At 38.0% G+C, this 57671-nt stretch carries 49 protein-coding genes, 3 pseudogenes and 1 riboswitch (1 of these 53 running past the window's edge); of the genes and pseudogenes, 13 read left to right on the top strand and 39 right to left on the bottom strand.

Annotation, left to right across the window (positions count from 1 at the left end; all coding sequences use genetic code 11):
• The 6 genes in view from carB to argC are tightly spaced (at most 57 nt apart) and all read right to left on the bottom strand, a layout consistent with a single transcriptional unit that may run on beyond the window.
• A protein-coding gene (gene carB / locus BTR25_RS17420; RefSeq protein ID WP_075689317.1) for a carbamoyl-phosphate synthase (glutamine-hydrolyzing) large subunit crosses the window boundary here: on the bottom strand, nt 1–2436 show its 5' portion. The gene continues 801 nt to the left of window position 1, outside the view; the window shows 2436 of its 3237 coding nt (coding positions 1–2436); the start codon lies at nt 2434–2436; the stop codon falls past the left edge of the window.
• On the bottom strand, nt 2423–3499 hold the full coding sequence (locus BTR25_RS17415; RefSeq protein ID WP_075689353.1) for a carbamoyl phosphate synthase small subunit: 1077 nt from the start codon (nt 3497–3499) through the stop codon (nt 2423–2425). The genes carB and BTR25_RS17415 overlap by 14 nt, the downstream gene beginning before the upstream one ends.
• Nucleotides 3500–3517: 18 nt before the next feature.
• Nucleotides 3518–4705, bottom strand: coding sequence for an acetylornithine transaminase (locus tag BTR25_RS17410; RefSeq protein ID WP_075689316.1), 1188 nt, complete (start codon nt 4703–4705; stop codon nt 3518–3520).
• Nucleotides 4705–5502 (bottom strand): acetylglutamate kinase, encoded by a 798-nt coding sequence (gene argB, locus BTR25_RS17405; protein WP_075689315.1) that lies wholly within the window; start codon nt 5500–5502, stop codon nt 4705–4707. Before argB ends, BTR25_RS17410 begins: the two co-directional genes overlap by 1 nt.
• Before the next feature lie 13 nt (nt 5503–5515).
• Nucleotides 5516–6772, bottom strand: coding sequence for a bifunctional ornithine acetyltransferase/N-acetylglutamate synthase (gene argJ / locus BTR25_RS17400; RefSeq protein WP_083652443.1), 1257 nt, complete (start codon nt 6770–6772; stop codon nt 5516–5518).
• Nucleotides 6773–6829: 57 nt separating this feature from the next.
• Entirely contained in the window at nt 6830–7867 is a 1038-nt protein-coding gene (gene argC / locus BTR25_RS17395) for an N-acetyl-gamma-glutamyl-phosphate reductase (RefSeq protein ID WP_075689314.1), read from the bottom strand.
• 252 nt (nt 7868–8119) lie between these two features.
• On the opposite strand from argC, the gene BTR25_RS17390 reads away from it, so the two are divergent.
• A complete protein-coding gene (locus tag BTR25_RS17390; protein ID WP_075689313.1) occupies nt 8120–8716 on the top strand; it encodes a YdcF family protein in 597 nt (198 codons plus the stop codon).
• Nucleotides 8717–8739: 23 nt separating this feature from the next.
• On the opposite strand, the gene BTR25_RS17385 is transcribed toward BTR25_RS17390, so the two are convergent.
• The 9 genes from BTR25_RS17385 to BTR25_RS17345 all read right to left on the bottom strand — a co-directional run bounded on the left by BTR25_RS17385 (nt 8740) and on the right by BTR25_RS17345 (nt 18784).
• Nucleotides 8740–10059, bottom strand: a complete 1320-nt coding sequence (locus BTR25_RS17385) for a sensor domain-containing diguanylate cyclase (RefSeq protein WP_075689312.1) — start codon at nt 10057–10059, stop codon at nt 8740–8742.
• Nucleotides 10060–10283: 224 nt separating this feature from the next.
• Nucleotides 10284–11048, bottom strand: coding sequence for a MerR family transcriptional regulator (locus BTR25_RS17380; protein ID WP_075689311.1), 765 nt, complete (start codon nt 11046–11048; stop codon nt 10284–10286).
• Nucleotides 11049–11347: 299 nt separating this feature from the next.
• The gene (locus BTR25_RS17375) at nt 11348–12958 is read right to left on the bottom strand and encodes an acyl-CoA dehydrogenase family protein (protein WP_075689310.1); all 1611 of its coding nucleotides are present in this window, start codon (nt 12956–12958) and stop codon (nt 11348–11350) included.
• A 178-nt stretch (nt 12959–13136) separates the two neighbouring features.
• Nucleotides 13137–13736, bottom strand: a complete 600-nt coding sequence (locus BTR25_RS17370) for a response regulator transcription factor (protein ID WP_075689309.1) — start codon at nt 13734–13736, stop codon at nt 13137–13139.
• Nucleotides 13733–14869: a sensor histidine kinase gene (locus tag BTR25_RS17365; protein ID WP_075689308.1), complete on the bottom strand. Its 1137-nt coding sequence runs from the start codon at nt 14867–14869 to the stop codon at nt 13733–13735. The genes BTR25_RS17370 and BTR25_RS17365 overlap by 4 nt, the downstream gene beginning before the upstream one ends.
• Before the next feature lie 136 nt (nt 14870–15005).
• The gene (gene desA, locus BTR25_RS17360; protein WP_075689307.1) at nt 15006–16040 is read right to left on the bottom strand and encodes a Delta(5) desaturase DesA; all 1035 of its coding nucleotides are present in this window, start codon (nt 16038–16040) and stop codon (nt 15006–15008) included.
• Between the two features lie 178 nt (nt 16041–16218).
• Nucleotides 16219–16443, bottom strand: coding sequence for a hypothetical protein (locus BTR25_RS17355; protein WP_139311276.1), 225 nt, complete (start codon nt 16441–16443; stop codon nt 16219–16221).
• A 67-nt stretch (nt 16444–16510) separates the two neighbouring features.
• Nucleotides 16511–17119: a class I SAM-dependent methyltransferase gene (locus BTR25_RS17350; RefSeq protein ID WP_075689305.1), complete on the bottom strand. Its 609-nt coding sequence runs from the start codon at nt 17117–17119 to the stop codon at nt 16511–16513.
• Between the two features lie 90 nt (nt 17120–17209).
• Nucleotides 17210–18784, bottom strand: a complete 1575-nt coding sequence (locus BTR25_RS17345; protein WP_075689304.1) for a Na+/H+ antiporter NhaC family protein — start codon at nt 18782–18784, stop codon at nt 17210–17212.
• A 159-nt stretch (nt 18785–18943) separates the two neighbouring features.
• Nucleotides 18944–19127: riboswitch (Lysine riboswitch) on the bottom strand.
• A gap of 275 nt (nt 19128–19402) precedes the next feature.
• Between BTR25_RS17345 and BTR25_RS17340 the strand changes: the two are divergent.
• Nucleotides 19403–20542 (top strand): annotated as a pseudogene (locus BTR25_RS17340) (peptide MFS transporter); the annotation flags it as partial.
• Between the two features lie 81 nt (nt 20543–20623).
• Here BTR25_RS17340 and BTR25_RS17335 read toward each other — a convergent pair.
• Together BTR25_RS17335 and BTR25_RS17330 are read right to left on the bottom strand one after the other, a co-directional pair.
• Entirely contained in the window at nt 20624–20845 is a 222-nt protein-coding gene (locus BTR25_RS17335) for a hypothetical protein (RefSeq protein WP_075689303.1), read from the bottom strand.
• Nucleotides 20846–20914: 69 nt separating this feature from the next.
• Nucleotides 20915–21835 carry a DUF1002 domain-containing protein gene (locus BTR25_RS17330; RefSeq protein WP_075689302.1) on the bottom strand — a complete coding sequence of 307 codons (921 nt, stop codon included), beginning with the start codon at nt 21833–21835 and terminating at the stop codon, nt 20915–20917.
• A 347-nt stretch (nt 21836–22182) separates the two neighbouring features.
• Here BTR25_RS17330 and BTR25_RS17325 point away from each other — a divergent pair, with 347 nt between their 5' ends.
• Complete coding sequence (locus tag BTR25_RS17325) at nt 22183–22476, top strand: hypothetical protein (protein WP_075689301.1); 294 nt, start codon at nt 22183–22185, stop codon at nt 22474–22476.
• Nucleotides 22477–22517: 41 nt separating this feature from the next.
• Here BTR25_RS17325 and BTR25_RS17320 read toward each other — a convergent pair whose 3' ends face one another.
• A complete protein-coding gene (locus tag BTR25_RS17320; RefSeq protein ID WP_254842743.1) occupies nt 22518–23285 on the bottom strand; it encodes a polysaccharide deacetylase family protein in 768 nt (255 codons plus the stop codon).
• A gap of 145 nt (nt 23286–23430) precedes the next feature.
• Nucleotides 23431–24015, bottom strand: a complete 585-nt coding sequence (locus tag BTR25_RS17315) for a vWA domain-containing protein (protein ID WP_075689299.1) — start codon at nt 24013–24015, stop codon at nt 23431–23433.
• 97 nt (nt 24016–24112) lie between these two features.
• Here BTR25_RS17315 and BTR25_RS17310 point away from each other — a divergent pair, with 97 nt between their 5' ends.
• A complete protein-coding gene (locus BTR25_RS17310) occupies nt 24113–24610 on the top strand; it encodes a hypothetical protein (protein WP_075689298.1) in 498 nt (165 codons plus the stop codon).
• 6 nt (nt 24611–24616) lie between these two features.
• On the opposite strand, the gene BTR25_RS17305 is transcribed toward BTR25_RS17310, so the two are convergent.
• Both BTR25_RS17305 and BTR25_RS17300 read right to left on the bottom strand, forming a co-directional pair.
• A complete protein-coding gene (locus tag BTR25_RS17305) occupies nt 24617–25258 on the bottom strand; it encodes a response regulator (RefSeq protein ID WP_075689297.1) in 642 nt (213 codons plus the stop codon).
• Nucleotides 25259–26086 (bottom strand): sensor histidine kinase, encoded by an 828-nt coding sequence (locus BTR25_RS17300; protein WP_075689296.1) that lies wholly within the window; start codon nt 26084–26086, stop codon nt 25259–25261.
• 188 nt (nt 26087–26274) lie between these two features.
• Here BTR25_RS17300 and BTR25_RS17295 point away from each other — a divergent pair, with 188 nt between their 5' ends.
• From BTR25_RS17295 to BTR25_RS17280, 4 genes are all read left to right on the top strand, one after another.
• Entirely contained in the window at nt 26275–27549 is a 1275-nt protein-coding gene (locus BTR25_RS17295) for a right-handed parallel beta-helix repeat-containing protein (RefSeq protein ID WP_075689295.1), read from the top strand.
• Complete coding sequence (locus BTR25_RS17290; RefSeq protein WP_075689294.1) at nt 27546–28082, top strand: nitrous oxide reductase accessory protein NosL; 537 nt, start codon at nt 27546–27548, stop codon at nt 28080–28082. Before BTR25_RS17295 ends, BTR25_RS17290 begins: the two co-directional genes overlap by 4 nt.
• Nucleotides 28083–28169: 87 nt before the next feature.
• Complete coding sequence (locus tag BTR25_RS17285; protein WP_075689293.1) at nt 28170–28982, top strand: ABC transporter permease; 813 nt, start codon at nt 28170–28172, stop codon at nt 28980–28982.
• On the top strand, nt 28979–29683 hold the full coding sequence (locus BTR25_RS17280; RefSeq protein ID WP_075689292.1) for an ABC transporter ATP-binding protein: 705 nt from the start codon (nt 28979–28981) through the stop codon (nt 29681–29683). Before BTR25_RS17285 ends, BTR25_RS17280 begins: the two co-directional genes overlap by 4 nt.
• 86 nt (nt 29684–29769) lie before the next feature.
• On the opposite strand, the gene BTR25_RS17275 is transcribed toward BTR25_RS17280, so the two are convergent.
• From BTR25_RS17275 to BTR25_RS17260, 4 genes are all read right to left on the bottom strand, one after another.
• Nucleotides 29770–30582, bottom strand: coding sequence for a YhcN/YlaJ family sporulation lipoprotein (locus BTR25_RS17275; protein WP_075689291.1), 813 nt, complete (start codon nt 30580–30582; stop codon nt 29770–29772).
• 273 nt (nt 30583–30855) lie between these two features.
• Complete coding sequence (locus BTR25_RS17270) at nt 30856–31437, bottom strand: DUF4256 domain-containing protein (RefSeq protein ID WP_075689290.1); 582 nt, start codon at nt 31435–31437, stop codon at nt 30856–30858.
• A gap of 144 nt (nt 31438–31581) precedes the next feature.
• Entirely contained in the window at nt 31582–33138 is a 1557-nt protein-coding gene (locus BTR25_RS17265; RefSeq protein ID WP_075689289.1) for a glycine betaine uptake BCCT transporter, read from the bottom strand.
• A gap of 526 nt (nt 33139–33664) precedes the next feature.
• The gene (locus BTR25_RS17260) at nt 33665–35056 is read right to left on the bottom strand and encodes a VanZ family protein (RefSeq protein ID WP_075689288.1); all 1392 of its coding nucleotides are present in this window, start codon (nt 35054–35056) and stop codon (nt 33665–33667) included.
• A 443-nt stretch (nt 35057–35499) separates the two neighbouring features.
• Between BTR25_RS17260 and BTR25_RS17250 the strand changes: the two genes are divergently transcribed.
• A complete protein-coding gene (locus tag BTR25_RS17250) occupies nt 35500–36204 on the top strand; it encodes an ImmA/IrrE family metallo-endopeptidase (protein WP_075689286.1) in 705 nt (234 codons plus the stop codon).
• Nucleotides 36205–36206: 2 nt separating this feature from the next.
• Here BTR25_RS17250 and BTR25_RS17245 read toward each other — a convergent pair whose 3' ends face one another.
• Entirely contained in the window at nt 36207–36599 is a 393-nt protein-coding gene (locus BTR25_RS17245) for a C40 family peptidase (protein WP_075689285.1), read from the bottom strand.
• A 207-nt stretch (nt 36600–36806) separates the two neighbouring features.
• On the opposite strand from BTR25_RS17245, the gene BTR25_RS17240 reads away from it, so the two are divergent.
• Entirely contained in the window at nt 36807–36992 is a 186-nt protein-coding gene (locus BTR25_RS17240; protein ID WP_075689284.1) for a recombinase family protein, read from the top strand.
• Between the two features lie 237 nt (nt 36993–37229).
• Here the strand turns inward: BTR25_RS17240 and BTR25_RS17235 are convergent, their stop codons facing one another.
• On the bottom strand, nt 37230–38084 hold the full coding sequence (locus tag BTR25_RS17235) for a malate synthase (RefSeq protein WP_075689283.1): 855 nt from the start codon (nt 38082–38084) through the stop codon (nt 37230–37232).
• 769 nt (nt 38085–38853) lie between these two features.
• Here BTR25_RS17235 and BTR25_RS17230 point away from each other — a divergent pair.
• The 3 genes from BTR25_RS17230 (at nt 38854) to BTR25_RS27725 (ending at nt 42480) form a co-directional block, all read left to right on the top strand.
• Nucleotides 38854–40407 carry an ABC-F family ATP-binding cassette domain-containing protein gene (locus BTR25_RS17230; protein WP_075689282.1) on the top strand — a complete coding sequence of 518 codons (1554 nt, stop codon included), beginning with the start codon at nt 38854–38856 and terminating at the stop codon, nt 40405–40407.
• Between the two features lie 268 nt (nt 40408–40675).
• The gene (locus tag BTR25_RS17225; RefSeq protein WP_254842740.1) at nt 40676–41272 is read left to right on the top strand and encodes a sigma-70 family RNA polymerase sigma factor; all 597 of its coding nucleotides are present in this window, start codon (nt 40676–40678) and stop codon (nt 41270–41272) included.
• The gene (locus BTR25_RS27725) at nt 41257–42480 is read left to right on the top strand and encodes a hypothetical protein (RefSeq protein ID WP_075689281.1); all 1224 of its coding nucleotides are present in this window, start codon (nt 41257–41259) and stop codon (nt 42478–42480) included. Before BTR25_RS17225 ends, BTR25_RS27725 begins: the two co-directional genes overlap by 16 nt.
• 362 nt (nt 42481–42842) lie before the next feature.
• Here the strand turns inward: BTR25_RS27725 and BTR25_RS17215 are convergent, their stop codons facing one another.
• The 12 genes and pseudogenes from BTR25_RS17215 to BTR25_RS17160 all read right to left on the bottom strand — a co-directional run.
• Nucleotides 42843–44111, bottom strand: coding sequence for a mechanosensitive ion channel family protein (locus tag BTR25_RS17215; RefSeq protein WP_075689280.1), 1269 nt, complete (start codon nt 44109–44111; stop codon nt 42843–42845).
• 192 nt (nt 44112–44303) lie between these two features.
• Nucleotides 44304–44534: pseudogene (locus tag BTR25_RS17210) on the bottom strand (23S rRNA (uracil(1939)-C(5))-methyltransferase RlmD); the annotation flags it as partial.
• A gap of 51 nt (nt 44535–44585) precedes the next feature.
• Nucleotides 44586–46184 (bottom strand): xylulokinase, encoded by a 1599-nt coding sequence (locus BTR25_RS17205; RefSeq protein WP_075689279.1) that lies wholly within the window; start codon nt 46182–46184, stop codon nt 44586–44588.
• 283 nt (nt 46185–46467) lie between these two features.
• A pseudogene (gene tkt, locus BTR25_RS17200) lies at nt 46468–48488 on the bottom strand (transketolase).
• Between the two features lie 92 nt (nt 48489–48580).
• On the bottom strand, nt 48581–50065 hold the full coding sequence (gene araA / locus BTR25_RS17195; RefSeq protein WP_075689278.1) for an L-arabinose isomerase: 1485 nt from the start codon (nt 50063–50065) through the stop codon (nt 48581–48583).
• Nucleotides 50066–50153: 88 nt separating this feature from the next.
• Entirely contained in the window at nt 50154–50849 is a 696-nt protein-coding gene (gene araD / locus BTR25_RS17190) for an L-ribulose-5-phosphate 4-epimerase (protein WP_075689277.1), read from the bottom strand.
• Between the two features lie 392 nt (nt 50850–51241).
• Complete coding sequence (locus BTR25_RS17185) at nt 51242–51442, bottom strand: aspartyl-phosphate phosphatase Spo0E family protein (protein WP_075689276.1); 201 nt, start codon at nt 51440–51442, stop codon at nt 51242–51244.
• A 592-nt stretch (nt 51443–52034) separates the two neighbouring features.
• A complete protein-coding gene (locus BTR25_RS17180) occupies nt 52035–53516 on the bottom strand; it encodes a DUF6805 domain-containing protein (protein WP_368483001.1) in 1482 nt (493 codons plus the stop codon).
• A 172-nt stretch (nt 53517–53688) separates the two neighbouring features.
• Nucleotides 53689–54678, bottom strand: a complete 990-nt coding sequence (gene yjfF / locus BTR25_RS17175) for a galactofuranose ABC transporter, permease protein YjfF (protein ID WP_075689274.1) — start codon at nt 54676–54678, stop codon at nt 53689–53691.
• A complete protein-coding gene (locus tag BTR25_RS17170; RefSeq protein WP_075689273.1) occupies nt 54675–55703 on the bottom strand; it encodes an ABC transporter permease in 1029 nt (342 codons plus the stop codon). The genes yjfF and BTR25_RS17170 overlap by 4 nt, the downstream gene beginning before the upstream one ends.
• On the bottom strand, nt 55700–57226 hold the full coding sequence (locus BTR25_RS17165; RefSeq protein WP_075689272.1) for a sugar ABC transporter ATP-binding protein: 1527 nt from the start codon (nt 57224–57226) through the stop codon (nt 55700–55702). Before BTR25_RS17165 ends, BTR25_RS17170 begins: the two co-directional genes overlap by 4 nt.
• A gap of 110 nt (nt 57227–57336) precedes the next feature.
• A partial coding sequence (locus BTR25_RS17160; RefSeq protein ID WP_139311275.1) for a substrate-binding domain-containing protein occupies nt 57337–57671 on the bottom strand: 335 nt, incomplete at its 5' end.

The following is a 57671-nucleotide window of genomic DNA, read 5'->3' as shown; positions in this document are numbered from 1 at the left end:
TTTACCTGCATATTCAATTAGAGTTTCTTTCACTTCCGCTGACAATGAAATCGGAGGAAATATAGAAATGCTGTCTCCAGAGTGTACGCCCGCACGTTCAATATGCTCAAAAATTCCTGGAACGACGATTGTTTCACCGTCACTAATGACATCAATCTCACACTCTAGTCCGGGTATATATCTGTCTACTAATAACGGCCACATCTTTTCTTGAGATGAGTTTTCCGCTAATTGGCTAATATACTGCAAAAGTTCGTCTTCAGAAAAAATCGTGAACATGGACTGCCCGCCAATGACATAGGAAGGTCTTACCAGAACCGGATAGCCAAGCTTCTCGGCTGCTTTCAATAACTCATCTGGATGGTTTACAATTTCTCCCTCGATATGAGGAATCTCGAGAGTTTCTAATAGCTGATAAAACTGTTCTCGATCCTCAAAACGGTCTACATCAGCAACGGAAGTTCCTAAAATCTTAACCCCCTCTTCTTGAAGATCATGTGCAAGATTAATCGCAGTCTGCCCGCCGAACTGAATTAACACCCCATCGATCTTCTCTTTTTGAATGACGTGGAGTACATCCTCCGCTGCTAACGGTTCAAAGTAAAGACAATCGGCCACAGAGTAATCGGTGCTGACGGTTTCTGGGTTATTATTAATCACGACGGCTTCATAGCCGAGCTTTTTGATTGCTTTAGCGGCATGCACAGAACAGTAATCAAATTCGATTCCTTGGCCGATTCGAATCGGACCAGAGCCAATGACGAGAATCTTCTTCTTATCAGAAATCTCCACCTCATCAAAACCTAACCAAGTAGAATAATAGTATGGTGTGACAGCATCGAATTCTGCTGAACATGTATCCACCATCTTATAGCCTGGCTTCCAGTTCAGCTCTTTCCACTTTTTACGCACTTGTTTTTCTTCTATATTAAAGAGTTGTGAAAGGTATTTATCAGATATATTATGACGCTTAGCCGTTTTCAGCAGTTCAACAGGGACTTCATTCCAGCTGTATGCTGAGAGTTTCATTTCTAATTGAACGAGTGAGCTGATCTTGTGCAGGAACCATGGATCGATTAAGGTTAACTGCTGAATTTTCTCAAGAGATAATCCTCGCTTAAACGCTTCTGCAATCACAAACAAACGTTGATCATTGGCAATTTCAAGTTTTTCGATAAGCATTTCGTGATCCATTGATTTGGTGATTGCGGTACATAATCCATATACTGACATTTCCATTGAACGAATGGCTTTATTTAGCGCTCCTTCAAATGTCCGGTCAATAGCCATTACTTCACCAGTGGCCTTCATTTGTGTTCCTAGCGTACGGTCTGCTTCTGGAAACTTATCAAAAGGAAAGCGTGGCAGTTTAACAACAATATAATCAATGGCTGGCTCGAACGATGCAAATGTATTGCCCGTAATGGGGTTTACGATTTCATCTAAATGATAGCCAACTGCACATTTAGCAGCCATACGAGCTATTGGGTACCCTGTTGCTTTAGAGGCAAGTGCAGAAGAACGGCTTACCCTTGGGTTTACTTCAATGATGCAATATTGATTTGATTCTGGATGCAGTGCAAATTGGATATTACAGCCGCCAATGATTTTTAACTCTCTAATTACCTTAATGGAAGAATCACGCAGCATTTGGTATTGGACATCGGTTAAGGTTTGTGACGGGGCAACGACAATGGAATCGCCTGTGTGAACTCCGACCGCATCCATATTTTCCATATTACAAACAATGATGCAGGTGTCATTGGCATCGCGCATGACCTCATATTCGACTTCTTTCCAACCCTTGATACTTCTTTCAACGAGTACCTGTTGAATGGGGCTTGCTGCTAATCCTTTTTTCAAGACGATTTCTAATTCTTCGTTATTGTTCGCAAACCCGCCACCGTGTCCGCCAAGTGTATAGGCAGGACGAATGATTACCGGGTAACCAATCTCCTTAACAAAGGTAACGCCCTCTTCATAGCTGTGAATAATGGCCGACTCTGGAATCGGCTCGTTAATTTCAAGCATCAAGTTTCGGAACTTTTCACGGTCCTCACCGTTTTTGATGGAGGCTACAGAAGTTCCTAACAGCTCAACATTATACTTAGCTAATATATTTTGTTCAAAAAGATTAACAGTAAGATTTAAGCCTGTTTGCCCGCCTAAAGTTCCAATAATTCCATCGGGCTTTTCTTTTCGAATGATTTTTTCAATGGTTTCAACATTTAGTGGTTCGATATATACTTTATCGGCAACCGTCTCGTCCGTCATAATGGTTGCAGGATTGCTGTTCACTAACACAACTTCTATTCCCTCTTCTTTAAGAGCGATACAAGCCTGTGTTCCTGCATAATCAAATTCAGCTGCCTGACCAATAACAATTGGACCAGACCCTATAACTAATACTTTTTTTAACTTTTTATTTAATGGCATAGCGCGCTTCTCCCGCAGATGTGATCTGACTTACAAATTCTGTTAGTATATGTGCTGTATCGCTTGGTCCAGGATGGGCTTCAGGATGAAATTGTACCGTCTGGATTGGATAACGCTGGTGCTTCAATCCTTCGATTGATTGATCATTCACATTTCGGTATGTGATTTGAAAAACATTTGTATCAATGCTATTGTCGACAACAACATATCCATGATTTTGAGCAGTAATCTTTACTTTACCCGTCAATAACTCTTTCACAGGGTGGTTACCGCCTCGATGCCCGTAAGCTAATTTCTCGGTTTTGGCCCCATATGAGAGGGCAATCAGCTGATGTCCCAAACAAATTCCGAGTGAAGGGAAATACTGGCTAATTTTTTTTATTTCCGGAAACCATTGCTTCAGCATCATCGGATCACCGGGTCCATTGCTGAACAAAACACCATCTGGATTCAGTGCTTTTACCTTCTCAAATGGTGTATGATAAGGAACGATGGTTACAGAGCAATTCTTATCTAATAGAGCATTGAGAATCGACTTTTTGTAGCCATAATCCATTAATACAACATGTGGTCCACTGTTTTTATAGGTTTGAATTTTTTTTGTTGAAACCTTTTCTACCCATAGTGGAGCCTTTCTCTCTACGGCAAATCCAGTTTTCTTCGTTTTACTTAAATACCCCTTAACCGTACCTCTGCTTCGGATGGTTTTTACTAGTAATCGCGTGTCAACTCCCGCTATCCCAGGTACGCCAGCCTGTTCAAGCTTCTCTGAAAATTTATGAATGGACTGATAATGACTTGGTGTTTCACATAAATCTCCAATGATGACTCCAGACAACGCAGGTGTAATACTTTCATCATCCAAAGCATTGATTCCATAATTCCCAATCATCGGATAACAGAAGGTGATAATCTGCCCAGCATAAGATGGGTCTGTGATAATTTCTTGATACCCTGTCATACTCGTATTAAAAACAACTTCTCCAAGAGAGTCCTTGTTCGCTCCTATAAGCATTCCTTCAAAAATCTCGCCGGTTTCCAAAGTAAGGTAACCATAATTCACAACCACCACTGCCTTTCTCTAATTACTTTGGAAAGTCTTTTCCAACTTTATAATAAATTCATTAAGCTCTTCTTTCGATGCTGTTAACGGCGGTAAAATCCGTACTACATTCGGCCCCGCGGTTAATATCAACAACTGATTTTTAAGTGCAGTTTGCACCATTTCTATAGCATTTGTATCAACGACTAAACCTTTTAATAGTCCTTTGCCGCGTATTTCTTTTATAAAAGGATACTTATTCTTGAGCACATGTAGCTCTTCATCTAAGTATGCTGCGATTTCATTCACATGATTTAATAAATTGGTTTCAAGGATATGACGAATGGTTGCAACACCTGCCGCTGTAGCTAATGGATTGCCTCCAAAGGTGCTACCATGAGTACCAGGCTCAAAAGCTTTTGCCGCTTTTTCCTTTGCAATAATGGCTCCAATCGGAAATCCTGACCCGAGTCCTTTTGCAATACTAATCACATCTGGCTCGATCCCATATTGCTCATAGGCAAAAAGAGTGCCTGTTCTGCCAATCCCTGTCTGGATTTCATCAACCATTAGTAAAATATCCTTTTCCATACAAATCTGTGCAAGTTTTTGTACCCATTCTAGATTCGCAGGAATGACTCCGCCCTCACCCTGTACAAGTTCTAGAAGAACGGCCGCTGGCTGAAGTGTTTTGATTTGATCAAGTGCCTCGCTATTATTAAAGGGGAGATAGTGAAAACCTTGAACTAATGGTGCGAAGCCTTGTTGTATTTTTTCCTGCCCTGTTGCAGATAAGGTAGCTAAAGTCCTGCCATGAAACGATTGTTGAAAAGTAACCACTTTAAAGGCTTCTGTTCCCTTTACCTTTTGTGCATATCTTCGTGCCAGCTTAATTGCGGCCTCGTTTGCTTCGGCCCCGCTGTTACAAAAGAAAACTTGGTCGCCGCAGCTGTTTGCAGTTAGTAAATCAGCAAGCTCCTGCTGATTGGGAATATGATAAAGGTTCGAACAATGCCATAGCTTACTTAATTGTTCTTCTACCTTTTCTTTCACACTGTCCGGAACATGACCTAAGTTACAGGTTGCAATACCAGAGGTAAAATCCAAAAACTTTTCACCTTGATCATCCCAAACATAACTGCCCTTCCCCTTCGCAAGTGTTACAGGGAACCGGCTGTATGTTGGCATCACAGATGAAATGGTGGAGACGGAATTTTTATGGGTCATTATGCGATCTCCTCTTCTAACACTATTTTGGTTCCGATTTCCTTACCATTTAGGTAATCAATTATGCTTTTTTTCTCAAATCCGTTGATGATTCCCACTTCTGGTATGTTATGAACGAGGCCATCAATTGCTGCATTTACCTTTGGTATCATTCCACCATAGATAGTTTGATTGGCAATCAGTTCCTCGACTGCTGTTTTTGAGACCTTATTTAATTTCCTTTTCACACCATTTTTTTCGACAAGGATGCCTGGTATGTCACTAATAAAACACAGATTGGCACCTAGTGCTTTGGCAATTGCAGATGCAGCAACATCACCGTTGATATTGTAGCGCTGGCCGTCGGCTCCAATACCGATTGGAGAAATAACCGGGATGAATCCTAATTGGACAATCCCCGTGATAATCTGTTGGTTAACTTCCACCACTTCTCCTACAAACCCTAACGTTTTTGACTGGTTAGTTGGTTTTGCCTTCAATAAACAACCATCCACACCACTAATCCCCAGTGCATTTCCACCTACTTCGATGATGTTTCTTACAACCTGCTTATTAACCGAGCCGCTTAAAACTAATTCAACTACATCTAAAACTTGATTATTGGTGACTCTTAACCCGTTCACGAAGGTTGTGTCAATATGAAGTTCCTTTAACAAGCTATTGATGAGCGGACCGCCGCCATGAACAATAATGGGTGTCCATTCGCCTGATTCATGAATCGAAACCAAATCCTGATAGAAGGATCTTGGCAGATTCTCTAACACGCTTCCTCCACACTTAATTACAATATATTTCATTTTAGTCCCCCTATTAAGTGCGATAAGACGCGTTTATTTTAACGTAATCGTATGTTAAATCGCATCCCCATGCTGTAGCACTGCTATTTCCCTGATTAAGTTCAACTGAAATTTTAACGGTATCAAGCATTAAATAATCCTTAACATCCTCTTCTACAATGGGACAAGGAAGTCCATTTTCAAATACCATGAAAGGTCCAATTGCTACCTTCACATCATTAGGTGCTACTTGGACACCTGAGTAACCAATCGCACCAACAATCCGTCCCCAGTTTGGATCTGTTCCATATATAGCTGTTTTTACTAGATTCGAAGAGATGATTGACTTCCCAACTGCACGTGCATCATCGACATTGGCTGCACTGTCTACTTGGACTTCAATTAGTTTTGTTGCTCCTTCTCCATCTTTTGCAATCTTTTTTGCCAATTCCTCGCTGACCTTTTTTAAACCAGATTTGAAAATTTCCCAATCTGGATGGTTTTTCGTCAACTGATTGTTTCCTGCTACACCATTTGCCATGACTAAGACCATATCATTTGTACTGGTGTCACCGTCTACGGTAATCATATTAAATGTTTGGTTGGTGATATCCTTAAGTGCACTAAGCAAAGCTTCATGTGAGATATTAGCATCTGTTGTGACAAACCCTAGCATGGTTGCCATATTCGGATGAATCATCCCAGAACCTTTAGCTGCACCGCCGATACTGACTGTTTTTCCATCAATCTCGACTTGGACCGCTATTTGCTTTATACATGTATCGGTTGTAAGAATCGCTTGTTTAAAATTATCCTCCACTTGATATTCCTGCTTGAGAATTTGTTTAATTCCTGTTTTAATTTTATCCATTGGAAGGTTTTCGCCAATAACCCCTGTAGATGTAACCGCAACAAGATGGTCCTGTATAGCAAGTTCACTAGCGAACTCCTTTTGCATTTCAAAAGCATCTAGTAATCCTTGCTCTCCTGTACAAGCATTTGCGTTCCCGGAGTTTACGAGGATCGCTTGGATTTTATTTTCCTTCGCTATACTCTCCTGAGTGACTAGGAGTGGTGCTGCCTGAAAAATATTTGTAGTATAGACACCCGCAACTATAGCCGGTACCTCTGAGACAATATATCCGAGATCCAGCCTTTTTCTCTTTACTCCACAGTGCATTCCTCCAGCTTTAAAGCCCTTTGGAAGAGTTACACTTCCTTCTTCTAAAACAACCATATCCTTTACTGATGGTACTGGTGTCAATTTATTTTCCCCCTCATTCGTCCTCATGTGGCAAATGCCTCCTATGAATCTCTAATGCTTTAATTCTTCAACTTGTAAAACTACTTATGGATATATTGGTATGTCTAAAAGACCCGTCCTGACATCCCAATTATTTAGCAGATTCGCATTTTGTACCGCCTGACCGGCAGCGCCTTTAACTAAGTTATCAATTACTGAAATAATCGTTAACCGATTTGTCCTTTGATCCACATGTAAACCGATATCACAAAAATTACTGCCTGACACTTCTTTCGTCGCAGGCACAGTGCCCGTTGGTCTAATCCTTACAAAAGGGTCTTGCTCGTAATGCTTTCGGTAAAGCATTGTAACTTCCTCTGTCGATATTTGTTCAGTTAAATTAACGTACATGGTGCACAAGATTCCTCTTGTCATCGGGACTAAATGGGTCGTAAATGAAATGGTAATTTCTTCTCCGCTTTCATCACTAAGTACCTGCTCGATTTCTGGTATATGTTGATGTGCTCCTAGTTTATAGGCTTTAAAGTTTTCATTAATTTCTGCATAATGAGCGGTTAACGAAAGGCCTCTGCCTGCTCCGGATACACCTGATTTTGCATCAATAATAATCGTTTTATAATCAGCTTTATTTGCTTTTAGAATGGGGATCAGCCCAAGTGTCGCTGCCGTTGGATAGCAACCAGGGTTAGCTATGAGTGAGGCATTCTTGATCTTTTCAGAATAAACTTCACTTAATCCATAGGCCGCCTGACTTAAATATTTCGCATCCGGAGCCCTGTGCTTATACCATGTTTCGTATTCCTTTTGTGACCTCAAACGATAATCACCCGAAAGGTCAATTACTTTCATTCCTTTATCCACTAGCTGTGGAACCAGATTGCTGCTCACACCTGAGGGCGTTGCAAGAAAAACGAGATCGTTTTCGCTGCTGATTTTTTCAGCATCGAAGGTTTCAAGTGTATGATTAACGACACCTTCTGTGTGTGGGTAACTTTGGCTAAAAGTAGTACCAGCCTGTGAGTTGGATATAACTGATCCAAGTTCCAGATAAGGGTGTTTATTTATTAATCTAATTAGTTCAATTGCGCCGTATCCGGTCCCTCCGATAACAGCTGTTTTCATAATCTCAACTCCAATGCCTTCTTTATAATGAATCATTATACATACAACGTAATAAATATTCAATAAAAAATTAACCCATTTTTCAGTTTATTATTGGTATTTATTAATATTTATTTTGAAAACGCTTACAATATCTTGGGATTATTTATACAAGAGTTATGCAAGCATATCGTACAACTTTATTTCTTATAGAGTGTATATGAAAGAACATGGTAAAATAGGTTTAGAGAAAACGTGTGGGTTGGTGATAGGATGAGGGAGAATAAACGCTGGTTGCTTTGCGCAGGTATCATAGTCCTTGGTATGATTGTATATTTCAGTGCTCTCCATCTAAAGATTAAGAACCATAGCCAAATGGCGGTTTCGGCTAACGTTGATTACTTAATTATTTTAGGTGCTAAAGTAAATGGGACGGTTCCCTCCTTGGCACTTCAGTATCGAATTGACACGGCTGCTGAATATATGAAGAACTATACTAATACGGTTGCCATTGCATCGGGTGGGAAAGGTCCTGGGGAGGATATAAGTGAAGCGGAAGCGATTAAAGCAAGATTAATTAAACATGGAGTTAGTGAGGAAAGAATTTTAGTAGAAGATCAATCCACTGACACAGTGGAAAATATTAGATTTTCCAAACAGCTATTAACCGATGAATGGAATAGTGGATTAGTGGTCACAAATGATTTTCATATTTACCGAGCCAAATCAATTGCAAGGGACCAGGGACTAGAGCTCGCCGGTCTGCCGGCAGATACTCCAGCCGTTGCCGTAGTTAAATCCTATGGCAGAGAATATCTAGCCATTACCAAATACTACTTAGTTAAATACTTAAACATGGATTGGCTTTAATAGAAAAAACTGACTATAGATAACTAGTCAGTTTTTTCACCTTTATAGATTTGATAATTATTCCTACCTTTTTTCTTTGCTAGATATAATGCAAGGTCAGCATTTTTAAATAAAGTCTTTTCGTCTAAATCTTCATTATCAAAAAAAGCAATCCCGATGCTTGAAGTAATTTGTCTGGTTGAATCGGCAATTTCCCAATCCCTGCGGAGTGACTGGAGAATTCTATCTGCAATTTCTTTGGCGTTTGTTTGATGTGATAGATCTGGAACAAGGATAACAAATTCATCTCCGCCTAATCTAGCCAATAAATCATTTCTTCTCAATGAACTGCTAACCCGATGGGCAAATTCTTTTAAAAGGTCATCACCAACATCATGTCCGAAGGTGTCATTAATTAATTTAAACTTATCGATGTCTAGAACGAAAACAGAGAGCAGACTTTGAGTTTGTTTTGCCCGCTCCATTTCCACGTTAAGTCTCTGAGAAAAATAGTTTCGATTAGGTAGCCCTGTTAAATAGTCATGCAAGGCGATATGCTTTAGTCTTTCCTCGTACCTCTTCCGTTCGGTAATATCCTTGTAGACGACAACCCCGCCGTCCCATTCACCCGTTTCATCATAAATTGGTGAATAGGAAGCTAGGAAATCGACCAAGCCTCCACTTTTTGTCACCCGTTTTACCTCATGTGTTGGGATTGTCTCACCTATTTTTAACTTATCAATAATTTCTCGTAAATCTTCCTGACTATCTTCAGGAATAATGCTAATGGTTCGATCATTTAATATTTCTTCTTCTGACCATCCCAGCAATTTCTCAAACGATTTATTGACTGAAACATAATTTTCCTGTTTATCAAAGGTATACATTGCTTCGGCTACACTGTTCCAAACCAGTTCAAAGCGATCATTCATCTTTTTCAGTTCCATCTCTTTTTGCTGACGATCCGAAATATCACGAACTACCGCTAACAAATGAGTACAAACGCCATTTTGGTTAAAGACAGGGGTGATCGTAGACTCCCAATACACGAATGTGTGATTGTGCTGAAGCTTCATCCGTGTTGGTGAGGCAGCCAGCTTTTCTACATAAGTTATCGGTTCTCTTTGTTTCACTGCTTCTTTATAGACTGACTCCACTATCGTAAATATCTCCTCGGGCAGGACTTCATCGATTCTTTTTCCAAACGACTCCTCCTTCAGACCCCATAAATCTTTAGCCGGCTTATTTGCCAGGACATAGCTAAACTTATCTTTATCTTCTACCTTTGTAAGAAAGACCAAATCTGACATATTATTAAATAACTTAAAAAATAGATCAATATCTAAATTAAATGTTTCTGTCATTTCAAATCGCCTTTCATTAAGCTTATTTATGTAATCATCCGCAGATTTCGTAAATATCAAAACCTTTACAAAGCGTATGTTTTAAAAATTATCTCTATTATATTGTGATGTTACTTACTAAAAAAATCAAGGTATGTATCCTGCTTATGCTCAGCTGTTTCACATACAAAAACCACCCGAATCAACTTAAAATCGGCTGGTTTTTACAGAAAGCTATAGTTCGGTTAATTTTTTGATTCTGTGTAAATAAGGATAGCATCTCGTAAAAATCTCGCTGTTCCTGGCTGTTCTTTGTCGTAATAAGCAGTAAATCTTTCATCATCAACATACATCTGGGCAAGACCTGCATGTGCTTCCTTGTTGTATTCGTTCCAGTAATAAGTCAGCCATTGCTTGTGTAAATCAGCTGCTTTTTGTGCTAAGTCACTAGATGGATCTCCTGTTTTGAATGCTTCAGCGAGGATTAGATGGACTTGTTTTTCAAGTGCAGTTACCTCCTCGTATTCTTGCTTAGACATGTTCATCACTTTGGCATTTGACTTTTCCACTGTGTCTTTACCATATTTATCACGAATTTCTTTCCCATATACCTTCTCATTGTCCTCAACCATTTTTTTCTTAAAACCTTCAAACTTTTCATTATTAGACATCTCCATTCTCCCTTCTGTTACAGCAATGGTCATATTCACATTCGCGATTAATACATCGAGCTGTTCTCTTTTTTCGAGGAGTTTTTCCAAGTGTTCTCTTAGCGCTTTAGCACCGTCAAAGGAAGGGGCCGTTACAATATCTTTTATGAAGCCTAAACCTACACCAAGTTCTCGATAAAATAAGATTTGCTGAAGGCGGTCAACCTCTCTTTGCCCATAAATCCGATATCCTGATGAATTGATTCTTGCCGGCTTAAGAATAGCTATCTCATCATAGTACCGTAAAGTTCTGGTGCTAACACCTGCGAGCTGTGCTAGTTTTTGTATTGTATACTCCATACAAAATACCTCCTCATGACTTAACCATACACCTTTACGTAACGTTAAGGTCAACTAATATTTTATCTGTATTTTTTAGAAATGGCTGTGTTAAAGATAATGGTTGATGATTGGAGCGGAAGGCGCGAGACTCCTGCAGGAGGAAGGGACAGGGGAGACTCAATAAATATTTTGCCCACCCCACAGGCGCTTTAGCGCCGAGGAGGCTCCCCGGACCTCCTTAAGGTGCGCGAAGCACCTGGAGCCCTAAGAAAAAAGCCGGAACCGAGTGTTCTTAACTCGTATACCGGCTAAATGTATTAAATTTCTGATAGAGCAACTTGCTGATAGGCTTTAAAGAAGGAATCACAAAAAGCATCCCATTCTTCTGCTGCTTCGATTGACCTATCGCTTACTTCACCTAATACAGGCCTTTTGAGAAGCTCCTCCAAATGTTGAGAGTATTCAATAATTGTTTCCTTCGTTGCCCCTTCAAGTATGCCGCTGACGAATTCAGAAGGTGAATACCAATCTGAAACTCTTTGAAGATCCCGGTAAATTTGCGTTAATAACAGGTTCCTAGGTCCTTCCCATTGTTCATTCACGACGACATCCCGGAAGATGCGCGGCAGTGATGAAAACTCCTCCATCACACCATGCCCTGCAAAAACTGAAATGGCATCTCTTAGTACCTCCGCCCCTTCGTTCGTAGCACAAATTTTTTGCAATAGGACAAGCTCCCGTAAATTAAATAGCTGTTTTCTCATTTCAACCGGATGATCAGAATGAATCCCTGGGTTCAAAGGCTTCTCTAATTGCAGAAATAAATTATACACCTTAAAGGCACCTGCTGTAGTTCTTTTGGCAGCGTTTTCAATTTTCTTTAACTTACTAGCCGTTAATGGAAATTCCTTAATCTTCTTGCCAAAAGCCGTTCGGAAATCACCGTAAAGCTTCGCTTCTCTTGAGGCACGAAGCATAAAGCCTGCACATGCAATGCCGATTTCAAGCCTGGACAAGGTAAGGACAATTCCGACAGCAACCGCTATCCCTTTATTCTTTGGTCCAATCGGATAGGCTAACGCCCCTTTATATTGAATTTCCGCTGTTGGCAATTCCGCGGTCCCTAGCTTCCACTTGATCCTGTTAATTTCATAACCATTACGTTTTTCCTTTTCCTTATCACCAGGCAGCCAGGCCGGGACGATAAAGGAGGACACTTTGTCTGTACCTGTTATTTTCGCTGTCACTACAGAATAATCTGCATGGGCTGCTGAACAAAAGAACTTGTTGCCATATATACGATAATACTTTCCATCAGGTACAGCCTCGAGGACATTCGCAGGCAGGTCAGAACCACCTTGAATTTCAGTCATAAATTGGGCACCAATTGCAAATTCTCCGCCTGCCCCCTCTTTTGTATGTAGTAGGATTTCTTGTAGTTCCGGTAGGTCTTGGTTAGGAAATTGCTCAAGAAGAGCAATTAATCCATGTGTACAAGTTAGGGGGCACGTGACTCCACCTTCACCAATTTGATGGAGCAGCATCCGTTTCACAAAGCTTTCCCACGGAGCCATTTTACTAGAAAATAACCCGTGTCCAAAAACCTCAGTTTCTAGCTTGTGTGTTTCATAGGGGCGGACGATCCGGTCAATCCGATGGTTAAAAGCATCATAATGAAGTAAATATGGACGGACCTCAGGCCGGGCAATTCGCTCAGCAAGCTGGTTCCATTTTGAAGAGATCGTCGGTGAGAAGGCAAGGACTTGCTCATGGACCTTTTCAAAATCAGCACCAGTGAATTTCTCCACTACTTTTTGGAAAAAAGGCTCATTCCTGTACCAATCTAAATTCTCACGCCGTGTAACAAAATCATCAAATGTATAGATGTTTTGTCCCCGAGTATCTGTCTCCTGTGACGCAGTATTCATCCGTAAATCACACCCTTTTCCCATAAAATTTATCTCAATTTTCAGCCTAATTATAACACGAGAACAAAAAAAAATAGAAATAAGATTGGAACCTTATTTCCATTTTTACTCCAAAATGTATTTCTGGGGTGGACAGTGTCCACGGACGGTGACAGGCACCAATGTTATACCAATGTATTTACTTAAACCAGCCCTTTTCTTTGGATTGGGTGATGGCTTCGATCCGGTTTTTGACGTCGAGTTTATCTAGGATGGTGGAGATATAGTTGCGGACGGTTCCGGTTTTGATGCTTAGCTGTTCTGCTATTTCTTGTGTGTTTTTTCCGTTTGCTACAAGTTCTAATACTTCTTTTTCTCGGTCTGTAAGTGGGTTTTCTTCACCGTAAACATCATCCATAAGCTCAGGTGCATAGATTCTTTTCCCTGCCATCACACTGCGGATGGAGCTAGCTAGTTCCTCGCTTGGGCTATCCTTTAATAAATAGCCTTTCACACCAGCTTTTAAGGCACGCTGAAAGTAGCCAGTTCGGGCAAACGTAGTTAAAATGATGACTTTACATGGCAAGCCTGTTAACTCTTCAGCAGCCTCAAGCCCTGTTTTACCTGGCATTTCAATATCCATAATACATACATCAGGCTGGTGCTTCCTCACTAAAGCTACAGCTTCCTCCCCGTTCGTTGCCTTCCCCACAACTTCCATATCTTCTTCTAAGTCAAGCAGCGATCCAAAAGCTCCAAGCAGCATTTGCTGGTCTTCCGCAATCACGATTTTAATCATTTTTGCCCCTCCTTTTCCATCGGCTTTACATCGTTCGGTACTTTAATTACGAGAGTTGTTCCATTGTCAGGATAGATTTCTAGGCTTCCATTAATAAACTCTAGTCGTTCTTTCATTCCTAGCAGCCCGCTTCCCTTCACTTCATTTTCACGAGGGGTTTTGAACTTCCCGTCATCCCGAATGGTCAACACAATTTCTTTCCAGGTTTGATCAATTGTAACCCAGCACGATTTTGCACGACTGTGCTTAACAACGTTATTTACCGCCTCTTTTAAACACATGCTAAGAATGTTTTCTGTTAGCAGGGATACATTCTTTGAAGAGAAATCGTGTTCTTCTACAAAGCCAATTTCAGCCGCTTTAAGAATTTGTTTTACACGAATGATTTCATCCTTTAGGCGAATACCGCGCATTGACGATACCATTTTTCTAACCTCACTTAAAGCAGTTCTTGCCGTTTGCTGAACATCCTTCAATTCATTGCGAGCTTGCTCTGGATCCTTTGTAATTAACTTCCTGGCTAAGTCACTCTTTAAGCCTATTAATGACAGCTTTTGCCCCAGTGTATCGTGGAGATCCCGAGCAATCCGCTGTCGCTCTTCTATTTTTACTAGTTCAGAAATTCTCTTGTTAGCATCTTCTAGCTTCTCCTCTAGCTGGCCTACCTCCTTCCGATTGTGAATGCTGAAGGGTAGCAAGATAACACTGATCCAGATGATGATGACAAAAGGCAATTGCTTAAGGAAAAAACCATCATGCTGAACGATACTAAAATTTATAGATGCTGATGTGCTAATTAAATGGATAAAATAAAGTGTTAAAAATGGAATACGGTCCTTTATATTGCCAATAAAATAGGCTAGAAAAAAGGCGAAATAAACGTAACTATAAAGACTAGTCGATGTAATCGATATACCTATCAAGATAAGACTCCAGAGATATACGGGCCACCCCTTGGCAAAAAAGGCGATTCGATAAAAAATAAAAAAGAGAACGGTAAGAAAAACTCCGATAATAATTTTTATAGGGGATGCTGTTTGGAAAATAAAATAAAACGGTAAAATACAAAGAACTGTCCAAATATACGGCGTAATTCCATTATGTTTTTGAAAGGTGAAGTACTTTTTTATCATACAGGGACCTCTTTTGGTTAAGAATGGATAATCTCTCTGCATTTTATCACATATTTCTCTCTCGTTACTATTCAACGGTACTATAAAGCCTTTTAAAAAAACAAGCCCGTCCCGAGCTTGTTTTCCATCTGCCTATTTAACCTTCAGACATCTTTCTTCCTAGAAGGCTCTTTTCCTTTACAAGACTCTTTACTGCTCGATAGCCGACAAATTTTTTCTGTTTTTCATCCCAGAGACGAAATTTAAGTGAACTCAAGCTGGTTGCAAGCGTAACGGTTGGTACGTTGTGCAATGGAGGAGTATTATTATGTGCCTCTTCAAGCTTATAGTTCGGCACCCTCGGACATAAATGGTGAACATGATGGTAGCCAATATTACCAGTTAACCATTGAAGGATCTTCGGAAGCTTATAGAAACTACTTCCCTCAACTGCCGCTCTGACATATTCCCAATGTTCGTCTTCTTCAAAGTAGGAATCCTCAAAGGTATGTTGTACGTAAAATAACCAGATTCCCAGTGAACCAGAGATGAGAAAAATTGGGCCTTGAATGAGAAGAAATGCTTCCCAGCCAATCGTAACAGTGAAAAGCGCAATCACAATAGCAATGAGAAGATTCGTCAGGTAAGTATTTAGCTTTTCAGCTATTCTAGCGTCTTTACGATTAAAGCGATTTCTGATAAGAAAGCTGTAAATCGGTCCAATTCCAAACATAACTAGAGGATTTCGGTAAAGACGGTATTGCAGACGTTTCAATGGGGTTGCTTCCATATATTCATCAACCGTCAGGACCCAAATATCCCCCGTTCCCCGCTTGTCTAAGTTACTGCTGGTTGCATGGTGTACTGAATGATCATGCTGCCATTGACTGTAGGGAAATAACGTCATGACACCTGTGATCATTCCTACTATTTTATTCGCCTGGCGATTCTTAAAGAACGAGTGGTGACAACAATCATGAAATATAATGAACGTCCTCACCAGAAAACCAGCAGCAATTACGTTAATAACAAGAGTTAGCAAATAAGAAATAGAAAGACTTTGATAAGCCAATATCCATAATAGGAAGAATGGGACCAAGGTATTAATCAACTGCCATAAACTTGCTCTTAAATTTGACCTTTCAAATGGCATTATCTGCTTTCGCAATTTTTTTTGATTTTGTTCAATCATAATTTCAGTTCCTTCCTTTTTTGATAAAAATTATTGCCGATGAAAGATAATCACCTGCAGTCACATCTGTCATGTCCAATCCCATGATAAATGTCATATCCTCTCCTCTACGAAGAAAGGAGAAGCTCCAAAAACGAGCATCTCCTTCCCTTAAGGGTTATGTATTCTTTTTTAATAATTATAGGAGACCTGCGGCTTTAACTAAGCCAAACACTATAAGTAATAATCCTAGATATAACACGGTTGACTCACTTGCTACAGAGGCAACTAAAAACAAAACGAATACAATTCCCCTTCTTTTCTTATTAATAATGTCTATATTCATTAGATAATAATGTCGAATTGCAAAAATCACCACTATTAATCCAACGAATGAAACGAGTAGCCATATCATAAAGGACACCCGCCCCACCTTTGTTTCCACTGATAGTATGCACAATTTGATCATTATTATTTTGCTTTTTTAGCAATTAATAGTGAAAGCGATAAATTAGGAATCTCTCGTTAGGGTTTTGTTCATACATCTCCGGTAATCTAACTTCCCTGATCATTTCAAAGGGAGTTTTGTTTTCTAAGTAGTAGATATAATCACTTGATGGATAATACAAGATCAAGTCAACCTCCCGCGCTGACTGTTCAACAGATAAAAAAATATTATTGATTACCTGGATAAAAATTTGAATGGAAAATGGATTAAAAAAGTAGAACTTATTATCTACTGATTTGATTTGATATTGCTCTGCTGTTAGGCATTGAAACTGAATATTTTCACCCTGCCGTTTAAATTTCCTTAAATAACGAATCCGATTCTCCATGGCCTCTTTGTAAAAATTAACGTTCATTTCTATTCCAAGCACAGAGGCTTTAAAAACATGATGAACATAAAAATTTAGGCGACCTTTGCCACATCCAAAATCCACTAGGTGGTCACCGCGGGCTATTTCGTATTGTTCAAATAGTTTCTCTAAGGCACTATAGGGTGTTGGTTCGTACCGATGGTAATGGACAAAATGACTAAACCCCTTTTGATTTTCACAAGTTTTTACGTTTAGTATACCATCATAATACTGCTCTTCCATTAAATTACTCCTAAACTGGATTTGGATATATACATGAAAGAAAAGCTGTCCGTTTCATGCGGACAGCTTTTCTACTCTTATTTATTCATTTTAGACGTTTTTAACGTGAGTATTCACCCTACGTGTTCTAGTCCAGATTAAAATGGCAAACAGAATTCCAACGACAACCGCTAATCCAGCTAATGTGCTGCCAGTGAATCCGAGAATAAGATAGCCAATAACGGCGATACAAGCACCAATTAGCGCATATGGTAATTGAGTCACGACATGGTCAATGTGATTTGACCCTGCACCTGTCGACGAAAGAATGGTCGTGTCAGAGATTGGTGAACAATGATCACCAAATACTGCACCAGCAAGGACTGCTGCTAAAGCAGGTAGGATCATAGATATATCAGTTGATGCTGCAATTTCCCCAGCAATTGGAAGCAATATACCGAAAGATCCCCATGAGGTACCAGTTGAGAAGGCCATAATACCAGCAATGAGAAATAGAATAACTGGAAGGAATGCAATATTAAGATTTGAAGTTTCAACTATTCCAGCTAAATATGTTCCAGTTTCAAGTCTTCCAATCAAGTCCACAATAGCCCAAGCAAAAATTAAAATATAAATTGCTGGAAGCATAGATTTCGCTCCCTCTACAATTCCTTTGCCAACGACATTTGTATTTACACCGTGCAGTACCACAGCTTGTCTAAAGAACATACCTAATGTTACAAGTAATCCTAACAGTCCACCAATAACCAGTGATTTTGTTACATCGGTATTTTCAAAAATCTGAAGTATCGAAGCATTTCCTTCAACAGCTTGGGATCCCGTCCATAACATTGCCCCAACGGTTCCAACCACGAGTGCTGCTATTGGCGCAATAAGATCTGCGACTGATCCTGTTGTGCTAGTTGGAAGGTCCTCCTTCAATTCACCAGGAACAGGTTTACTAGGGTTATACAGTTCCCCTTTATTCATAGCTTTATCTTCATGCATTTTCATTGCACCGATATCAAATTTACCAAAGGCAACAATGAGGACCATCCCTAGTGCAGCCCACACATAGAAATTCATCGGTACCATTTGCATAAAGGCTGAAAAAGCACTGTATTCTTTTACACCATGAGCTGTAAGAATTGTTCCAATTAAAGCAATAATGTATGCTCCCCAACTAGAAACAGGAGACACTACACACACAGGTGCTGAAGTAGAATCAATAATATAGGCTAGCTTGGCTCTAGAAACCTTTTGCCTATCTGTAATTGGGCGGGCAATTTGTCCAACTGCAAGCGCATTAAAATAATCATCAATAAAAATAATAATACCTAGAACTGCACCAACTAGCTGAGCGCCCGTACGTGTTTTAACACGCTTCATCGCCCACTCACCAAAGGCTCTGCTTCCGCCTGAAATCGAAATAAACGCAGTAATGACACCTAACATAAGCAGGAATAAAATGATATACAAATTATAAGTATTTAACTCACCATCTGATACGAAAATTCCTTTTGCAGCATCCCATACAATCGTAAACGTCTTAGCGATATTAAATTCCGCTAACAATAGAGCTGATGCTAGGATACCTGCAGCCAGCGACAGCAGTACCCTTCTTGTTAATACAACCATTAAAATAGCAAGAACTGGCGGTATTAATGAGTAAATTGTGTTTTCCATTCCTTTGTCCTCCTCCTAATTTTCGAGGGGGGAACCTGACATGAAAAGAGTAACTCTTTACTATTCATTGTTTACGATCAACTGCAAAAATGAATACAAAAAAGAGCAGCAATAGAGAAAGTCTATCGCTGCTCTAAATAAGCAACAAGTTTCTCCATCACGATCTGTAGCTCCTCATTATGAAGGTATCCCTCAAAATGACAGTTTTACTCTTATTCAGAGTAACCCCAGCACAATAAACGATCGACAAGTTTATTTGCTTCGGCAGTATTCCCTTTCATCTGTGATCTTCGTTGTCATCCTCACACAGCCTACTCTTAAATACCGCGCCTCTACCCCACCGGAATGATAAGGTAATATTTAATTTTCTCTATTAATATAGCAAGAAAATAATTAATTGACAATATTTTAGTGGAATAGCATTTTTCCAATTGAGCTAATTTCTGTCATACTTAATTTATACATTATTTCGAAAAAACTTTCAATTTCGCTTTAAAAACGATAAACTTACTGATTTAATATTGTATTTCAAATAAATACTTCGATTTCCAAAAAAAGTTTTTGACATGCCAAAACGAAGAAAAGTATTATAGTATAGTAATTAAGGAGGTAGTAAGTATGTCAAACTTTAATAGGCAGAAAATTGTGGATAGTGTTCCTCAAACAGGTTTTTTCGGACATCCAAAGGGATTATTCACACTTTTCTTCACAGAATTCTGGGAGCGTTTCTCATACTATGGTATGAGAGCAATCCTTGTTTATTATATGTATTATGAGGTTTCAAAAGGCGGATTAGGGCTGGATGAAAACTTAGCACTTTCCATAATGTCCATATACGGTTCTCTTGTTTACATGTCCGGTGTGATTGGAGGATGGATGGCTGACAGATTATTCGGTACTTCAAAAGCCGTGTTTTACGGTGGAATACTAATCATGCTCGGACATTTAGTTCTTGCTGTACCAGGCAGCATAGCCATGTTCTTTGTCTCCATGGTCTTAATCGTTCTCGGTACAGGTCTTCTGAAGCCAAACGTTTCTACCATTGTTGGTGAAATGTACAGTGAGAAAGACGAACGTCGAGATGCAGGTTTTACCATTTTCTACATGGGAATTAATATGGGGGCATTTTTGGCACCCTTAATTGTGGGTAGCGTGATGAATTATAGCTTTCACTTAGGCTTTGGTATTGCCGCGGTCGGTATGTTCCTAGGTCTTGTTATGTTTGTTGTCACAAAGAAGACAAACCTTGGCCTGGCTGGAACTACTATTCCAAACCCATTATCAAAGGATGAAAAGAAAAAAACGTACACCTTTATTGGTTTAGGCCTAGCAGGGTTAGTAGCTTTATCTGCTATCCTAATCCCAATGGGACTCTTAACGTTCTCAAGCTTCATTAATATTGTAACAATACTCGGTATTTTAATTCCTACTATTTATTTCGTGGTTATGTATCGCAGTCCAAAAACAACTGCTGTGGAACGTTCTAGAATTATTGCGTATATCCCACTCTTCATAGCATCTGTTATGTTCTGGTCCATTCAAGAACAAGGCTCAACGATCCTCGCGAGCTATGCGGATAAGCGGACACAATTAGACATTGCTGGAATTCATATTTCACCAGCCTGGTTTCAATCGTTAAACCCTTTATTCATTATCGTCTTTGCACCTGTTTTTGCTTGGATGTGGGTTAAACTAGGCAGGCGTCAACCAACGGTACCTCAAAAGTTCTCACTGGCATTATTGTTCGCTGGTAGCTCCGAAAATTCAGGGGTTAATGAAAGGCATCAGATAAGTTCGCTAAAAAAGGTACCAGAGATTAATCTTCTGGTACCTTTTTTATTATTGTTTAAGATCATTCAACTCATCAATAAGCTGTTTCGTTCTTTTAGCATTTCCTTCAGCAAAATTCTCTAAGCGGTCCTTCAGTTCATCATCATCATGAATTCTTTCCGCGGTAATCAGATAGGTCCGCATTAAATCTTCTTCTATTTCAATGGAATTTTTAAGAACATCCTCAAGGATCTCTTTTTCTTCACCCTTTTCACCTTTAAACATCTTCATGGGGATGGACCTCCTTTTTATATTAGAATTCTCTATTCCATCCCCAATATTACAACTAGTTAATGGATATTAAGCAAATATACTTTTTATGCTGTCAATTAATTGTTTAAAGAAGTCAGCTACTTTTTGAAGGAAACCTTCGTCTCCAATGGTTTCTTTAATTCGCTGCTGTATGTCTTGCGAAAGGGTTTCAAGCTGGGATTTGACATTATCAAAGTTAATATTTAGGCTGCGCATTTTTTCAAACAAGTCAATTAACAGCTGGCGGTCTTCTGCACTTAAGTTAATATTTAACGATTGTAGCTTTTCATCAATTATTTTTTGTATTTCCTCTTTCGTTGCGGGGTTTTGCTCTGCAATTTCTTTCTTAATCTCAGTCAACAATTCACTAACCTTATCCTGGTCAAGTCCTTCTTTCTTAGCTAAATCAGTAGCCAAGTTTAATTCTTCATTGGCAACCTCTGTACGTTCTTTGTTTAACCCAGCGCCTTCCCCTGCATCATATGCCTTATAAATACCGACTAGGGCAGAGTGTCCACTTACCTTTACCGGAGAAGCAACATCTACAACCGCATCCTGGACTCCCGCAGTTAACAAAGCATTCGCATACATTTCATCCGTTACCTCTGTAATATTCTCAGGTGTTACCTGATTAATCACTAATCCCTCACCAGTATCTTTTCTCGTGATTTTCGCTGAGGAATACATATTGGAATGCTTGTCACCCTTAATATAAGTAACAAGGTCATCTCCAGTTACGGTAATTTCCTTCACCTTGCTAAGATCTTTTACATTTAAAAGTTCTCTTACCTTTTCTTTCTGAGCCTCGGAAAGGGCTGCCCCATAAACAACAACTGGTAAACCATACTTTTCATTAATGCTCTCCTCGTCGTTGTCAGCAGCCATCACCCATCCGCCTCTATCAGTAAAGAAACCGAGTGAAAATAGTGCTATTATTGCAGTAATTTTGATAAACAGTTTTAGTTTCATCCTATACTCTCCTTATTTTTCATTGTAAAGCTCATAAATAATATAACGTTAAAAATACTCATTTAGTTTCAAAATACTTAGCTCTTATGATTTTACCAAATATTAAAAAAGGATGATACAAATCAAAATGTCTTCATAAACAGATCATTTAAGGAAATGGTAATAATATATAGTGAAACTTCCATCAGTGGAGGTTTTCTTCATCCCCCACTGATGGTTAGTTGAACTTATCGGGCATTTACGGGCAGTTATCCCCCACCTAAGATTTCTCGTCTTCACTCATAACCTTGGGAGTGGGGGTCTTACTGCCCGTTAATGCGGGATAAAATTTGATTGGAGGTAATCATTTGACTGTTAATAATAGTCCCCATGGAAATTTCCCTTTTTTAGTTAATCTTGATGAAAATAGTAATGTTAAATTAACCGAAGACAAGTACGAAGTTTATGTCAACGACAAGTTAGTAGGACATAAAACCCTTAAGACTCAGGGGGAACACCTTTCCGACATAGATGATTTTTTACGAAATCAAGAGATCAATGACTTTTCCACCACGTTGGATGGAGACCATTACAAAATTGAAACAAATGGTCAAGATCAAGATATCTCAAATGCTCTATCCGTTTATTTTAACAATATATAAAGTAAAAGGGGCCTTTTCTACATAAAGAAAGGCCCCAGCTTTTATTTCTTATAAGGAATATTTAATAATTGTGGTAAAGTCTCAAATTTCATCCCTTGCTCTTTCAGGGCTGGGATAATTTGACGGAGGGATTTAATCGTATTGGTCCGATCCTCATCCCACGCAGCACCATCATGCATTAGAATCACTGCACCTGGATGGATATTACTAACCACATTGTAGGTGATTTGTTCTGGGGGTGATTCTTGCCAGTCTAGTGAATCAACTGACCAGCCTGCAACGGTATAATTCATATCCCTTAATTTTTCGACTAACTCATTATATAAAAATCCATATGGAGCTCGAAACAGCTTTGTTCGATACCCAATCAAATTAGCTAACTCGTCTTCCGTACTCGACACCTCTGTTTTTAGTGTAGCAATATCTCCTTGCTTAACAAGATTGGGATGCCAATAGGTGTGATTTCCCACAATATGGCCCTCATTAATGATCCGCTTTACAAGATCTGGATATGCCTTTGCACGTGACCCCATTAGGAAAAATGTCGCCTTGATGTTATTCTCTTTTAAGATATCTAGGACTTGTGAAGTAAAACGAGGATCTGGTCCATCATCAAATGTCAGCGCTACCGCATTCCCCGTTTGCGGACCTCTTAAAACAATGGTTTCTGGATATCTTTGCTGTAGAATTACATTTGAAACTGGATAACGAACGCGTTCCTTATTTTCGGGCCCGCCCTGCAGGTTTGGTGGTTTTTCATTCTGGGCATTGACTGGCAGGCAGCCTAATGTTACAAATAACATGAACATCGTTACAGGGATCATTAGTTTAAAAACCGCACTTCTCATTCTGTCATCTCCATTTCTTCCATATACAATGTTATTTTCCATAAAAAGAATTCTTTTATTCTCTTTAAAAAATAAAAAACCCGCCCCTAACAGGACGAGTCAATTTTCATTTTCTTCTTTTATTTGAAACTGTTTCACTCAGCTTGAAGTACATTTCCTCAACGCCGGCGTTGGTTGCTTCAAATGAATAGGAATTATTTCTATCAATCCCGATACTGTCTGCTTCTTTAGCAGAATCAATATTAGCTCCAAGAAAGAGAAACTCCCAGTTATAGTTCTCTTGCTGATGTTTGATCAATTCTTTTACTTTTTTATAAGTAAATTCCTTGCTGGCGTTCTCCATCCCATCCGTGGTAATCACGAAAATCACCTTTCCAGGACGTTCTTCCTCTCTTGTTCTTGATAACCTGCTGCCAACATCCATGATCGTCCTTCCAACAGCATCCAATAAAGCTGTACAACCTCTTACAAAATAATCCTCGCTCGTTAGTCTAGCACTAGCAGCATCAATACCATTCCACAATATTTCATAGTCATCATCAAACAGCACAGCGGTAACAATTGTTTTTCCTTCTAACTGTCGTTGCCTGTCAATAAAACCGTTAAACCCTCCAATCGTATCACTCTCAAGTCCTCCCATTGAGCCGCTTCTATCAAGCAAAAAAATAATCTCTGTCATATTTTCATTCATCACAATCATCCCTTCAATATAGTAGTTATGATATGATAATACTTGAGAACATCCAGTATTTGGTCGCCTGTGAAGCGACATTTTGGAGGCAGATATTATGCTTGATAAAAAGCTTTTACTAGAATTGAAGGAATATGTTAAATGTCATCTTACTTTAATTGTTTTTAACCTGAGTGAGAGCATGGCCAGTCAAGAAAAATCCATTGCTCAGCATTTTGAGTTAGAGGAATTTATTAAAAGCAAACGGCAGCCAACCTTTAACAAGGTTTTGTTTAGCTATATTGATAAATTGGGATCAAACGACTCCGATATTTATAAAAAAGCGGGATTAGATCGCAGACTTTTCTCAAAGATACGCTCTAATCCTGGTTATCGTCCTGGAAAAACTACAGTGGTTGCCCTAGGTCTAGCCTTGGAATTAGAAGAGCTTGAATTTGATAACCTGCTAAGTTCTGCAGGTTACTCATTATCAGACAGTGAAACATTTGATTTAGTGATCCAGTTTTGTTTAGAGAAAGGGATTTACAATCTTTATCAAGTGAATGAAGCACTGGATTACTTTAGTTTAAAGCCCCTTAATGGAGTTAATGAATAAGGGAAGCTACTTCATTAAGCCTTGTCGAAAGGCGTAACTGGTTAATTGAACACGATTATCTAAATGTAGTTTACTTAATATATTTTTCAGATGACTTTTGACCGTGTGTTCTGATATAAAAAGAGCCTCTGATATGTCTCTATTGGACAAACCCTTTGCCACTAATTGCAGCACTTCTAGTTCTCGAGTCGACAAAGGTGCTTTCTCTTTTGTGATTGCCTTAGTTTGAGGGAATTCCTTTAAAATTTGAAAAGCAATTTCTTTGGACATAGGGACTTCATCTAAGGCGAATGCCCTTAAATGCTCACGCCACGCTTCTGATTGTATGTTTTTTAATAAATAGCCTTGAGCCCCTTTTTTTAAGGCATCAAACAAATCTCTGATATCATCCGATACAGTAATCATTACAATTTTCACGTAAGGAAATTTGAGCTTGATCCTTTTAGTTGCTTCTAGTCCATCCATTACCGGCATTTGAATATCCATTAAAATTATGTCAGGCATTAATTCCTCGGTAAGCTTGATTGCTTCCTCTCCATTCTTCCCTTCACCTACAATAAGAAATTCTTCATATTCTTCTAAGATTTCTCGAATTCCTTCTCTTGCGTGAGAGTGATCATCAACTATGAGTATCCGAAACGGCTGCATCTATTTGCTCTCCTTCTTTATTTCAATGATCGTTTCATGGTCGTTTCTCTTCCAAGAAAATCCCCATTCCATATCCTTTGCTCTATCTTTAATGATTTGAAGCCCATAGCCTTTACTAGATTGAAGCGTTTCACTCGTGAATCCTACCCCTTGGTCTTTAATTTGACAACTCCAACCATTGTTCAATTCTTTTGAAATGATCCAAATTTGGTTTGTTTTTGCATGTTTAATGACATTCATTACGGCTTCTTTTATACAGGCAAACAACTCAACCTTTTCTTTCGTAGATAATGTATCTTCTTGAATTCCCCATGCTAAATGAACATCCACCAAATGCTGATTCTTTAGTTCCGCTACATACTGATAGATCGTTTCTATCCAACTGAATCTATTCTCATTCGGTATGTATTTTAAGTTGGTAATCGCTTGACGTGTGTCCTCATGAACATGCTGTAACGTTTGCATCATTTTTTGAAAATCCTGTTCCTGTTCTAGATGGTTCTTTCTGCCAAACTTATTCATTTTGACAGATAAGAGAAAAAGTGATTGTGCAATTCCATCATGAAGCTCTCTTGCTAACTTTTCTCGCTCAATAAGTGCCGCTTGCTTAGTTTTTTCCCATCTTAACTCTTGTTGAATTCTTTCTAAAATTGAAAATAAATGCCTTAAAAAGACAAGGGTAACGATAAATACTAATAAAGGAGCTAGAACATTTCCCATCTCCATTGAGATATAGGAGAGGAGAAATTCGTGACGGATATATTCCCATAAGGCAATCGTAACAGTGGGCAGAATTAAAATGAGCCATTTTATTTGTGTATACTTCAAACCTTCACCTTTTTCCTATATGTAAAATGTATCTATATTTTAACATCTATTCGAATCTTTTTAACTTTTATCAGCTAAAATCACTCTTTGGGGTTATTACTAAATATTTTCATTAAGTCTATAATGTTTAGGATGACTAGTTCTAGAAAACGGTCCGATAATGCTATAAGGATGGGGATTGTAAGACAATGAAAATTTTGAATTACATACTATTTCTCCTCTTACTATTATTCTTCATGCCGCCTATAACAGAAGCAGCAAGCACTTTACAATCTAAAATAGATTTAGCTTCAAATGGGGCGGTTATTGAAATAGTTGAAGGTAGGTATGAGGAAGCCATAACCATATCTAAGCCTATAACCTTAGAAGGAAAGGGTGAAGTAATTCTTCGTTCATGTGAAGCCGGCCCTGTCGTGTCGATCACTGGTGAAGCTGTTAACTTGAGAAATATAACAATAGAACATTGTGGAGATCAACTAGAAGACACGGCCCTCTTTGTTACTGGTTCCAACCATGACCTTGAGGAACTGAATATTGTGACTAAGCGTTTTGGTATTAGACTCGATCATGCAAATGATGTGGTAGTCCGCAACAGTAAGATTATTGGAAAAAAACGCGGAAATGGTATTGATTTATGGAGCTCCAACCGCAATCAGTTCAAAGACCTTATCATCGTTAATGTATCTGACGGAATCTACTTAGAGAAAAGTCATGAGAATATTATCAATCGTAATGACATCCAAAATTCTCGTTATGGTATGCATCTAATGTTTTCAAATGACAATGTCCTTAGTCATAATGTGTCTAGGTCCAACATAACAGGAACAATGTTGATGGAATCAGTACGGACATCTGTTACTAATAACTCTTTTTACGCAAATAGCGATAATGTAAATTCACAAGGTTTATTAATTTATTCAGCTTCAGAAACCGTCGTAACTGAAAATGAGTTTAATGCCAATCGGGTAGGTATTTTTATCGAAGATGCTGATCATAACCTTATCCACACTAATAAAGTCGTTGATAATTTTATCGGTGTACAGTTTAAAAAAGCTACTGACAATAAAATCTTGAGCAATACCTTCGTTGGAAATGTTAATGATGCACAGGCAATTGCAAGCTCGAACAATCACATGGAGGGGAACTATTGGGATGCTGCTAGCAAGGTTGATGTCGATGGAAATGGTACAAGTGAAATCATCTTCACAGCTGATCCGTATTTCCTTACCTTGACCGCTAATGTTCCGGAATACCAATTATTTTTCCAAGCACCTGGATTGATCCTGCTGCAAAATATGCTGAAAAGCCCGCCAGAACAGCTGTTAACAGATTTAACCCCATCAATGAACATGACATTAGTAGTCGAAAAGGAAACATCCTCAAAGTTTGTTTTATGGATCATCAGTGGAGTAATGATACTAGCTAGTTTAAGTTTATTTATACTTGGGAGGAAAATAAGATGAAGAAAAGACTATTAAATTTAGTTGGAATGATAGGGTTTGTTTTAATTCTTGCGGCATGTGGTAACAATGAGGTACAGCCTGTCGCTATTAATGAAGCAACAGACACCTGTGAAGTATGTAATATGGCTGTAGTTAATAATCAATATGCGACCCAGATTGTACTAGGAAACGGTAAATCGATGGTTTTTGACGATGTAGGCTGCATGTATGAATGGATTCATACAAATGAGAATGAAGAAATTAAGGCTCAGTTTGTCCGTGATTACCATAATAAAGAGTGGGTTTTAGTTGATGATGCTACCTATCTCTATAACCAGTCAATTAAAACACCTATGGCCTATAATGTTATCTCATTTAAAGATAAAGCAGCAGCAGAAGAGTTTGCTTCAGAAAACAAAGGTAGTACACTAATGACAGCAGCCGAGCTAGCTGAACACAGCTGGGAACAAAATCGGGACATGATGAAGGGACATAATAAAGAGAACCACTCACATTCTCATACTGATGAAGAAGAAAGTGATGAGTCTCATTAAAAAATGAGGACCGGTTCCATTATGGACTGGTCCTCACTCACTTTACTGTTATTTTGTAAACAAGAATTTTTGAAAAGAGGAATGAAGATGTGGAATATTTGGCGCTATGAGCTGCGTGTGACGGTACGACAACGATCCTATTACTCTTTTTTACTTTTATGGATTGCTGTTTTGTCCCTGTTATTTTTATTGCAAGCAAGCGCCCCTTCGTTAACAGGTTATACAAATTTGACTGGGACAGTAGTTAATATTGCATTATATATTATTCCGCTATTTATGTTAATCATCGGTTCTTTCTCCATTACGAATGAAATGGAAAATGGTCAATGGCGGTTGTTAACCACTTATCCCTTATTTTCACTAGCGTACATAATTGGGAAAATAGGCGGCCAATTTACAGCACAATTCATTGTATTCACGTTTAGTTATGGAATTAGCTTAAGTATAGGCTTGTTAATGGGAAATAGTTTTTCGGGTGAATGGCTTTTATCCATTTACTTTTTCTCTATTAGTCTGATTTTTTTCTTTCTCGTTTTTGGGATAACAGTAGGGTGCAGTACCTCAACAAGGTGGCAGGCATTATCGATTTCAGTCATGATTTGGTTTTTTCTCATCTTAATCTGGCCGACGGCATTAATTAGTGTCTTAGGTTTAGTGCCCTACCCTTGGATCTTTCCATTGATGAAATTTGGTTTATTTGCCAATCCAGCTGAATTCCTTCGGGTATCATTTGTCATTTCACTAGATGGAGGAGCCGTTTTTGGACAGGCATATGATTCGCTTATGACATTCTTAGGCTCATCGTCAGGAGTATTAGTAAATATTTTATATTTCATTGGATTCTTGACCTTAATGTTATTGGTTTCCGTATGCATGTTGGAATGGAGGAAAAGGCGATGACAGGGTTGAAAGTGGAGAATGTCTCAAGGGATTATAAGCAAAAGACTGCACTATATCCATGTTCTTTTGATGTAGCAGAAGGAAAGTGTTTGGTATTATGCGGTGGAAATGGTGCTGGAAAAAGTACATTACTTCAAATCATTGCCGGCATTCTATATCCATCAAGTGGGACAGCTTCTATTAATGGGAAAGTGCTGAAATATAATCGCGAGAACTATTTAAGAGAGATTGGTTTTATGCCAGATGATTTTCATGCACAGGAAATGATGACAGTAGAGGAATTCCTGAGTTTTTATGGCTCTTTAAGGAAGGTAAAGAAAGACAGGATAAACGAAGTAATGGAAATAATCGCCCTTAAGGATAAGAAACGAGAGTTAGTCAAAAATTTGTCCAAGGGCATGAGGCAACGACTTTTATTTGGTCAATCGATTTTAGCCAAACCCACGGTTTTATTGCTTGATGAGCCGACGAATGGCCTCGATCCTTACTGGGTAAATCGATTCGTAGAAATTCTAAATCAACTCAAGGAACAGGGAACTATTATTGTTTTCTCTACCCATATGATGGATGTAGCGGCTGAGACTGGCGACATGATCCTGTTCATGGAACAAGGAAAAGTCATTCAGACCATTAAAAATGAAGCCGAAGTATCCGAGACCACGATGAAATTGCTGAAACTCCATCGACAAGCAAATGTTTAAACAAATCAGTGCCAGGCACCGAATAGGTGTCTGGCACTGGTAATTTCTGAAGTCCATGATTAGATTACTTGAATTCCTAGTGGTACTTATCTTCCAAAGAAATCATTGACTGTGTTCGTAAAATCTTCAAATAAGCCTGGTCTATTTCTGTCTGTTCTGATATCTTCCGCATAAGTATTCATTCTAGTATATAAATCAGGATTTACTGAAATATACACTTTGTGGATTTTATTATCAGCTTGTCGTACCTGGTCAGCTATTTTTTGCCCGAAAGCATTAGATACCTCTGTATAATGGACTGTCCTTGGAGCAGTTCCTACTTCATTATTTCCTTGTGTGCCATTATTGCGATTTGTTCTTTCAGTACCGATAAAGTTATTGTTATTGTTGTTGTTACGTGCATTATTACCATTGGTTCCCATTCCTGTATTTCGGCGATTTGTTCCCGCATCACCTTGTCCATCGATCATACCATCTTGGATAGTCCCGCTTCTGCCATCCTGATTAACAAACCCGTTGTTTCCGGCAGTATTGGTGTTGGTAGGATTTGTGTTAGCATTGTTGTTATTAGCATTATTGTTGTTATTGTTGTTATTTGCCATTCTAACCGCAACATAAGCATTATTATTGGCGATTATCACATGGGCCTCATCTACTTCTGCCATCTTCTCCACCTGCTGCTCAGCTTGGTCCGCAACTCTAAGTGTACGATCATTCATCGCGTTACGGTTATTGTTCACATTTCTCGTTCCAACTTGATTATTGCGTACATTCTGACCTATGGTGTTGTTATTACCATTTTCACGATTTTGCCCACCGGCTTGATTATCGCCGCCACAACCTGCAAGACACAAAGATAATACTGCTGCAGAACTTAAAATCGTCCAACTCTTTTTCATTTTTTCACTCCTTTTTGTCTAACTAGTTATATAGTGGCTAATTTAAATGGAACTATGTAAGTTCTGACCTTAAATAAAAAGGAAATTAGCAAACCGATTGGGTATACTATGTAGAACAATCTTTAATAGGAGGAATAAAAACTTGCCAGATAAATTTTATAATTAAATATCCCTTCAATGTAACATTAGGACAAAACCCAACTTTTGGCATTGAGGGATATTACGCTAATAAAAGTGAAAATTCCCCAAACCATCAGTCTGAGGAAAAAAAATTCACACCCTTAACGAGCCACGGAACCCTCTGGCACCATAATAGGAGTCCGCACCGTTGTGATACAAGAAGACATGCCCATATCGCCAATCACAAAAAAGGGCACCGCCGAGTTTTCTAATATCAGAGGGTGTTTGCACCCAACTTGACGTTTTCATATCGAATTTATCAAGTTTCTGCAATGCCCGGTATTGTTCCTCCGTTAAAAGTTCAATGCCCATCGAAGCTGCCATTTCCATCGCGCTGGTTTCTGGTTTATGTTTTTTCCTTGCTTCTAGGGCTTCATGGTCGTAACAAACACTTCTGCGGCCTTTAGGACTTTCCACTGAGCAATCATAGAAAATGTATTCGCCCGTTTCTTGGTCATAACCAATTACATCCGGTTCCCCGCCTGTTCTTTCCATTTCAAAGAGCGACCATAGTTTTTCAGAATTTGCATCCAGCTTCTCTTGAACTTTTGCCCATTCAAGACCGTTATGGCGGTGCATATTTTTCTCAAAACGGGCTTTCAATGCACTGAGTAATCCCTCACGTTGTTCTAGTGCTAACTCCTTTTTATTGACGATCTCATTACTATTAGTCATGGTATTTTACCCCTTACTGTTATTTGTCCTATTGTTTAAAACTTGTTATTATCTCTTAACTATTATCTTAACAAATAAACGGAAATACAAACAAGCAACGTCCCAACCGTAGTTGAAACGTTGCTTGTTAATTGCTTAAGTTCATTATATTGCTTTCTTAACTTCCTCTTTCCTTTTTTTATCCACCGTTTTCATTCGATCCATTCGCAACTGACCAAATCCGAGCTCATTTGCTTCCTTCTTTAAAGATTTAAGTAAGCTGACAACCATTAACACCATAATGACTGAAAATGGAAGAGCTGCAATAATCATCGTGTTTTGAAGAGCTTGCAGGCCCCCAGAATAAAGGAGAGCGAGTGCAGTAACTGAGAGAAACACTCCCCAAGTAGCTTTAATCGATGCACTTGGATTTTGTGATCCATTCGTTGTCATCATACCCAGAACAAACGTACCAGAGTCTGCTGATGTAACAAAGAACGTAACGATGATCAAAATGGCTAAAAGGGATAACATCATGCCGAATGGAAATCCTTCTAACAGGCCGAAAAGAGATTCCTCGGGTGCTAATGAAGAAATCGATAGCAGCCCTGAAGATTCAGTAACAATGGCGGCACTCCCAAAGGTTGAAAACCAAATGAATCCAATAAGTGACGGAACGAGTAAGACACCTACAACAAATTCACGAATCGTCCGGCCCTTTGAAACTCTAGCAATAAACACCCCTACAAATGGAGCCCATGCAATCCACCATGCCCAATAAAAGATCGTCCAGCCATTAATCCAGCTGCGTCCCTCTTCATTTAGTGGAGCAATCCGAAAACTCATGTTAATGAAGTTTTGCATATAAGCCCCTACCGTATCTGTAAATAAGTTAAGGGTGAAAATTGTCGGTCCAAGAATAAAAACAATCAATAAGAGGACAGCCGAAAGCCCCATATTCACATTACTTAGGATTTTAATCCCTTTGCTTAGCCCTGTTAAAGCCGATATCATAAATAAGACGGTCACAACGAGAATGATGATCGTCTGGGATGTTTGTGTACTAGGTACATCAAACAGGTAGGTCAGACCGCCATTAATCTGCATGGCCCCAAATCCTAAAGAGGTAGCGACCCCCATAACTGTAGAAATGACCGCAATGACATCAATCGCCTTCCCGACTGCTCCATCCGAATGTTTCCCAATCAGCGGTCGTAAAGTTCGACTAATTAAGCTTAGTTCCCCTTTTCTAAAAGTAAAATAAGCTAGAACCATCGCAACCGAACCATAAATTGCCCATGCATGGATTCCATAATGGAAAAAAGTAAACCTCATCGCATCTTTAATACCTTGATCTGTTCCCTCTTGGCCAGTAGGAGAACTAATCATGTAATGGCTAATGGGTTCATATGTTCCATAGAACATTAACCCAATCCCCACACCCGCACTAAAAAGCATGGCAAGCCAGGTTGGACGTGAAAACTCAGGCTTTTCCTCCTGTTTCCCGAGCTTAATCCGGCCAACTGGACTCACCAATAAATAAAAGCACACAAACACAAACAACGAAACAAGGATAAGGTAATACCATCCAAATGAATCCGTGATAACTCCTTGTGCCCTACTCGTGACATTTTCTAACGATGCCGGCATCATGATACCCATAGAAACAAGCCCAGCCAATATGGCTATTGATACATAAAAAACAGTTGTAGCATTTTTCATATTAAATTTTAACTCCCATCTTTGATAGATTCGCAGAGGGTTTTACTTCAATTGGTGAACATATAAAATGCAAAACCACATGATTAAAGTATTTTTTACGAAGTAATATGAAACTTAACCCTTAAAAATTGCGTTCAAGCATTTACTCTAAATACAACATTCTAAATCTCAGAAAATACCATTGTCTTCTATTTGGTTAATGAAAAATTAGATAGATTAAATACAGCAGAGGTATCTAGTATGGATCTGTTTACAGGTTAATAGGGGAATAGTAAAACTATATCAAAGGGGGCTAAACCAAGCAAATAGGATAATCTAGCTTAATCAGGGCTCTCGTCTGCTATTCCTTCGTAAAAGGAGATAACAAGGCATATTCTTATAATAACTCTCGAATCCTCCTTTATATTACCGATATTCGTCAAAAAATCCCCCGAACATTAATCCGAGGGAGCAAAAATACACTTAAATTTTATTTTAAGCTATTTAACACTTTACAAATAAAATTCTAATTCAAAAGCATTGATGTTTAAATACCAGGAATTAAGATCGTCGTTTCCATTCCATTTACTGTACTAAGAAAAGCATAAACAGGTTGGTAGTAGCCTTTGGAATCTAAATGGTAGCTCACTTCTACTTTATGGATATGTAAAGATTCTATTCTTTTATTTTCAGAGACATATTGGAATTTCCCATTTGAAATTTCTTGATACGCTTCTTGTTCGCTTTTTATTTGTACATCCTTTACCTTGTCATAGGTTATTAAATGATTTTCTATAATTTTCACTGTATCGTCGTTGAAATAACCAACTCTTAAAACTCCATCTATAAGCTGATTTTCTCTTACCTTTTTATCAACAGTCCACTCATAGCTTCCAGTATCAACTTTTTGAAACAGTGAGCCTCGAGGTACATGGATTCCGAATTGTAATAATCCATCTATGATGGTTTCTTCACCTACATCTTTTGGTTCTATACCTTCGTTATAACTTGAAAAGTCCGTATAGCTGTAACTTCCATCCAAGTAATGAAACCATATATTATAAGAGATCTCATCACGAATCCAATAAACACCTTCATTCTGATAGGCAATAACCTCCATTTTCGATAGATCAAGATTCTTTTTTTCAAAAAAAGCCATTACAAATTCATCTGCAGCAGTATTTGTATAGCTTGGTGCTTTATATACTGGGACTGTTGTTCTATGAATATCAAGCTGGTTATCCACAGTGGTTGTTGCTTGTGTCATATCAATCCTGTAAGTCGGCATGATGGAGAGATTCCCAAATTCCTTCAAATGGTAGTATGTAAACATGCTTCCAAATAGGACAACGACTAGAAATAAAGGTGAAAAGTACAAAAATGAGTGCTTTACTCCCTTTTCTTTTATTGTGATGATGCCCATTACGACACCATATCCAATGATTGCCCCTAGTAGATTGTTAAATAGATCATCTACAACAAAATTACCGTATTTGGTCATTAACTGGACACTTTCAATGGTAAGGGTAAATAATGCTGCTGCTCCGATGATCCAAAATGCTTTTTTAAAACGTGAGTGTAATAGCGGCAAAAGGATCCCTAATGGTACAAACATAAATATATTTAAAATGACGAACTGCCAATGTCTTACGCTAAAGCTATGCCAAGCTTCACGATATGAACTAAAAAAAGATAAATTCATCCCACCTTGAAAATTGGGACCTCTATTCAAGAAGGTAACTCCTATAACCATGATTACATAGCCTGTAAACATACCCGATAGAAGTAATTGCTTCTTCGAAAGTCTCTTTTTCCCCTTCAAGAGTTTTCGATAAATAAGGAAATACCCTATAAAGAAAATAACCCCTAAAACCATTACTGCTATCAATGCGAGAAAAAAATATTCTCTAACTATACCAATTATTTCTTGTAATCTCATTTTCTATCTCCCTCTTCAAAATCATGAATAAGCATTTTTTCACCTAGTACCACATTAATTCTAGTGATACGAGTTTTCTAACATTTCTCATAATAATATTATTCATTTTATTTGCAAAATGCTAGAAAATAATTCCACTTTACTTTTAAATTTATTTCGCCATTTAATGACTTTTTCAACCCTCCCTCTTTCATTTCTCCTGTTGAGCTTACACAAGATTTTCAAATTAATTTGCATTTTTTTAAATACCTGCAGATAGGAAATCACCCCAAAGACCCCAGCTTGAGTAAAAAGAATTTGCCATGAGACTATAGATTTCAACTGACATATTATCTGGGTCACCGATCCCCTATTTCTTTACTCCAGGTCTTTCATAGCTATTAAATTTACCCACACAGTTTGTACTATTTTTTAATAAACTGTATGGAAAGGGGGTTTTTAGTTTGACTATCTATACAGTTGACGTGTATGTTTTTTTTGCAAACAATGTGAATCCTGGTGAAAATATGAAACGCATAAAACGAGATCTATATATGGCTAATTCTGCTTGGAATGGTTGTATTCAATTTACTTTAAAAGGGATTTTTTTTAGTAAAAGAAACCGAATCATAAATGCCGATTCAATTCCTGCAACCAATGTTTTCAAAAGTAAGCTAATCGATGATTTAATCAGGGCCGCCAGATATTCCAATGATTATAAAACAGGAATATACATTTTTTATTTAAATGGAGATTACTTTGCTGAAGGCAGAGGCAAAAAAGTTGTGGGTGTCTCTGGAACAGAGATGGTAGATATTAAAAGCAGCACGGATTATGAATTTTTTGGACGTTTATTGCTAACTGACATGGCTACCGGCCGTTATACATTGGCACATGAATTAGGGCATATATTATTTAAACGATATGAAGCAAGGGAAAATACGTTTATTCATAGTGATCCTTCTGGTCCCTATATTAATCCCCGCTCAAAAAGAGTAGATCCTGCTCATAATAATAACCGGAAAAATTTAATGTTTCCGATATCCCCTTCTGATAACCCCGTCATTTCACTAAAGCAATGCCAAGTGGCCAAGCAGTGTAAAATTGTCAAAATACGCATGAACGATTTTGAAGCAGTTGATTATTTAAATAACCTTAAATATTTTTAGCACTATAAAGCTCTTCTAGCCCCAATAAATGATTTCTTCCAATACGAGTTCAATAAAGAGATCATTACTTTTTTCCCCTGTCTGTAGGTATGAAGGATCTGCCCTTGTCCAATATAAATGGCTACATGTCCAATTCTTGAGAGGCCCTGCCTATTTTTTCGCGCTTTCGTAGTAAAAAATAGTAAATCTCCTTTCTTGATCTGATCAAAAGGAATCGGAACCCCTATTTCAAATTGCTGGCGGGAGTTTCTTGGCAGATGAATTCCATTAACTCCAAAAATATATTGTATAAATGAACTGCAATCGAATGTATCTGATTGATAAGATGGTGCGTTGAACATATATGGGGTCCCTAAAAATTGTAAACCCGTTGATATAATTTGATTCGCAAACATCGTAACCCTCTTTTTATGTTTTTACTATATAACATGTGTTGAGGGGTTTGTTTGATTGGACAAAACAAATCTTTTAGTTCTATTTTTCTAATCAAGCCGCGTCAACAGCTAATATCCCAACTCCATCTCAAGTAGCTAATAAATCCAATGCCTCGTCTTTATGGCACGCTTCAAGTATTAAAAAAATTTTAAACAACCATCATTACAGTGGCGACCTTAATACAAAGCAGAACCGAGACGATTACAGTCACATCTGCAAAACGGCGTGAGGTTAACGAAGATGACTTAATTAATATGGAAGATACACATGAAGCCATCATCCCAAAAGAAATGTTTAATGCAGTTCAAGTGATGATGACCAGTCGAACTAGAACTGCAACTGCTCCAAGTTGAAAAGATCACATATGAGCATGATGGCAGTGTCCGTATTCAATACAGTTTCGTCAATCCATGTCAAGAAACGTAAAAAAGGCAACGCCCACTAGGGGTTAGTTGCCTTCTTTTAAAATGAGTTGCCTCATCCACTTTTTCATTTATCTCTATTTATTCTCACCTCAAAACAAAATCGCTATTAGTGGGGTGAGAAAATGTGTCAGTCCCCTGGCATTCTTATTATCCTTGGGCTAACGTCTAAATACGCATTAATGCGCCATTAGGCTTTGGTAACTCTTGCTCTATTATCTGATTCATTTTACAAAAATGGTCAAAAAATTGTTGTGCCAGCTCTCGTTCCTTTGGGTCACTTTTCAACGAAACTATATCACGCAAAATTTGAGCCACCCATGAATTTTCAAAATAACGGTATTTACCTGTATTCCATGTCATTTTTTGAGGGAATTTTTCGTTTACGTAATATTTCCAGAAAAGCATCTGATCCGATTCCTGTTCTGTAAGTTGGAGTCTGTATTCTGAATGAGCGGGAATATATCCATTTTCACAAAGCTTACCGATAAAATCCTCATTCACCATATAAACACCTAAGATACGTCTGTCTTTTTCAGGCATGCTTGAATCTATTGCTGTTAGCAGAACTGCGCTATTTTGGTGCAAGCGAATGGGTTTGTTTGGCTTCCCCTGGTTATTACCACTTTTTATTACACCTGAAAAAACCTTCCACTCTGCAAAAGAACTATTCTGTTCTTCTGTGTCACACCAAAAAACCATTTGTGATTCGGGATGAAGTTTATGATTTTTCATAAGCTTTTCATGTCCCAAGCGAAGTTCCTGATATTTTCGTTGTAGTTTTTTTTCCTCTTCCTTTTTCCATTCTTCCTCCTTTCGTTCCAATTCCTTTTTTTGTATAATTTTCTCGAGTGAATTAGCAACACTTTTATCATGTAGTTTTAGGTGCTCACCAAATACATCGGGGAAAACAAACTTTTTATTTTCCGAAGCGAAATGTATTTCAATACTTGAATCATTATGTTCAACTATACTCCCTATGCCAAACCTCTTGTGTGTAACTTTCTTATTGATTAAATTCATTATTCTAGTCCTCCTTGTAGAAAAAACTCGGGTACTATTAGATAGTACATTAATAACTTTATTCAACTAACTTACCTTAAAAGCTCACACAACTGTTTGAATTTTTCTTCGGTTTAAAAAAGGATATTAAAAAAACGTTTCCATAATTCGATCTGCAAAAAAATACAGCGTAATTCGGAATACGATTGAAAAAACAATTGTAAGACTATTATAACATTTTTTTGAAATTATTACAAATTTCTTATTGACAAATTATTTTATTGCGAGGTAGAATAAAGTTTTATTCTAATCTTGGTGCCTGACACACCCCGAAGTATGTTGGTTTTTGACAGAAAACTTCTATATCCTTTGCGCGAAAAAAACGGCTCCGTATGCATCTACTGGGCCGGAAAAAACTTATAATTTTAATACAAGATTTGCCACGCACTAAACATGTTTGGAGTGTATGTGGCAACACATGCGGTGTTGAGGAGTTTACACTTTATTATTTCAGTTTAGAACCCAACCATCTTTCATTGCTTGTACAGTTATTCAATATGGGAAGAACCTATATCTTACCTCCAGGTTCGGTTGTATAATAGACTTTTACACAATTGCTATACGCCAAAGTTAATATAATTAAATAAACTCATTTTAATTAAGAAGGGGCAGACTTCAATTTAGCCCCAAAAATCGAATTTAATTTTCCATAAAAATAACTTCAAGATAGAAAAAGCAGACGAAATTTAATAAGATATTCTCATGTGATTTTAGATAAGGGGTTAAAAAAATGAGCGTATTAAACGTACAAAATTTAAGTCACGGTTTCGGAGATCGTGCGATTTTTAATAATGTGTCTTTTCGACTTTTAAAAGGTGAACACGTTGGACTCGTTGGGGCAAATGGTGAGGGTAAGTCTACTTTCATGAATATTGTTACTGGGAAGTTGCAGCCCGATGAGGGGAAAGTTGAGTGGTCAAGAAAAGTTCGGGTTGGTTATTTAGATCAGCATGCTGTACTTCAAAAAGGTGCTACGATGCGTGACGCTTTGAGTACTGCTTTTCAATATCTTTTTGATGCTGAATCAGAGATCAATGACCTTTATGCAAAAATGGGTGATGAAGGTGCTGATATTGATGCCCTACTTGCAGAAGTTGGAGAACTACAAGAAACTTTAGATAGTAATGACTTCTATCAAATTAATTCAAAAGTTGAGGAAGTCGCTCGTGGTCTAGGATTAGACGATGTTGGACTCGATCGAGATGTAGATGATCTTAGCGGTGGGCAACGTACGAAAGTTTTGCTAGCTAAACTTTTGCTAGAAAAGCCTGAAATCCTATTACTGGACGAGCCTACGAACTATTTGGATGAACAGCATATCGAATGGTTGAAGCGCTATTTACAGGAATATGAGAATGCATTTATCTTGATTTCACATGATATTCCATTCTTGAACAATGTTGTTAACTTGATCTATCACATGGAAAACCAAGAGTTGAATCGCTATGTTGGTGACTATAATAACTACTTAAATATTTATGAAATGAAGAAGCAACAGCTAGAGTCTGCTTACAAGCGTCAACAACAAGAAATTGCTAATTTGAAAGATTTCGTTGCTCGTAACAAGGCAAGTGTTGCGACTCGTAATATGGCGATGTCTCGTCAGAAGAAGCTCGACAAAATGGATGTTATTGAATTGGGAAGAGAGAAGCCGAAACCAGAGTTTAACTTCAAAGAAGCTCGTGCAGCCAGTCGTTATATTTTCACAGCTGATGATCTTGTGATTGGTTACAATGAACCACTTTCTCGCCCTTTGAATTTGAAAATGGAACGCGGTCAAAAAATAGCATTCGTGGGTGCAAACGGGATTGGTAAGTCTACTCTTTTAAAAAGTATTCTTGGGTTGATTGATCCGCTGGAGGGTAAAGTGGAACGTGGTGAGTATCAACACATCGGTTACTTTGAGCAGGAAGTTAAACAGTCCAACTACAACACTTGTATTGAAGAGATTTGGAGCGAGTTCCCAAGTATGAATCAGGCTGAAGTCCGAGCTGCTCTTGCAAAATGTGGATTAACGACGAAACATATTGAAAGTAAAGTCGAAGTCCTTTCTGGTGGCGAAAAAGCCAAAGTTCGCTTGTGTAAAATTATTAACACACCAACGAATTTATTAATTCTAGACGAACCTACCAATCACTTGGATGTTGACGCAAAAGAAGAATTAAAGCGTGCTTTAAAGGCATATCGCGGAAGTATCTTGATGGTATCCCACGAACCTGAATTCTACCGTGAAATTGCGACCGATATTTGGAATTGTGAGGATTGGACTACAAAAGTATTTTAATTAAGATTAAGGGGTACCCCCATGAATCACTTGGGTACCCCTTTTATTAAACCATCTAAAATTTTCTCTAAAATTATACTTTAGATTTTCTTAAAAAAGCTCATCCAAACTAACGTTAGGAATGAGCTTTTTATCTATATCTATATTAATTTTAACGCTTTTTTCTTGAACTAATTTACAATGAGGTAGCTTTTAAAAAAATTTGTAGAAAAACGAACTATTTTTCTAACTAGCTTCGTCTTACTCTTGAAAGCGGGGAGGGGAACATGTGGATTACATAAATCGCAATGATTTGCAATATAGTAAGGAACTGCTGGAAACTATGGAATTTAATCCTACAGAAACGCTCGAAAGTATTATGAATGAATATGGTCCAGAAATTAAAAGGCTGGTTTATAGTTATATAAAAAATCCGAGTGATGCCGATGATGTAACACAGGAAGTTTTCGTAACGGTATATCGAAAATTGAACACATTTCAAGGTAAGTCAACTCTACGAAGTTGGGTATATGCGATTGCAATCAATAAATGTAAGGACTATCTGAGAAGTTGGAAGGTTCGTAACATTAAACTTAAGGGGCGGTTAGAACGATTCGTGAAATCCGCGGATCATCCTAATACTCCAGAGCAGCACCTAATAGAAAAGAATGAAGAAAAGCAATTACTTAATCAAGTCTTGTCTCTGCCAATGAAGTACCGTGAAGTTATTATCCTTTTCTATTTCGAAGAATTCTCTGTTAACGAAATTGCTGATTCCCTGTCAATTAACCAAAATACGGTAAGAACACGCCTAAACCGTGGTAAAGGGAAATTAAAGAATATTATCCAATCTGAAAGAGGTGAAGATATTTGGATAAACAACTAAAGGATTTAAAGAGAGTTTATGAAAAGCAGAATGTCACAACATTTACGAATAAAGATAGAGAAAATGTATATCGAAAACTTGAATCGGTGCAATCGAAACCTCTAAAAGACTTTTCAAAGTATGTGCCAAAGGCATTAACCTATATTGCATATGGATTGATGGTTGTTTTTATCTTAGGAATTGTAAACCAGCAGTTAGATCTTTTTCCACAAGATTTAACTCGTGGCGGTAAAGCAACTCCTAATATTAAGGAACCCCCAATTACAAATGAAGATCCCGAATTTGAAATGTACGAAGGAAAACCACTAAATATAGCAGTCGTTGGAGAATCACCTGAAATTAAAGAGAAACAAGTAAGTTTTAGTGGATTTTCCTTTGAAAAAATAATGTTGATGAGTAATGATCTAGATTCATATGATGCAGTGTTTATTATGCAAGAGAATCTATCGCAAGCTGCTGAAAGTCAATATGCAGATGTTTACCTAAATTCGACGATTCCATTCTTTTTCATATCGGCGAAAAGCCATATTCCTTTTACCGTAAATACTACTGAATATAATGAGTCATGGGATTGGACTCCTGGTAATAGCTATGCAGTCGGAGTTCTTAAATCTGCAGAAGATGACTCATTAAAAAGCTGGGGTTTTGGTCTTTATAATGATGAAATGATTGAAGAACACATAAAAGAAATGTATTCAAGAATTTTCAAACAAGTAGAAAAGGAATCGATAACGAACGATGAAGAAGAGGATGGAATAGGAGCACCTATTGAAGATTCAAAAAGTGTTCAAACAAACATTGAGCCTTCTGCTGAATTAAAGGCATTGTATAAGGGATATGCAAGCAAGAAAGATGATCAACTTCTAGCTGGTTTGTCACCATTGGATGTATTTAAGTTGTACTTTTATGCAAAGCATTTGGAGGATTCCGAAACGACTTATGCCCTATATATAAAAGGAGAAATGTTTGGTACTCCTTCCGAAGAAGAATATTTTGGCGAGCCTGAATTTTATGGAGCTATATTCAATGAAAACGATAAAAAGTTACATTCTGAACTGCAACAGGTTAAAGAATTCAAAATCAATTATTTAAACGACAATGAAGCAATAATTACTTGGAAGGGCCAAGAAGGCTCACTCCCGGCATTCCGATTGATTAAAGATTCTAAAATGAATGTTTGGAAAGTCAGCTGGCTACCAATGCAATAAAAAAATGAACTGTAACTGGGATGGGCGCTAATCTAAGTAGGATTAGCGCTCTTTTTGTTTAAATTATTGTGATAAACACTTAGGACCTGTAAAGTTCTACATAAAAAAGGCCCGGTTTAGTAACAGGGCCGAATAGTATTTTTTATTTTTTTAAGACAAGTTGCGATACGCACTCCACATGTCCAGAGTTTATGTTGCAACATATGGGATGTTGGTGAGTCTTTTTTGAGCTATCATTATGCTGTTAATATATAAAAATTGACACCGGCAAGGTATAAAGGCTTTCCAAAGTAGTTTCTTGAATTAGAAAAAAACGAATGTGTTATTTAAAGCAGCCGTTTTTGTTACTGTAATTGATTATTTCAATAGCTTCTTTTGCCAATCAAGGCTTTGTTGCTCGATTCTTCTACCATGTTTCTTAAATCAGCCCCAGATGGATTCTGGAATACTCTAAGTCCAAACTCTTGTGCAACTGCAAATAGATGGTCAAAAATATCGGATTGCACAGATTCATAAACTGCCCACTGTACGTCATTGGTAAATGCATAAATTTCTAATGGCATTCCGTGTTCATTATGTGCTAGCTGTCTCACCATTATGGTCATATTCTGATTGATTCCAGGATGATTTTTGAGGTAATTGTTGATGTACGCCCTAAATACACCAATATTGGTAAGGGCTCTTCCATTCACGTGATTGTTCCTATCTATTTCATTTTTGGCATTGTACTCATCAATTTCCCTTTCCTTATGAATAATGTAGTCTGATAGGTAATGGACCTTTATAAATTTGTTAATCATATCCTCTGTGCAAAACATGATACTGCTTGTATCTATATACAATGAGCGTTTAATACGTCTTCCACCTGAGCCTTGCATCCCCCTCCAGTTTTTAAAAGAATCGGAAATAAGGGCATAGCTGGGTATCATCGTAATCGTTTTGTCCCCATTTTGAATCTTTACGGTATTTAAAGAAATATCAATAACATCACCATCTGCTCCATACTTTGGCATTTCAATCCAGTCACCAACCCGAACCATATCATTGGCCGTCAACTGAATTCCTGCCACTAGTCCTAGTAACGAATCTTTAAATACTAACATCAAAACGGCCGAGAGAGCACCAATACCACTTAATAGAATAAGAGGACTCTTTCCTATTAGGTTCGAGATAACTAAGATAAACCCGAGAGTCATGAAAATAATGTTAACCACCTGAATATATCCTTTAATAGGCTTAACCTTGGATATTTCAAAGGTTTGATAAATATCATTAAATGCATTAAGTAAGCTTTGTATAAACACTAACCCTACAATAATGGTATAGGCAATGGCCAATTTCTCGATGGTTGATTGATAGATTGGAAAGGTTGAAGAAAACGAATAAATAATTATCGAAGGGACAATATGGGATAACTTTCGAAAAACTTGCCTTTCCAAGATGATTTGACCCCACTTGACTTTGGAGTTTATAACGATACGAGTAATGATCCTGATCACTATTTTCTTTGAGATAAAATTTGCTACGATACAGATAAGCCCTATTAGCAGAATCTTGATTATAATTGAAAGATATTCTACTAATCTAGGATCTAATTCCATATCCAGAAGTAGATTATTAATGAATTGCATTTGTTTTCCTCCATTTTAATTTTCATCATAAGCAACTTTACGAGGAAAGTATCTAAACTGTCAATTCCTACTTTACCAATAACGAAAAAATGGTGCCTTAGACCCTGTGTGGTAACGCTTCAGTTTACTGGGGTCAGTCAAATAGATTTGCTCATACGTTTCGAGAAACGTTAAAAGGCAACACCCCAAGGGTTAGTTGCCTTCTTTTAAAATGAGTTGCGAGATACACTCCACGTGCGCCGTCTGCGGAAACATATCAACCGGTTGGATGTATTTCACTTCGTATTTGCTACTGAGGGTTTGAATGTCTTTTGCCAATGTTGACGGGTTACAAGAGACGTAAATTAGCTTTTCTGGCTGTACCTGCAAGATGGTTTGCAATAGCTGGTTGTCGAGGCCTGTTCTTGGCGGGTCAACGACGATTGAGTGCCCTCCACTTTCCATATTTTTGGATAGTCCACAGGTACGTAATTCCTAGTTAAGGCTGTCTATTGCTACTCTCTGGATTGCAAGTCCTTTTGTATAACGTTCCATATATTGCTCAAATCCAACTACATCCTTAGGATCAGGTGATAGAGTTATACCTGTTTTTTCTGCAAATACTTTGTTGCTTAAATACCCTTCTAAGGCTTCATTATCAGCTTTGTTCATCATATATGATGCTAGCAGGGCAATCCCCCATGCTCCGCCTTCTCCTGCCGTTTCCATTACGGAAACTGGAACGTTGAGAGCAGCGGCCATGATACGCTGTCCGACACCTTGGGTTTTAAACAAACCACCGTGACCAAGAATTTCATCTAGTTTCACTTCTTCTTGTTTTAGAAGAATATCCATACCAATTTTCAGTGCACCCAATGCTGTAAATAAATGTACACGCATGAAGTTGGCAAGGTTGAACTTGCTATCTGATGAACGAACAAACAACGGACGACCTTCCTCAAAGTGGGTTATGTGTTCTCCTGAAAGATAGCCATAAGCGAGTAAGCCGCCGCAATCCGAATCTCCTTGAAGACCTAGATTATATAAAGTTCCATACAACTTATTTCTGTCAACGTCCATACCCATTACTTTTGAAAATTCGTCAAACAATCCGACCCATGCATTCAAGTCTGAAGAGCAGTTGTTGGAATGGGCCATAGCCACAAGGTTACCAGTAGGTGTGGTAACAAGGTCGATCTCGGAATATACCTTGGACAGTTCCTTTTCCAGCACAACCATGGCAAATACAGAAGTTCCGGCTGAAACATTACCCGTACGCTTCGCTACGCTGTTTGTTGCAACCATCCCTGTTCCTGCATCCCCTTCCGGCGGACAAAGTGGAATACCCGACTGCAGCTCTCCGGTAACATCCAGAAGCTTAGCTCCTTCTTTAGTGAGTACGCCAGCGTTTTCACCCGCTGCCAATACTTTAGGTAGAATATCTTCGAGTTTCCATGGCAAATTATTTGCTGAAATCTGTTTATTAAATTGATTGATCATTGTTTGATTATAGCTCTTCGTATTCAAGTCAATTGGAAATACACCGGATGCTTCACCAACTCCAAGAACTTTCTGACCTGTCAGTTTCCAATGGATATAACCAGCTAAAGTTGTCTGGAAGCTAATGTCAGCTACATGTTCCTCCTGATTCAAGACTGCTTGATAAAGATGCGCAATACTCCATCGTTGAGGAATTTGGTAGTTAAACAGTTTTGTAAGTGCATTTGAAGCTTGTTCGGTAATATTGTTACGCCAAGTGCGAAATGGTACCAAAAGCTGTCCATTCTGGTTGAAAGTCATATAGCCATGCATCATCGCACTAAAACCGATTGCTCCTACAGTTTGTAAGGCAACTCCATATCGCCGTTTCACATCGTTAGCCATCTCTTGATAGCTATCTTGTAAACCCTTCCAAATATCCTCTTCGCTATAGGTCCAGATATTATTTACATACTTATTTTCCCAGTCATGGCTGCCAGATGCGATCGGTAGATGATCTTCTCCGATAAGAACTGCTTTAATTCGTGTTGATCCAAGTTCAATCCCAAGTACTGTTTTTCCACTTTGTATGGCATTTCTTACATCAAGACTCATGTAATCTTCCTCCCGTCTAAATTTATAGGTTTTGGTCGTTTTGTATTCTTGATCCTTTTCTAAAATCCATGAGTTTTGTAGCGAATATGTAACGGTTATATTTAGTACTTTCAATTTACTCGTGCCTATCCCTCATGAATGGGTTTCTATGGAAAATTGATGAAATAAAAAACGATTACATACCTGCCCTATCAGGAAATGATTGATAGAGGAGGTATGTAAATGAAAAATAAAGTTTACTTAAGTTTTTCCAAATTTAATACTAACTGTAAAAAGCAAAACATTATAGGCGTTCTTTAATTTTATGCACAATGCTTTCTACAGTAAAACCATATTCCATAGCAATGCGGCTTCCAGGAGCAGATGCACCAAACGTAGAAATGCCAACGATGATACCATCTCTTCCAACATATTGTGCCCACCCCTGCGGTGACCCCAATTCAATTGCAACATTCAGCTTACTATCTCTTCTTAGAATAGAATCTTGATAAGCCTTTGGCTGCTCTTCAAATAATTCCCAAGAAGGCATGCTTATAACATGAGAGCTGATTCCCTCAGATGCTAATTTTTCTTTTACTTGAAGTGCAAGGTCAACCTCAGAACCCGTAGCGAAAAGCTGTACCGCCGGAACTTCAGTTTTTGTTTTAGAAACGATATAAGCTCCCTTTTCAACATTTTGATTAGCTGTTTGGGCATCGACGTTGACTGTAAGATTTTGCCTTGTCAAAACTAACGCGACTGGTCCGTTTTGATTTTCAACCGCATATTTCCATGCAGCCGCTGTTTCATTTGCATCCGAAGGACGTAGTACCTTAAGATTTGGAATGCAGCGAAGGGCTGCCAGCTGTTCAATTGGTTCATGGGTAGGACCGTCTTCTCCAACAAAAATACTGTCATGCGTAAATACAAATGTTACCGGAAGATTCATGAGAGCTGATAATCGGACAGCTGGACGAAGGTAGTCCGAAAATACAAAGAAAGTGGATCCAAATGGCTTCAATCCTCCATGAAGTGCCATTCCATTAACTATTGCCCCCATGGCAAATTCCCGGACTCCAAAGTACACATTCCGTCCTTCATAATGACCGGCTGCGTATCTTCCTAAATCATATAAGTGGGTCATGGTGGAAGATTCCAAATCAGCTGATCCTCCAATTAAATTTGGAACTTTTCTGGCAAGAACATTCAATATTTGTCCTGAAGCAACGCGAGTAGATACGGAAGTACCTATTTCATACACTGGAACTTCACTATCCCAGTCTTCAGGTAGCTCCCCTCTCAGTTCTCTTTCTAAACGTTCAGCCAAATCAGGATGTTCTTGTTTATAATGATTAAATAATTCATCCCACTCTTGATTAACTTGAATTCCTTGTCGTTTTACTTCGTTATAGTACTCTTTTACCTCATTAGAAATATAGAAATCTTCTTGCGGAACGCCGTAGAATTCTTTTGTTAGTTTTACTTCGCCGGCACCAAGTGGTGAACCATGCGTACCTTGATGACCGCCTTTTCCACCTTTATTCGGGCTTCCATAGCCTAGGGTTGTTTTTACTTCAATTAAAGTAGGTCTGTTCAGTTCGTTTTTCGCTTCATTTAGAGCTGATTCAATGGCATGCAAGTTATTTTCTTCTTCCACTCGCAATACTTGCCATCCATAAGCCTCGAATCTTTTACCTACATTTTCGGAGAATGATAGATTAGCTTCGCCATCTAATGTAATATTATTAGAATCATAGATTAATATTAGCTTACCTAATTGCAAGTGGCCTGCAAGAGAAGCTGCTTCTGCAGGCACACCCTCCATCAAATCTCCGTCACCACAAATAACATATGTAAAATGATTGATTAAAGGGAATTGATCGCGATTGTAAACAGATGATAAGTGAGTTTCGGCCATCGCCATCCCAACACCCATAGCAACTCCCTGACCCAAAGGTCCAGTAGTGGCATCAACGCCAGGAGTATGACCAAACTCAGGATGACCTGGTGTCATGCTTCCCCATTGTCTGAACTGTTTCAAATCATCAGCGATACTTTATATCCACTTAAATGCAGCAAGCTATATAACAGCATAGAACCATGTCCAGCCGATAAAACAAAACGGTCACGGTTAAACCAGGTTGGATTGGCAGGATTGTGATTCATAACCTTTGAAAATAAAACATGACCTGTCGGGGCCATTCCCATCGGCATACCTGGGTGTCCTGATTTTGCCTTTTCAATGGCATCGATCGCAAGTGTTCTTATCGTATTCACTGCATTTTGCTCAACTTGTAATCTATCAATAGTTTTACTCAAATCTATACCTCCATTACCTCGAACCTTTTATTTAAACATTAGGGCTATTATTTTCTAATAGCCCCAACATCTTATAGGTTGTTCTTTTTTTAAAAAAATTAGCGGAAAATTACTTCATTCCAACGCAGTTCATTATTGAAAGCATGTGTAGTAGTGTCATTATTAATAACAACCATTTCAATTCCAGCAAGTTCTGCAAAGTCTCTCAACTGTTCAGTTGTTACTTTGTAAGAGTATCCAGTATGGTGAGCTCCACCAGCCTGAATCCAATTTTCAACAGCTTGGCCTAAAGATGGCTGCGTTTTCCAAAGAACCCTTGCTACAGGAAGTTTCGGCATACCGATTTCTGGCTGGATAGCATCAACTTCATTGACAAGAAGTCGGAAACGATGTCCCAGGTCAATAATACTAGCATTTAATGCAGATCCTCCTCGTCCATCAAACACGATTCTCGCAGGATCTTCTTTTCCGCCAATTCCAAGTGGATGAACTTCAATTTTTGGACGTGTTGCTGATATCGTTGGACAAATCTCAAGCATATGTGAACCAAGAACCATCTCATTTCCAGGTTCAAAATGGTACGTATAATCTTCCATGAAAGATGTCCCTTCATTTCCAGCAATGATTTTCATTAATCTAACAAGGGCTGCCGTTTTCCAGTCACCTTCACCTGCAAATCCATAACCTTGTTCCATTAAGCGCTGAACCGCAAGCCCAGGAAGCTGCTTCATTCCATGCAAGTCCTCAAAAGTAGTCGTAAATGCAGTATAGCCTCCCTCTGTCAAGAAAGCTTTCATCCCAAGTTCGATTCGAGCTTGATAACGGATTGCGTCTCTTACTGGACCCTCAACAAGTCCCTCTGGAGAAATTTCATATTTTTCTTGATATTCATCCATTAACTGGTCCACTTCTTGTTCAGATACTTCGTTCATGCGCCCGGCCAGGTCACCGACTCCATAACCATTGACTGTCCAGCCAAATTTGATTTGTGCTTCTACTTTATCCCCCTCTGTTACAGCAACTTGGCGCATGTTATCACCAAATCGGCAAACCTTTAAGTTCCTGCTTTCTTGGAAAGCAACTGATGTTCTCATCCAGCTGCCTATTCGTTCTCTTACTTCAGGATTTTCCCAATGTCCCACTACAACTTTGCGTTTTACTTTCATACGTGCTGCGATGAAACCATGTTCACGGTCACCATGTGCAGCTTGATTTAAATTCATGAAGTCCATATCAATAGAATCCCACGGAATATCACGGTTAAATTGCGTAGCTAAATGAAGTGATGGCTTTTGCAAATTTGATAAGCCGGCAATCCACATCTTGGATGGTGAGAAAGTGTGCATCCATGTAATAATACCAGCACAATTTTCATTTGAATTCGCTTCTAAAATTACTTTGCGGATTGCATCTGAATCCTTTACAACCGATTTAAAGACTAGCTTATAAGGTACAGAAGAATCATCGTCTAATCCATTTACGATTGTATTTGAGTTCTCTTCCACTTGACGAAGTACATCTTCTCCGTATAATAATTGACTTCCAGTAATAAACCAAAACTCATATGCTTTTGTCGTTAACATGGTAAATCCCCCTAAGTAAATGAATGTATTTTTGTAAGATCGGTAATATATACGGACAAGTTTAACCATGTTGAGTTAAATGCTTGTTCTACTTTTGACCGTAATACGCATTAGCACCATGTTTCCGAAGATAATGTTTATCTAATAAGAATTGATCAATTGGCTTAATATTCGGGTTGAGTAATAACGTATTTAAGCCCATTTTGGCAACTTCCTCTAATACCACTGCATTGTGAACAGCTTGGTTTGCATCCTTACCCCAGCTAAATGGAGCATGTCCAGCTAAAAGAACACCTGGCATTGCTATTGGATCAAGTCCCTCTTTTTTAAAGGTTTCAATGATAACTTGACCTGTTTCGAGCTCATATCCCCGATCAATTTCATCCTTGTGCAGCGAACGGGTACAAGGAATTTCTCCATAAAAGTAATCTGCATGAGTAGTACCAAGGGCAGGAATCGCTCGCCCCGCTTGAGCCCAGCTTGTTGCCCATAGAGAGTGGGTATGTACAATCCCTCCGATTTGTGGAAATGCACGATACAGTGCGAGATGTGTCGGTGTATCAGAGGAAGGTCTTAATGAACCTTCTATAATGCCTCCATCTAGATTTAATACAACGAGATCATCCATTTTTAATTCTTCATATGGGACACCACTTGGTTTTATAACAACCAGACCTTGTTCGCGGTCAATTCCACTCACATTTCCCCATGTAAAAGTGACTAAACCATGTTTTGGAAGCTGAAGATTCGCTTCTAAGACATTTTTTTTCAATTGCTCTAACACACTGTTACCTCCCTTTTCTCTCTGTTGTTAAATTAATTATAAAAAATTCCCAATTTGTTTTGAATGGAAAAAAATTTGAAATAATTGTTATTTCTTTTACCCTTTTTATTCACTTATTTGAAATAATGTAAAATCTTTCAAACAAAATGTAAAATTTCCAAATAAATATATTGTGAGGTACCCTACCAAACTCTTAATTCCTAAAAGAAAAGTTGTACATTCAATTGTTAACTTATTTAATGGAATATTTGTTACTATAATCTTTACTTTAAATTTATCTTCATTTGAGGATTAACAGGTTGTAAGAATGATTAGAAGTATACTTCAGCGGAGATGTTAAAAATATATGATGTATAAAAAAGGAAAAGAAAATGTTATCTATCAATTTTTTCTTAGGAGCACATTTCGTAAATATAATCTTGGTTTGAATGATTGGTTCTAGTAATAATTACTTCTAAAATCAATTCATCTATACATTGACTTAATTGAATGCCATCTGGGTGTGACACCCCTTTTTCCAAAACTAACTTATATAATTCCTTGCGATACTTCTCAATATTTAAAATAATTTCACTTACTTTTGATCTGTTCATCTAAATAACCTCCTAGATTTAATTAAATCATAACCTCACTATTTTATTATTAATTATAAGAGCCTCTCACTATAATTTGAATGGTTTAAAGTTCGAAAAAAATGTTATATATTTTGCTCTATAATTAGTGATAATTAATAATTTGTAATTTTTTTGGAGGGTTGTAATATTTTTAGGCACGGCACTGATATTTTTAAATATAATCATGACTTAAAAGCAAAAAGAAACCAATACTGGCTTCTTTTTTTGTACTTTATCTAAAGTCGAACCCTTAATGATTATGAAATTCCAGAAATTCATGGTATCTTTCTAATAAAACGTTTACCACTGCAAAAAGTAGTAATACTAAATAGTAAATAATGGAAGTTATATATGCTGATTTCTTAGATAGTTTAGCTACTTTTACTAATCGCACTGCTAATAAAATATGATACCAAATGGTAAACACTCAATTTCTGCTATTATTCCTCCCCAAATACCTTCTGCACCAATGTAGTTGTTTAAGCTAGCATGAATTTACGTAAAAAGGGTGTCGAGCAGGTCTCTTTATCACGACCGTTTCAGACACCCCTTTTATTTATTCTGTTAGGTATTACATACTTTTCCTTCTTCTAAGTTTAAGTGAAGTCATTGCACCTGTCACTAGTAATAATATACCTGCATCTAGATAATTATATATATTCGTAGCTGTGTTTGGTAGTTTTTCACCTTTAGAAGATTCCATATCTTTTCCTTTTGAATCATTGTCTTCGACCGGTGTTTCATTGTCATCGCCTGGTTCTTCTTGAACAACATCCCTTTTTACAATAGTAATAGTATATTGTTTTGAGGTTTTGTGATCTTCTGCTTTTGTCGTTAAAACAACCTTTGTAGTATCTGTTGTTAAAGCAATTTTACGTTCAGCCGAGTCATTGATTAGCGTATCACCGATGTACACCAATCCATATTGGTCTTGAAGTGATACTGACATATCGACAGATTCTGTTGAAGTTGGAACTGTTAGTGTATATTCAGTAACTTCAAGATCAAATGATTCAGATAAATCCCCTTTATTAAATGATAAGCTGTCTAAATTCGGATTCGTTTTGTAGTCAGTAATGATTCGGAAGATATCAAATATCCCCCCTACAAAACCACCTGTACTAGCAAATTTAACTGTTACATATTTCACTTCTCGTTGCACTGTGTTTCCGTCATTATCTGTTTCAGTTACAGTTTTTGTTCTACTATTTTCAACTAAGTCCTGAGTAATTTTATGTGTTTGAGTATTAAAATCTCCAGGATTCTTATTTTGAATGACTTCTGTTACCAGTTTTTGATCATCTACATAAATATCAAATGTTCTGCCTACATCACCACTATAGTAAGTAGCATAAAGATAGTTCGCTGCACCTGGTTTTACTTCTAAGTCATAGCTAAAATATCCACCTGCTCGCACATCTCGGTATGAACTGCCATTGAACACTCCAACTGTCGAATTTACAGTTTGACGATTTGCAGCCAGTTCATACTGGTCATTTGCTACAATAACGGAACTAACCGTTGCCGTTTCTGCTCTTCCTTTTTCCTTCGCTTGTAAAATTGACCTCTGATAGCTCTCTGAATCAGCTGTAACAAGTTCGAAATAAATCCCATATCGGTCTTCATATCTTTCAAAATGTGGTGTGAAAGTTAGAATTCCATTATCAGCATCTGTTCCTTTTAAGGTAAATTCAAGCTTACCTTCTGTTTTAACAAGATTCTCTTTAATATTTTCTTTCCATCCAGGGCCATATTTGAATGCAACAACATTCTCATTGTCTGGCAGGTCATAAAGGACTACTTCCATTGGGAAATCTAATTCAATTGTTGTACCGTCTGTCCAACTTTGTGTAAGGACAATGTATCCACCTTCGACTGTGTAATCCTCCACAGGTACTCCGTTGATTTTAAGTTCAGGATTTGATGGAGCCCAGTCAGGTATTCTGAACTTTAAGGTTTTATTCATTTCACCCGTCGTACGGATCGTGAAATCAACCTTACCAGATGAAGCATCACCAGCACCTGTATTTGGCAGATGCGATACTTGAGAAATTTCTAAATTTTTATCTTCCTAGTTTCACTTCAGAAGAAAGGTACATGTTTATATWCACACTATTCCTGTCTGTAAAATAAATGCTGTCATTTTCTTATAAGCTTTCATTTCTCATCCTCCCATTAAAATAATATAAATTACTTAATATTATAATTAATATTATTAAATAAATTTAATGAGAAACCGAAGCTTGACCTGACTTACTTCTAGCAACAATGACACGTTGCAGCACGATGAACAATAATAGCAATGCTCCAATGGCAATTTTTGTCCACCAAGAGCTTAACGTTCCTTCAAAGACGATAAGCGTTTGGATTATTCCTAGCATAAGTACCCCTACTACACTTCCAGCTACATAACCAACCCCGCCAGTTAGTAGAGTACCACCAATAACCACCGCGGCAATCGTATCAAGCTCAAGACCGTTTGCATGAAGTCCATATCCAGATAGCATATAGAAGGTGAAAATTAATCCGGCAAGTGATGCACAGAAACCACTGAGTGTGTATATCATAATCTTGGTTCTTCCTACTGGTAGTCCCATTAAGACTGCAGATTGTTCATTACCGCCTAATGCATACACATTCCGGCCAAATTTTGAATAATGAGCGATAAAGATCGCTGCTATGACAACAAGTAAAGCAATGATTACACTAATTGAAATGAAATTCCCTCCACCTAAAGGAATTCGAGTTCTAGCCATAAAGCTGAAAAATTCATTATTAATTGAAATCGTTTCAACACTTATTACATAACTTAACCCTCTTGCAAGAAACATTCCTGCAAGTGTTACAATAAATGGCTGAAGATTAAAGTAATGAATGAGACACCCCATACCAAAGCCAAGAGTTGTTCCAACAAGTAAACTAATTGGAATAACAATCCATGGTGAGAGCTGAGCTTCCATCGTTAAACTTGCCGCAACCATACTTGTCAACGCTATGACTGAACCGACCGAGAGATCAATTCCCCCTGATAAAATAACAAATGTCATCCCTACCGCGACCACAATTAAAAATGCGTTATCTATAAATAAATTTAAAAATACTTGTGTTGAAAAAAAGCCTGTATATCTAAATGAACCAAATAGATACATCGATATAAACAACGCGATTGTCGCAATAAGAGGGAGACGCTTAGAATCTAACTGTAATCCCATCATGATAATGTCACACCCTCACTTTTACTTTTAATTGCCGCTTTTTTTCCAAAGCCACCAAATACTTTCTTTCTGAACTCAGCTGACTGTAATAAACAAACAATTAATACAACAACTGCTTTAACAACGAGATTTATTTCTGGAGCAATCCCAATAGAGTAAATTGTTGTTGTTAAGCTTTGAATAATAAGTGCACCTATCACGGTTCCTCTTAAGGAAAATCTTCCACCATTAAGAGATGTACCACCAATAACGACTGCTAAAATGGCGTCAAGCTCATACCATAATCCTGCATTATTTCCGTCAGCACTTGCTACGTTAGAGCTTAAGATTAATCCAGCGATTCCTGCACATAATCCAGAAAACATATAAACTAACAAAAGAATATTTTTGGAGTTTAGACCAGATAATCGGCTTGCTTCTGGGTTAGTCCCTACAGATTCAATAAATAATCCTAATGCGGTTTTCCTAGTTAAAAAAGCTGCTATTGCTAAAACAGCTCCCACGATAAAGATGGAAAACGGAATCATAAACAAATATCCGCCGCCTATAAACTTGAATGGATCATAATAGACTGTCATAATTTGTCCATCTGTGATTAATTGGGCAAGCCCTCGACCAGCAACCATTAGTATTAATGTTGCAACAATAGGTTGTATCCCTATACGAGAAACTAGCACACCATTCCATACTCCTGTAAATACAGAAATAACAATGACCAGTGCAATAGCGAGAAATAATGGTGCTAATCCATCACCATTAGCTCCACTAACAGCCATAGCTCCCACTGCACCTGCCATTGCAATAACTGAACCTACTCCTAAGTCCACTCCTTTTGTTGCAATAACAAGTGTCATCCCAATCGAAACTAGTAAAAGTGGAGCTCCTCGGTTTAAAATATCAACAAGACTCCCTGTAAAACGTCCATTTTTCACTTCAATACTAAAAAAGCTTTTATCAAAGAATAGATTAATTAATAAAATGATTAACAATACAATGATCGGCCAAAACAATTTTGATTTCATCATCTCATATTTCCCCCAGCCATAACTTTCATTATGTCTTGTTGTGAAATTTGATAGTCATTATCAATTTCTGAAACCTTTTTATGGTCTCTTAAGACTGCAATTCTTGAACATGTTCGTAACACTTCTTCTAATTCAGAAGAGACGAACAATATCGACATTCCATCTCTACTTAACGAAAGCATAAGTTTTTGGATTTCCGTTTTTGCCCCTATGTCAATCCCTCTTGTTGGCTCATCTAAAATAAGGAGATCAGGATTCGTAATTAACCATCTTGCCAGCATTACTTTTTGTTGATTTCCACCACTTAAATTTTTAATTAAATGTTCAGGATTTGGAGGATTAATATTTAATAGCTTAATATACTTATCTGCAATTTCGATTTGTTTCTTCTTAGGAATAAATTTATACCATCCATGAACTCCTTGAATGGCAAGAATCATATTTTCGCGAATCGTTAGGTCTCCAATAATCCCTTCTGTCTTTCGATTCTCTGAACAAAATGCAATTTTATTAGCTATCGCCTGTCTTGGGGAATTTAGCTGTACCTTGCGGCCATTAACTGTTATGTCACCAGCATCTGCTTTATCCGCACCGAATAATAATCTTGCTAATTCAGATCTTCCTGACCCTAGAAGTCCGGCAAGACCCACTATTTCTCCCTTATGAATCGAAATATCAAATGGTTCAATGTTTCCTTTTTTCGATACATTTGTACCCTGTAAAAAGAGTTCCTTATTTTCCTTATTATTGACACTGCCACTTTTCTTCTTATCGTTTAATTCATTTAAATCCTTACCAATCATCTTTGAAACGAGCTCTAGTCTCTCAATGTCCTTCGTTAAATATTCCCCAATCCATTTTCCATTGCGAAGAACTGTTAATCGATCTGTGATTTCGTAAATCTGATCAAGAAAGTGACTAACAAAAACAATCGCTAATCCCTCTTTCTTTAATTTCCGCATTACGTTAAACAACTGGTCAACTTCATTTTGGTCTAGACTCGAAGTAGGTTCATCTAGTATTAACACCTTCGCAGATACATTTAAAGCACGTGCGATTGCAATCATCTGCTGAATAGCAACAGAATATGCAGACAGTTGTTTTGTAACATCGATTTCCAAATTCATTCTCGATTTTAGTAATTCCTTGGCTTGTCGAGTCATTTCCTTCCAGTCAATCTTTCCCCGTTTCATTATTTCTCGACCAATAAAGATATTTTCCACAACCGATAAATTTGTACATAAATTTACTTCCTGGTAAACAGTACTTATCCCTAAATTTTGTGATTCTAGTGGAGATTGAATATGAATTGGTCTACCTTCTAGTGTTACAGATCCCTCATCTATGGAATAAACTCCTGTTAACACTTTAATAAGTGTTGATTTCCCTGCACCATTTTCACCCATCAATGCATGAACTTCACCTGGGTATAATTTCAACTGAACATTTGATAGTGCCTTTACACCGGGGAATTCTTTTGTAATTCCATCCATGATTAGTAGCGGAGTCTTCGTATGCAACATGTTTTCCTCCTAGTAAACTCTTATTTTTACTTTTAACTTAGAGGAAAGTCACTAGTTATCTTTTTTCCCTAGTGACTCTCATTGGCTTTATATCTATTGAAAAATGAGACCTAATACTCACGTGTTGGAAGAAGCTCCTTCGCTTGGTCCATTGTGTAAATGCTTTCCTCTACAGCTACACGCTTCGGAATTTCTTCACCAGCTAAGTATGCTTCAATCAAATCAACCATTTGCGGTCCAAACATTGGGTTACATTCCACTGTCACGTTCATTTTTCCAGCTGCCATTGCTTCAAATGCACCTTTTACTGCATCAACACCGATGATGGTAATGTCTTTACCTGGTACTAAGCCGTATTCTTCAATTGCTTGGATGGCTCCGATTGCCATATCGTCGTTATGGGCATACAATACATCAATGTTCTTTCCATCAGACTTTAAGAACG

Origin of the sequence: Bacillus sp. MRMR6 (assembly GCF_001940785.1) — a bacterium.
Classification (GTDB): Bacteria; Bacillota; Bacilli; order Bacillales; family Cytobacillaceae; genus Neobacillus.
Note: the sequence above shows the minus strand (reverse complement) of the source record. Positions and strands in the feature narration are given on the sequence as shown.

What these genes read in the sequence shown, in the direction of transcription:
- BTR25_RS17390 (WP_075689313.1), top strand. Translation starts at nt 8,120, where the DNA reads ATGAGGGAGAATAAACGCTGGTTGCTTTGCGCAGGTATCATAGTCCTT.
- BTR25_RS17185 (WP_075689276.1), bottom strand. Translation starts at nt 51,442, where the DNA reads ATGAACAGATCAAAAGTAAGTGAAATTATTTTAAATATTGAGAAGTAT.
- BTR25_RS17290 (WP_075689294.1), top strand. Translation starts at nt 27,546, where the DNA reads ATGAAGAAAAGACTATTAAATTTAGTTGGAATGATAGGGTTTGTTTTA.
- BTR25_RS17345 (WP_075689304.1), bottom strand. Translation starts at nt 18,784, where the DNA reads ATGGAAAACACAATTTACTCATTAATACCGCCAGTTCTTGCTATTTTA.
- BTR25_RS17375 (WP_075689310.1), bottom strand. Translation starts at nt 12,958, where the DNA reads ATGAATACTGCGTCACAGGAGACAGATACTCGGGGACAAAACATCTAT.
- BTR25_RS17285 (WP_075689293.1), top strand. Translation starts at nt 28,170, where the DNA reads ATGTGGAATATTTGGCGCTATGAGCTGCGTGTGACGGTACGACAACGA.
- BTR25_RS17275 (WP_075689291.1), bottom strand. Translation starts at nt 30,582, where the DNA reads ATGAAAAAGAGTTGGACGATTTTAAGTTCTGCAGCAGTATTATCTTTG.
- BTR25_RS17335 (WP_075689303.1), bottom strand. Translation starts at nt 20,845, where the DNA reads ATGAAGATGTTTAAAGGTGAAAAGGGTGAAGAAAAAGAGATCCTTGAG.
- BTR25_RS17235 (WP_075689283.1), bottom strand. Translation starts at nt 38,084, where the DNA reads ATGAATTTAATCAATAAGAAAGTTACACACAAGAGGTTTGGCATAGGG.
- BTR25_RS17350 (WP_075689305.1), bottom strand. Translation starts at nt 17,119, where the DNA reads ATGGAAGAGCAGTATTATGATGGTATACTAAACGTAAAAACTTGTGAA.
- BTR25_RS17330 (WP_075689302.1), bottom strand. Translation starts at nt 21,835, where the DNA reads ATGAAACTAAAACTGTTTATCAAAATTACTGCAATAATAGCACTATTT.
- yjfF (WP_075689274.1), bottom strand. Translation starts at nt 54,678, where the DNA reads ATGATGGGATTACAGTTAGATTCTAAGCGTCTCCCTCTTATTGCGACA.
- BTR25_RS17295 (WP_075689295.1), top strand. Translation starts at nt 26,275, where the DNA reads ATGAAAATTTTGAATTACATACTATTTCTCCTCTTACTATTATTCTTC.
- argC (WP_075689314.1), bottom strand. Translation starts at nt 7,867, where the DNA reads ATGAAAACAGCTGTTATCGGAGGGACCGGATACGGCGCAATTGAACTA.
- BTR25_RS17260 (WP_075689288.1), bottom strand. Translation starts at nt 35,056, where the DNA reads ATGAGATTACAAGAAATAATTGGTATAGTTAGAGAATATTTTTTTCTC.
- BTR25_RS17370 (WP_075689309.1), bottom strand. Translation starts at nt 13,736, where the DNA reads ATGATTAAAATCGTGATTGCGGAAGACCAGCAAATGCTGCTTGGAGCT.
- BTR25_RS17380 (WP_075689311.1), bottom strand. Translation starts at nt 11,048, where the DNA reads ATGGAGTATACAATACAAAAACTAGCACAGCTCGCAGGTGTTAGCACC.
- BTR25_RS17280 (WP_075689292.1), top strand. Translation starts at nt 28,979, where the DNA reads ATGACAGGGTTGAAAGTGGAGAATGTCTCAAGGGATTATAAGCAAAAG.
- BTR25_RS17320 (WP_254842743.1), bottom strand. Translation starts at nt 23,285, where the DNA reads ATGTTCATGTTATTTGTAACATTAGGCTGCCTGCCAGTCAATGCCCAG.
- BTR25_RS17305 (WP_075689297.1), bottom strand. Translation starts at nt 25,258, where the DNA reads ATGCAGCCGTTTCGGATACTCATAGTTGATGATCACTCTCACGCAAGA.
- BTR25_RS17170 (WP_075689273.1), bottom strand. Translation starts at nt 55,703, where the DNA reads ATGATGAAATCAAAATTGTTTTGGCCGATCATTGTATTGTTAATCATT.
- araA (WP_075689278.1), bottom strand. Translation starts at nt 50,065, where the DNA reads ATGTTAACGACAAAAGCATATGAGTTTTGGTTTATTACTGGAAGTCAA.
- BTR25_RS17265 (WP_075689289.1), bottom strand. Translation starts at nt 33,138, where the DNA reads ATGAAAAATGCTACAACTGTTTTTTATGTATCAATAGCCATATTGGCT.
- BTR25_RS17245 (WP_075689285.1), bottom strand. Translation starts at nt 36,599, where the DNA reads ATGTTTGCGAATCAAATTATATCAACGGGTTTACAATTTTTAGGGACC.
- desA (WP_075689307.1), bottom strand. Translation starts at nt 16,040, where the DNA reads ATGATTGAACAAAATCAAAAAAAATTGCGAAAGCAGATAATGCCATTT.
- BTR25_RS17165 (WP_075689272.1), bottom strand. Translation starts at nt 57,226, where the DNA reads ATGTTGCATACGAAGACTCCGCTACTAATCATGGATGGAATTACAAAA.
- BTR25_RS17205 (WP_075689279.1), bottom strand. Translation starts at nt 46,184, where the DNA reads ATGAGTCTTGATGTAAGAAATGCCATACAAAGTGGAAAAACAGTACTT.
- argJ (WP_083652443.1), bottom strand. Translation starts at nt 6,772, where the DNA reads ATGAGGACGAATGAGGGGGAAAATAAATTGACACCAGTACCATCAGTA.
- BTR25_RS17310 (WP_075689298.1), top strand. Translation starts at nt 24,113, where the DNA reads ATGCTTGATAAAAAGCTTTTACTAGAATTGAAGGAATATGTTAAATGT.
- argB (WP_075689315.1), bottom strand. Translation starts at nt 5,502, where the DNA reads ATGAAATATATTGTAATTAAGTGTGGAGGAAGCGTGTTAGAGAATCTG.
- BTR25_RS17315 (WP_075689299.1), bottom strand. Translation starts at nt 24,015, where the DNA reads ATGAATGAAAATATGACAGAGATTATTTTTTTGCTTGATAGAAGCGGC.
- BTR25_RS17270 (WP_075689290.1), bottom strand. Translation starts at nt 31,437, where the DNA reads ATGACTAATAGTAATGAGATCGTCAATAAAAAGGAGTTAGCACTAGAA.
- BTR25_RS17230 (WP_075689282.1), top strand. Translation starts at nt 38,854, where the DNA reads ATGAGCGTATTAAACGTACAAAATTTAAGTCACGGTTTCGGAGATCGT.
- BTR25_RS17365 (WP_075689308.1), bottom strand. Translation starts at nt 14,869, where the DNA reads ATGATAAAAAAGTACTTCACCTTTCAAAAACATAATGGAATTACGCCG.
- BTR25_RS17215 (WP_075689280.1), bottom strand. Translation starts at nt 44,111, where the DNA reads ATGCAATTCATTAATAATCTACTTCTGGATATGGAATTAGATCCTAGA.
- BTR25_RS17385 (WP_075689312.1), bottom strand. Translation starts at nt 10,059, where the DNA reads ATGACAGAAACATTTAATTTAGATATTGATCTATTTTTTAAGTTATTT.
- BTR25_RS17410 (WP_075689316.1), bottom strand. Translation starts at nt 4,705, where the DNA reads ATGACCCATAAAAATTCCGTCTCCACCATTTCATCTGTGATGCCAACA.